Source organism: Allonocardiopsis opalescens, assembly GCF_003002095.1.
In the GTDB taxonomy this organism is placed as follows: Bacteria; Actinomycetota; Actinomycetes; order Streptosporangiales; family Streptosporangiaceae; genus Allonocardiopsis; species Allonocardiopsis opalescens.
This window is the reverse complement of record NZ_PVZC01000002.1, coordinates 171,187-228,857: the sequence shown is the minus strand read 5'-3', so window position 1 is coordinate 228,857 and position 57,671 is coordinate 171,187. Positions and strand designations below refer to the sequence as shown.

The window sequence follows — 57,671 nt, the reverse complement described above, 5'->3', positions numbered from 1 at the left end:
TCGCCCGCGCCTACAACGACGTGGTCGAACGCAATCAGGGCTTCTGCGACGAACTGACCCGGGTCGGCCGGATCGTCGGCCGCGAGGGGCGGCTGGACGACCGGGTGAACCTCAACGGCGCCAGCGGCAGCTGGGCCGACGGCGCCTGGGCGGTGAACCAGCTGCTCGACGACGTCAGCCGCCCGGTCACCTCGGTGGCGCTGGTGCTCGACGCGGTCGCCGACGGCGACCTCTCCCAGCGCGTCGACCCGGCGGCCGGCGGCCAGCCCCTCGGCGGCGAGCTGCTGCGGCTCGGCTCCTCGCTGAACCGGATGATGGACCAGCTCTCCTCCTTCACCGGCGAGGTCACCCGGGTGGCCCGCGAGGTGGGCACCGAGGGCAAGCTGGGCGGCCGGGCCAATGTGCGGGGCGTCTCGGGCGCCTGGAAGGACGTCACCGAGTCGGTGAACCGGATGGCCGGGCGGCTCACCGCCCAGGTCCGCGACATCGCGGTGGTGACGACGGCGGTGGCGCGGGGCGATCTGACCCGCAAGGTCACGGTGGACGTGCAGGGCGAGATGCTGGAGTTGAAGAACACCGTCAACACGATGGTGGACCAGCTGTCGTCCTTCGCCGACGAGGTCACCCGCGTCGCCCGCGAGGTCGGCACCGAGGGCAAGCTGGGCGGGCGCGCCAACGTCAAGGGCGTCTCCGGTATCTGGAAGGACCTCACCGGCAACGTCAACTCGATGGCCGACAACCTCACCTACCAGGTGCGCAACATCGCGGTGGTGACGACGGCGGTGGCGCGGGGCGATCTGACCCGCAAGGTCACGGTGGACGTGCAGGGCGAGATGCTGGAGTTGAAGAACACCGTCAACACGATGGTGGACCAGCTGTCGTCCTTCGCCGACGAGGTCACCCGCGTCGCCCGCGAGGTCGGCACCGAAGGGAAGCTGGGCGGCCGGGCGAACGTGCGCGGGGTGTCGGGCATCTGGAAGGACCTGACCGACAACGTCAACTCGATGGCCAACAACCTCACCTACCAGGTCCGCAACATCGCCCAGGTGACCACCGCGGTCGCCGAGGGCGACCTCAGCAAGAAGATCACCGTGGACGCCCAGGGCGAGATGCTGCAGCTGAAGGACACCATCAACACGATGGTCGACCAGCTGTCCACCTTCGCCGACGAGGTCACCCGGATGGCGCGCGAGGTGGGCACCGAGGGCAAGCTGGGCGGCCAGGCCCAGGTGCGCGGGGTGTCGGGCATCTGGAAGGACCTCACCGACAACGTCAACTCCATGGCCAACAACCTGACCAGCCAGGTGCGCAACATCGCCAATGTGGCGATGGCGGTGGCCCAGGGCGACCTCACCAAGAAGATCACCGCCGACGCCCACGGCGAGATCCTCCAGCTGAAGGACACCATGAACACCATGGTGGACAAGCTCTCCGCCTTCGCCGACGAGGTCACCCGCGTCGCCCGCGAGGTCGGCACCGAGGGCAAGCTGGGCGGCCGCGCCAATGTGCGCGGCGTCTCGGGCATCTGGAAGGACCTGACCGACAACGTCAACTCGATGGCCAACAACCTGACCCACCAGGTCCGCAACATCGCCCAGGTCACCACGGCGGTGGCCCGCGGCGACCTCAGCAAGAAGATCACGGTCGACGCCCAGGGCGAGGTGCTGCAGCTGAAGGACACCATCAACACGATGGTCGACCAGCTGTCCACCTTCGCCAACGAGGTCACCCGGGTCGCCTACGACGTGAGCGTCGAAGGGCAGCTGGGCGGCCAGGCCAGGGTCGAGGGCGTCTCGGGCACCTGGAAGCAGCTCACCGAGAGCGTGAACGAGCTGGCCGGCAACCTCACCACCCAGGTGCGGGCCATCGCCACCGTGACCAGCGCGGTCACCCGCGGCGACCTCACCCAGTCCATCAAGGTGGCCGCGCGCGGCGAGATCGCCGAGCTGAAGGACAACGTCAACACCATGGTCGTCAACCTGCGCGAGACGACCCGGGCCAACGAGGAGCAGGACTGGCTCAAGTCCAACCTGGCCCGCATCTCCGGCCTGATGCAGGCGCACCGCGACCTCAACGACCTCGCCCAGCTGATCATGGGCGAGGTCACCCCACTGGTCTCCGCCCAGGTCGGCGCGTTCTTCTTCGCCGACTCCAATGACGGCCCGCCCACCTACCGGCTGCTGGCCGGCTACGGCTACCAGCCGGCCACCCTGGCCCGGCGCCGCATCGTCCCCGGCGACGGGCTCACCGGCCAGGCCGTGCTGCAGAAGGAGCGGCTGATCGTCGACGAGGTGCCGCCCGGCTACGTCACCGTCGCCTCCGGGCTCGGCGAGGCCGGCCCGGCCAGCCTGGTCATCCTGCCGATCCTGTCCGGCGAGCACGTCCTGGGCGTCATCGAGCTGGCCTCCTTCGGGCGCTTCAGCGAGATCCACCTCGCCTTCCTGGACCAGTTCGTGGACACGATCGGGGTCACCATCACCACGATCATGGCCAACTCCCGCACCGAGGACCTGCTGGCGGAGTCCCAGCGGCTCACCCGCGAACTCCAGGAGCGCTCCGCCGAACTCCAGCGCCAGCAGGGCGAGCTGCGCCGCAAGAACACCGAGCTGTCGGAGAAGGCCGCGATGCTGGCCTCCCAGAACCGCGCCATCGAACTGCAGAACAACCAGATCGAGCAGGCCAGGCGGGCGCTGGAGGAACGAGCCCGCCAGCTCGCGCTCTCCTACAAGTACAAGTCGCAGTTCCTGGCGAACATGTCGCACGAGCTGCGCACCCCGCTCAACAGCCTGCTCATCCTGGCCAAGCTGCTGGCGGAGAACAGCGAGCAGAACCTCACCGCCAAGCAGGTGGAGTTCGCGCACACCATCCACAGCGCCGGCAGCGACCTGCTCCAGCTGATCAACGACATCCTGGACCTGTCCAAGGTGGAGGCGGGCCGGATGGAGGTGAACCCGGTCGACCTGCCCATCAGCCAGCTGGTCGACTACGTCGAGGCGACCTTCCGGCCGCTCACCTCCGACAAGGGCCTCGCCTTCACCGTCGACGTCTCGCCCGACGTGCCCGACGCGCTGTTCACCGACGAGCAGCGCTTGCAGCAGATCGTGCGCAACCTGCTGTCCAACGCGGTCAAGTTCACCGCCCAGGGCGAGATCCGGCTGCTCATCGAGCCCGCCGGGCCGATGCCGATGCTGGAGGGCGTGGACGCCGGCTCCGACTTCATCGCGATCTCGGTCGCCGACACCGGCATCGGGATCTCCGAGGACAAGTTCCAGGTCATCTTCGAGGCCTTCCACCAGGGCGAGGGCAACACCAGCCGCCGCTTCGGCGGCACCGGCCTGGGCCTGTCCATCAGCCGCGAGATCGCCCGGCTGCTCGGCGGCGGCATCCAGGTCGACAGCGTGCCCGGCCAGGGCAGCACCTTCACCCTGTTCCTGCCGGTGCGGATGGCCGAGGGCGAGCCGCAGCCCGCCCCGGCGCCGGTCACCGGCTCCGTGGTGGAGCTGGCGGAGCTGCCGGCCCGGCCCGACGACATCGTCGCCGACCGGCCCCGCGCCGAGGCGCCGCCCGCGCCCGAGCCGCGCGCCGACCTGCTGGTCGAGCCCAGCCCGGTGCGCGCCGACGTCGAGCGCGACCGCACCCTGGCCGGCAAGCGGGTGCTGATCGTGGACGACGACGTGCGCAACGTCTTCGCGCTGGCCAGCGCCCTGGAGGCGCACGGTATCGAGGTGCTCTACGCCGACAGCGGCCCCGACGGCATCGAGAAGCTGGAGCGCGACGAGAACATCGCGCTGGTGCTGATGGACATCATGATGCCCGAGCTGGACGGCAACGAGACCACCGCCGCGATCCGGCAGATGCCGCAGTTCGCCCACCTGCCGATCATCTCGCTGACCGCCAAGGCCATGCAGGGCGACCGCGAGAAGAGCCTCGCCTCCGGCGCCTCCGACTACGTCACCAAGCCCGTCAACATCGACCACCTGCTCGACGTGATCCAGTCGTGGCTCAGCCGGGACCCAGGTGAGCCTGGTACCAATGGAGACGGCCGCGCTGACCTGCCTTTCGGCGGCGACGACGCGACCGACGACGGCCCCCGGGAAACGGAGTGAACGTGGCAGAGAAGGCGAACATCCTCCTCGTCGACGACCGTGACGACAACCTCACGGCACTGGAGGCCATCCTCAGTTCGCTCGACCAGAACCTGGTCCGTGCCACGTCGGGCGAGGACGCGCTGAAGGCCCTGCTGGAGGACGAGTTCGCGGTCATCCTGCTCGACGTGGTCATGCCGGGCATGGACGGCTTCGAGACCGCCGCGCACATCAAGCAGCGCGACAAGACCAAGGATGTGCCGATCATCTTCCTCACGGCGGCCGGCACCGACCGCCACCAGGTCTTCCGCGGCTACGCCGCCCGCGCGGTCGACTACCTGGCCAAGCCCTTCGACCCCTGGGTGCTGCGCGCCAAGGTGTCGGTCTTCGTGGAGCTGCACGAGAAGAACCGCCGACTCGCCGAGCAGGCCAAGCTGCTGCAGAAGCAGCTCCAGGGCGACCAGCCCGGCGACGCCCCGGTGCGCCAGGTGGTCGAGGAGCTGTCCGGCGGCCTCACCGCCGTCACCGGCGACCTGGCCGCGCTGCGCGACCGCGTCGCCACCGACGGCACCGACCCCGCGCTGGTCACCGCTGTGCGCGACGTGGAGCACTCCGTGGCCCGGCTCAGCTCACTACTGGAAGCTCTGCGCGGCGCTGAATAGGGCTGCTTCCTTGCCTCGCTCCGCTCGGCTACGGTGCAGCCGCTAGCGGCTCGTCCCCGGCACCTTCGCGGCCGCGTCGGCGGTGGCGGCCGCGTGCTCGTCGACCAGGCGCTGCGCCACCTCGGTGACCTTGAGCTGGTTGCGCTGCGCCACCCTGCGCAGCTGCTCGAAGGCCTGGGCGGCGTCGCAGCCGTGCGCGTGCATCAGGATGCCCTTGGCCTGGTCGATGACGGCCCGCGAGGACAGCGCGCGGCGCATGTGCGCCGCCTCCCTGGCCACGTCGGTATAGCGGCCGGCGCTGTGCAGCGCCAGGGCCAGCTGCTCGGCCAGCAGCGCGGCCAGCGGCGCCGCCGTCGCCTCGTCGAAGGAGCGCGGCCGCCCGGAGTGCAGGCCGAAGGTGACCACCACGCCGTCCAGGCCGAAGGGGAAGGTCACCGAGGAGCGGTCGCCGCACTGCACCGCCCGGCCGAGGAAGCGCGGCCAGCGCTCGTCGTGCAGCACGTCGTCCACCAGCACCCGCTCGCGGGTGCGCAGCCCCTCGATCACCGGGCCCTCGCCCAGCGCGTACTGGTACTCCAGCGAGCGGGCCAGGTCGGAGTGGGAGGCGGCGTACTCCACGATCACATCGCCCCGCCAGATCACCGCCAGCGCGGCCGAGCAGCCCGGTACCCCCCGGGCGGCGGCCGCGGTGACCTGGGCCAGCGCCCGCTGCGGGGAGTTGTCGTCGACCCGCCCCAGGGACCCGATGTCGCGGGCGAGGCGTTCGATCCACATCGCGCATCCCGCCTTCCAGTGGGCGCTGCCACGACGCGGAACCGGCCTCCGCCGGAGCGCCCCGGCCGTAACGGGAACCGTACCCGGCCCACGGAGCGTACACATGGCGGGACGCCCCGCCGCCGAGCCGCCCGGCGGGACCCACGGGGCGGACCGGATGCGTTAGCGTCGGCACCGACACGGATCCGCGACCGCCCGACGGCCGCGCGGCCCTTCGCGGGCCCACGAACAGGGCAGGAGCGTACGCGGATGGCACCACAGGACGACGGCGGGCTCGATCCCGCCGAGTTCGACCGCGAGCTCGCGGAGCTAGCCGAACGGGCCGACGCGCTGCGCGCCACGCACGCCGCCTATCCGGAGGACGCCGCGAGCACCCTGGAGGCGGCGCTGGCCGAGCTGCGCTACGCCGAGGACCGGCTGCGCGCCGCCGGCGCCGCCCTGGCCGAGCTGACGGCCCGGCGCCCCGGCCACGACCGCTCCGGCCACGACGACGAGCGCTCCCTGCTGCGCACCGTCTTCACCGAGCTGGCCGTACCGGTGCTGCTGCTCGACCACGAGGGCCACATCAGGCGGGCCAACACGGCCGCCGCCGAGCTGCTGGGCACCTCGGCCGGCTACCTCACCGGCAAGCCCTTCGTCATCTTCGTCGACCTGCGGCGGCGGGCGGCGATGCGCTCGCAGCTGGCCGCCGTCGGCCGCAGCGGCCAGACCGCCTCCTTCGACTCCCGGCTGGCCCGCAAGGGCTGGGCCGACGACATCCACGTCACCCTCTCCCGGCACCGCCTGCCCGCCGAGCAGCACCCCGTCACCGCCGTGGTGCTGTCCACCCCGGTGGCCACCGACGGCGACTCCGCGCCGCCGCCGCTGGAGCCCGAGGTGGAGAACCAGGTGGTGGTGCTGGGCGCCCGCCGGCTCGACATCATGGCCCGGATGACCCGCCTGCTGCTGGCCCGGCCGGGCACGGCCGCCGACACCGTGCTGGAGCGCGCCGCCGAACTGCTGGCCGACTCCTACGCCGACTGGGTGCTGATCGACATGTGCGACGAGCCGCTGCGCCGGGCCGTGGTGGCCGGCCCGGACGGCGACGGCAGCGCGGCCCAGGCCGAGCTGCTGCGCGGCCTGGACCCCGCCGACGGCGAGGTGCCCGGCGGGGTGCTGGACAACGGCCACTCCGCGCTCGAACCGCTCATCGAGGACGAGGCGATGCTGGGCCGCACCCCCGCGGGGGTGCCGGTGCTCGGCATGCTGGGCGCCGGCTCGCTGCTGAGCGTCCCGCTGCGGGCCGACGCCCGGGTGCTGGGCGCGCTCACCCTGGTGCGGCGGAGCAACCGCGCCAGCTTCGGCCTGGCCGACCTGGGGCTGCTGGAAGAGATCGGCGAGCACGTCGGCCTCGCCGTCCGCAACGCGCGCACCGGCGGCTGAGACCGCCGCCGCGCCGCCCGCGCCGGCTTCCCCACCGCGGTGTACTCCGACGCGACCGCTGGTTGCCCGGCGCCGGGCGCCGTTAAGGTGGCGGGGTGGACTTCTCGCTTGCGACGCACAGACAGCCCGGCAGCGTGGTCGTCTCCGCCACCGGCGAGGTCGACGCCACCAACGCGCCGCGGCTGGCCGCCGCGCTCAACGCGGTGCTGGACGACCCCGGCGACTGCCTCGGCATCATCGTCGACCTCGCCGAGGTCACCTTCTGCGACTCACGCTGCATCGGCGTGCTGGTCGCCGCCTACCGCCGGGCCCGCGAGCGCCGGATCAGCCTGGTCGCGGCGGCGCCGCAGCGGCCGGTGTACCGCCTGCTGGTGATCGCCGGCATCGACCAGGTGCTGTCCATCTACGACGACGTCGACAGCGCGGTGGCCGCTCTGGTGCCTGCGGACACCTGATTCCTGGCCGCGCCCCGTTGTGCATCGCGCCGAACCGCCGCGCCGGAGGCGCGGCCAGAGGTCAGCCGTCCTTGACGTGCAGCCGCACCACCGAGCCGGTGCCGGTGGTGCGGACCTCGACCAGGTCGCAGATCTGGCGGGTGATCCACAGGCCGTATCCGCGCACGCTCAGCGCGTGGGTCGGCGCGTAGCCGATCAGCGGGTCGTCCAGTTTGCCCAGGCGGTCGGTGACATCGCACAGCACCCGGTCGGGGCCGCGCCACAGCAGCACCGCGCCCTCGCCCGAGCCGTGCTCGATCACATTGGCGGCCATCTCGTTGACCGCCACCACCAGGTCCTCCAGCCGGTCGGCCGGCAGGCCGAGGCCCGCGCCCACCGAGGCGGCCCACGTCCGCACCCGGCCGAGGTCGCCGTCGATGTCGAGCCGGTGCACCTCGCCGGTGGGCGGCGGCAGCGGCAGATGCACGTCGGGGGCGCTGTAGGCGGCGGGCTGCACGTAGTCGTCGCTGCGCCGCAGCACCCCGTCGGCCACCAGCCACGGGTGGGTGCGGCGGGCCCGCGCCCGCATCCGCGGGCCGAGCGCGCGGACGTCGAAGGCGCACATCAGCCGCAGCGGGTCGCCGCTGAGCGCGTCGTTGCTCACCGACTCCAGCCGGAACCACTCGCGGGTGTCCACCGGCCGGCAGCCGGACCAGTCCTGCTCGCCCAGCACCCGGACCGTGCGGCCCGGGTGCAGCACCGGGTAGCGGTGCAGCGCGGCCAGCTGCCGGCCCGGCGCCCGGTACCACTCCGCCACCGTGACGAAGGCGACCGCGTCGGCGTCGCCCCCCACGGCGGCGCGCAGCGCCTCGGCCCGCTCGGCGCCCAGCGCGACCACCACGTGGTCGCCCAGGCGCACCCCCTCGCGGACGAACGCGGCCGCCGGGCGCAGGAAGGACGCCTCGTCCCCGTAGAGCAGCGCCTGGTGGCCGAAGGGGTCCCCACCGGCGGGCCGCCGCTCCGCGGACCGGCCCAGCCGGGCCGCCGCGTCGCGGGACATTCCGTGCACCCTGATCTGCCTCGTCTGTTGTGTGACCATGGCCTCACTCCCGCAGGCGCGTACCGTGCGGGCCGTCCGCCGCCGTTTCCGGCCGGCCGGCGACCCGCCTCCCCAGCGGTTCGGCCCGGCGCCGACCGGCGGTGTGATCCCCGAAAATCGGGCGGCTAACCCAGCCGCCTCCGAGCACCGCGGGCCCGCGTCCGGCCCGCGGTGCGGGCGGGCCGCCTGACAGGCACATTCTGTCCGGAGCCCGCGCCGCGGCCGCCGCCGGGGCGGCGCGTCCCCCGGCACGGCGCCGGGGACGCCGGCGGCCGCTCAGATGGCGTCCTCGTCGAGTTCCTCCTCCACCGGCGTCTCCGCCAGCGGCATGGCGCGCTGGTAGCCGCGCGCCGCCTCGGCGGCGACCCGGGTCCACGCGTAGCGGGACCTGGCGCGGTCGGCGGCGGCGATGCCGAGCGCCGAGCGCTGGGTGGGGTTGGCCAGCAGCCGCCGCAGCGCGCTGCCGAGCACGCCGGGCCGCACCGAGGGCAGCAGCACCCCGGTGGTGCCGTCGAGCACCACGTCGGCCTTGCCGCCGACCGCCTCGGCGATGACGGGCACGCCGCAGGCCATCGCCTCCAGCACCACGCTGCCGTAGGGCTCGTAGCGGTTGGCGCAGACCACGGTGTCGGCCGAGCGCAGCAGCCGCGGCAGCTCACGCGCCTCGATCCGGCCGGTGAAGGAGACCCGGTCGTCTACCCCGGCCTCCTTGGCGTGGTAGCGCAGCCGGGCGACGTCGGGGTCGATCGCGAGGTCGTCGGCGGCGGGCCCGCCGACCAGCAGCAGCTCGGCCTCGGGCACCAGGCCCATCGCCTCCACCAGCTGGGCGGCGCCGCCGTGGCGGGCCAGCGGCCCGACGGCCAGCACCCGCGGCCGCTCCTCGCGGCGGCCCTGCCAGGGCGCGGCCGCGGCGACGCCCTCGGGGGTGAAGTGGTCGGTGTCGACGCCGTAGGGCACCACGTTCACGGCCGTGCGCGGCACGCCCATCCGGGCCAGCTCGAACAGCTGGTTGGAGTGGGTGGCGAACACCCGGTCGGCGCTGCGGCCGACCGCCGCCTCCAGGCGGACCCGCTCCGGCGCCACCGGCAGCCCGGCGCGCCGCTCCGACAGGCCGAGGGAGTGGAAGGACTGCACCACGGGGACCCGCAGCTCGCGGGCGCCCGCCAGCGCGGCGAGCCCGCCGGGCCAGTCGTGGGCGTGCACCACGTCCGGCGGCTCCTCGGCCCAGCGCTCGGCCAGCCGGGCGCCGAACTCGCCCAGGTGCGGCTTGACGTCGTCCTCGCCCAGCGGCTCCGCCGGGCCGGCCGGCAGGTGCTCGACCATCACGCCCCTGCCCATCCGGGCGCGGGCGGGCACGCCGGATGAGCGGGCCCGGGTGTAGACGGTGACGCGGTGGCCGAGCTTGGCCAGCTGGCGGGAGAGCATCGCGATGTACACGCTCTGCGGCTCCTCGGCGGTGCCGGCGTGGGCGGTGGCGCCGGAGAGGCCGTGGACGGGCAGCGGGGCGGCGTGCTCGCAGACCAGAGCGATTCTCATTCGGTGACCTCCTGGTAGAGCGCGAACTGCACGGCGAAAGGCGTGCCGGGCGCGGGCACCGCCTCCCGTGGGCGGGGAACGGGGCGCGGGGCGCGCGGGCACGAGCGGACGCGTGCGGGTGCGGAACCGGCCGGCGCCGCGGGGCGGGCGCCGCCGCGGGGGCGGGCGGACGCCGTGGTGGGGCGGGCGGGGCCGGAAATGAAGAAAACGGGTGGACGCATCGTGGATCACACCTCACGAGCTGTGAGCACTCAGGGACAGCCGAGGCGATCGGCCGTCAGCGCGAGCGCTGCTCCGTGTCGGTGTGTCTGCGTCTTAGACACCCGTCTTGGCGACACTATGCCAGAAGCCCGGCGGCTTGGCCAGTCCGCGGGCGGACCGCGGGCGCGCGCCGGTCCGCGCCGAAGGGCGCGGCCGCCGCGCAGCGCCGCCGAGCGCACCCCCGCTGACCTGCGAATCCGCCCGGGGCGCGGCCGGGTGCGCGGCGCGGCGGAGGCCGACGGCCACCGGGCACGGGAACACACCAGGATCTGCGGCAGAATTGGGGCAGCGCACGGGCCGCGAGGCCCGGCCTGGACGCGTCGCGGCGCCCGCCCCCGGCGGGCCGCCACGCGGACAGGTGCCCGCTCCGCATAGCGGAACGGGGGCGAAACCGGCGATACTCCTGCATGTCGATCAGGAGTCATCCGGCGAACCCGCGCGAATCGGCGCCATGCGGCGCCTGATGCGTGTCCGCGGCGCTACGGTAGCGCGACCAGGGTCTCGCGTGGGACGTCCCAGCGAGGGCGGCGGTGTGTGGTTGATCAGGAGGTACGGCAGATGGCAGTGGACCAGGCGGCGGTGACCGTCACGGCCATGACACACCGGGGCGCGGTGCGGGAGGGGAACGAGGACGCCCTGGTCGTCGGTTCGCTCACCGCGTCGAGTGTGAGCATGTCCGCGCCCATGCGGGTGTCCCTGTCTCCGAACGTACCCGCGGTGGTCGCGGTGGCGGACGGCCTGGGCGGCCACGCCGCGGGGGAGGTGGCCGCCTCGCACACCGTGCAGCGCTTCGCCGAGCAGGGCGAGTGGCAGGAGGGCAAGGAGACCATCTCCGAGCTGCTGCGCGCCATCGACGCGGAGCTCCAGGAGTACGCCGAGGACAACCCCGACCACTCCGGACTCGGCACCACCATCGCGGGGCTGCTCTTCGCCGGCGAGGAGATCTTCTGGTTCAACGTGGGCGACTCCCGGGCCTACCGGCTGCACCCCGACAAGCTCCAGCAGCTCTCCCAGGACGACTCCCCGGCCGTGCCGGGCGCCGAGCCGGGCACCCTGGCCGCCGTCACCAACCTGATCACCCAGTCGCTGGGCGGCAGCGCGGGCGAGCTCGAACCCCATGTCGGCACCGACAGCCCGGAGGAGTCCGCCTCCTGGCTGCTGTGCAGCGACGGCCTGTCCGACCTGGTCGAGGGCACCGACATGGTGCGGCTGATCAGCGAGGCCCCTGACGACTCCAGCGCCGTCACCGCGCTGTGGAAGGCGGCCATGGACGCGGGCGGCCGCGACAACATCTCGATCGCGCTGGTCCGCATGGGCTGACGCCCGTTCCCCGGGCGCCCGCCGCGGGCGCCCGGGGCGCGCGCTCAGCCGGTGCCGGACCCGGCGAGGGCCTCTTCGATGCCCGGCTCGCGGGGGCCGAGGAAGCGCGGATCGGGCCGGAAGGCCGCGCTGAAGGCGGCGGGCACATTGGCCGCCACCTCGCGCAGGTGCGCGGTGACCACGCCGATGCCCGTCGGCGTCCGGTAGGGGTCGGCCACCCCCACCGCGTCGATGCCGGCGGCCCGGCACAGCGCCACCGCACGCGGCACGTGGAAGTCCTGGGTCACCACGGCGGCGGCGGTCACCCCGAAGACCTCGCGGGCCCGCACGCAGGAGTCCCAGGTGCTGAAGCCGGCGTAGTCGCCGACCACCAGCTGCTCGGGCACCCCCCGCGCCAGCAGGTAGGCGCGCATGGCGTCGGTCTCGTTGTAGTTCTCCCTGCTGTTGTCGCCGGTCACCAGGATGGCCCGCACCGAGCCCGCCTCGTACAGCTCCAGCGCCCGATCCAGCCGCGCCCTGAGCACCCGGGTGGGGACGCCGTCGGGCCTGACCCCCGCGCCGAGCACGATGGCGACCGGGCGGTCGGGCGCGTCGGCGACCTGGTAGCGCAGGCCGCTGGTGGCCGCCCACACCCAGGCCGTCGGGGCCAGTCCGAGCACCAGCAGGGCGGCCAGCCCGCCCGCCACCGCCCACCGCCACCTGTTGCGCATCGCCGTCCCCCGCTCCTCGTCCGTCCGCCAACCGGGCAACGAACCGCCCCCGGCCGTAGTTGCGCCGGGGGCGGCCGGCGTTCGCGGGGTCAGCCCCCGGCGGAGGCGCCGCGGCGCATCCACAGCACGCCGGCGCCGACGCCGACCAGGGCGATCACGCCGATCACAATCCACACGACCGGGCTCACCCCGCCGGAGGATTCCGACTCCTCGCGCACCGCGGCGGCGTCGGCCGCCGCGGCCGGGGAGGTGTCGGCGCCGCCGGCGGGGGGTGTACCGGAGGCCGAGGCGCCGGCCGAGGGGGCCGCGGCGGCGACGGCGTCGGCGGTCAGCTCGAAGGTGAGCGTGCCGTCCACCACGTGGCCGTCGGCGCCGACGATGCGGTAGCCGATCTCGTAGTCGCCCGGCTCGGTGAAGCCGCCGACCGGGCGGATCACCTCGTTGTGGTCGATCTCGGTGGCGCCCTGCTCGAAGCGCTCGCCGCCGGGGCCGGTGACCACGACTCCGTTGTTGCCGGCCTCCAGCACCTCCAGGTCGAAGGTGAGGACGATCTCCTCGGGGGCGGTGTCCAGGCTCGCGCCGTCCTCGGGGCTGGAGTCGGTGAGCTGGTTGTGGGCGAGCGCGGCGGGGGCGCCGGCCAGCAGCGCGGCGGAGGCCGCCAGGCCGGCGGCGAGCAGGGCGGCCGCGCGGCGCGCGGGGCGGGGGAGCGGACGCGGGCCGGACAGCGGGTCGGACAGTGTGGCGGACATGGGGGCAGGGCCTTTCACGAGGACGCGCGCCGTGCGCGCGGGAAGGGCTGGCAGGAGGACGGGGTGCGGCCGGCCGCGCGTCGCGCGGCGGCCGGCGCCGTCCTCGGCGGCCCGCGCGGCGGATGGCCGCGCACCGGGCGCCGGGCCGCGCGCACCGCTCCCGCGCCCGCGGCGCGCGGGCGCCAGGGCCGCCGCAGCGGCGGGCGGCGCAGCAGCGGCGGGCAGAGCGCGGCGCGGACCAGCGCGGCCAGCGTCCACAGCGCGTCCTCGCCGTGGGCGAGCAGCCACGCGGTGACCAGGGTCGCCCACAGGTGCCCGATGACCATCCCGGGGGAGGCCAGGCCGAAGGCGCCGGTGACCAGGTGGCCGGCGTGCACGCCGGCGGCCTGCGGGCCGGTGGGCGGCACGGCGCCGTGGGTGGCGGGGGAGAGCGCGACGAAGGCGAGGTGGAAGGCGAGCTGGGCGCCGCCGAGCGCGGCGGCGATCTCGGCGAGGGAGCGCCGGTGCCGGGTGGCGGCTGCGAAGGCGGCGCCGACCACCGGGGCGGTCAGCGCGACGGCGGGCCAGCCGGCGGCGCTGCCGCCGCCCAGGACGTGCCCGGCCCAGGCGATCGCGGTGGCGGCGGCCGCCGGCACGGCGGCGCGCAGCAGGCGCAGGGCGCCCCGGCCGGGGTCGGACATGCCATCGAGCCTAACGCGCCGGGCCGCGGCCGCCCACCGGCCGTCCGGGGGCGCGGACCGGGCCGCGCATCAGCCGGCGCGCAGCAGGTCCCGGCGGAGGTAGCGGCGCTCCTCGGGGGTGGTGCCGCCCCAGACGCCGTCGGCCTCGCCCGCGCGCAGCGCCCAGTCCAGGCACTCGGCGCTCACCCGGCAGCGGCCGCAGACGGCCTTGGCGCGGCGCACGTCCATGGCGCCGGGTCCGTCCGGGCTGACGGGGAAGAACACCTCGGGGTCGACGGAGTGGCAGGCCGCGCGGTCGACCCAGTCCTCGCTCTCGTGGTACAGCAGATTCATAACGCACACCCGTTCGGTGGGGGGTCCGGGAAGGCCGGACCGGAGCTGGTGGACGGCCGCGGCGGTGCGAACAGCGCCCGCAGCCGGTCGGCCGGGACCGAGGTGCCGCGCAGCGGCGCCAGGACGACGGCGTCGATGACCGCGGTCAGCGCCTCGGCGACCAGGGCCCGCTCATCGGCGGCCAGCCGGGGCGCCCTGCGGTCCAACCGGCGCAGCTCACCGTCGGCGAGGGCGCGGCAGTCGGCGGCCACGGCGGCGTAGAGGTCCGCTGGCGCGCCCGGGAGGGGCGCGGGATCGGCCGGCGCGGTGGCGCGGCCGCGGGACTCGATGAGGGCGGTCACGGCGGCTCCGTCGCTTCGATCGTCGCGACATCTAGTAGTACTACAGGGCATAGTACTACCGGAGATAGGTATCTGTCCTCTCTTCGCGATCATTTCCGGGGGTGGAAGCGGGGGCGGGTCGAGGGGCGTCCGTCCGGACCGGCCGTACCGCTGCCCTTCCCGGCGGAGGCGACGCGTGCCGGGCGCCGCGGTTGACTGTGAAGTAGCGCACATGAACAGAGTCGCGCGGGGCCGCCCGGAGCGGGCCGTGGCGGCCGCCCGCGGCCGTCCCGAACCGGTGGAAATTGCGCCGTGCGACGGGTGGAAAATGGCGCGGAATCGCCGCGCTGACCGGTGCTTCGGCACGATCCGCAGGGCTCGCCGATACCATTGAGAAAAGGCTGGAAACGGCGAAACTCACTGTCGGTACCCGCGATGTCCCGAGTTAAACATCTTCGGGTGTTACAGTCGGTTTTCGTCCAGCGAAATCTCAGGAAACTTCGCTACCTTTGGTCGACGTGCCTGCTAAACGAGCCGACAGCCCGAGCTACGGGATCGTTGAGGAGGACGGTCTGCGGCTGGATGAGCCGCGCGTCGAGGACGGTCCCGAGCTTTGGCGGGTAGCGCGTGACACGCCGGAATTGGACCTCAATTCGCCGTACAGCTACGTCCTGTGGTGCCGCGACTTCGCCGACACATCTGTCGTGGTGCGTGATCAGGACAACATTTGCGCCTTCCTTACCGGATACGTTCGACCGGAATCGCCGGGTACATTCTTCGTCTGGCAGGTCGCGGTGCACCGCGACTACCGGGGGAGGCGGCTCGGTCGGCGGATGCTCGACCACTACGGCCGGCGGATGGTCCGCCGGGGCTGCACCCACCTTGAAGCGACCGTGACACCGGGCAACACCGCGTCGCTCAACCTGTTCCGCTCCTACGCCCGGGATCACGCGGCCGACCTCGACCGCTCGACGCTGTTCGACGCCGACCTCTTCCCCGGCGGCCACGAGCCCGAGGAGCTGCTGCGGATCGGACCGCTGACCGCCCCTGACGGGCGCCCGTCCGCCGGGGAGCGGTGAGAAGGAGCGACAGGACCTGCCGGATCCGGCCCGCCATGACCGGGCCGACCACCCGTGCGCACTTCGGGGAAAGGAACGCACAGAACACCATGGAGATCTTCGAGCGGCTCGAATCCAATGTCCGCAGCTACTGCCGCAGCTGGCCGGTCGTCTTCGACACGGCACGCGGCAGCAGGCTGTACGCCGAGACGGGCCAGCCCTACCTGGACTTCTTCGCCGGTGCCGGCACCCTCAACTACGGGCACAACCACCCCGCGCTAAAGGCCGACCTGCTGGAGTACCTCGCCCGCGACTCCATCGTGCACGGCCTGGACCAGTACACCACCGCCAAACGCACCTTCCTGGAGCACTTCGACCAGCTGGTGCTGCGCCCGCGCGGCCTGGACTACAAGCTGCAGTTCCCCGGCCCGGCCGGCAACAACGCGGTGGAGGCGGCGCTGAAGCTGGCCCGCAAGTTCACCGGGCGCGAGACCGTGGTCAGCTTCACCAACGGCTTCCACGGCATGACCCTCGGCGCGCTCGCCGTCACCGGCAACTCGATGAAGCGCGGCGGCGCCGGCGTCCCGCTCGGCCACGCCGCCACCATGCCCTTCGACAACTACCTCGACGGGCAGACCCCCGACTTCCTGTGGCTGCGGGCGCTGCTGGACGACAGCGGCAGCGGCCTGGACAAACCCGCCGCCGTGATCGTGGAGACCGTGCAGGGCGAGGGCGGTGTGAACACCGCCAGCCCCACCTGGCTGCGCGGCCTGGCCGGGCTGTGCGAGGAGTACGGCATCCTGCTCATCGTCGACGACATCCAGATGGGATGCGGGCGGACCGGGCCCTTCTTCTCCTTCGAAGAGGCCGGCATCACGCCCGACATCGTCACCCTGTCGAAGTCGCTGAGCGGCTACGGCCTGCCCTTCGCCCTCACCCTGCTCCGCCCCGAACTGGACGTGTGGGAGCCCGGCGAGCACAACGGCACCTTCCGCGGCCCCGGCCCCGCCTTCGTCACGGCCGCGGCGGCGCTGCGCGCCTTCTGGGCCGACGACACCCTGGAGCGGCAGACCCTCGCCAAGGGCGAGCGGGTGCGGCGGCGGCTGGACGAGATCGCCGCCAGGCACGCCGACGCCGGCGTCGCCGAGCGCGGCCGCGGCCTGGCGCGCGGCCTGGTCTTCGACGAGCCCGGCATGGCGGCCAAGGTCTGCCGCGCCGCCTTCGACCGCGGCCTGCTGATGGAGACCTCCGGCCCCGAGGACGAGGTCGCCAAGCTGCTGCCGCCGCTGACCACCACCGAGGCCGAGTTGGACGAGGGCCTGGACATCCTGGCCGCCGCCGTCGACGCCGCCCGCGGCCTCGACGCCCCGCCCGCGGCGCCCGCCGAGCCCGGCCGCCTGGCGGGCACCCGCTGACAGGCGCGGCGCCGCACTCCGCCCGGCGCGCGGCCGGGCCCCGGGACCGACACGAACAGGAGCACCCATGATCGTCCGCCGCCTCGGCGAACTCGACGGCACCGACCGCGACATCACCTCCGCCAACGGCAACTGGCGCAGCCGCCGGCTGGTGCTGGCCAGGGAGAAGGTCGGCTTCTCGCTGCACGACACGGTGCTGTACGCGGGGACCGAGACCCGGATGTGGTACGCCAACCACATCGAGGCGGTCTACGTGATCGAGGGCGAGGCCGAGCTGACCGACGAGGAGACCGGCCAGGTGCACGAGCTGCGCCCCGGCACCATGTACCTGCTCGACGGGCACGAGCGGCACACCCTGAAGGTCAAGCAGGACCTGCGCACCGTGTGCGTCTTCAACCCGCCCGTCACCGGGCGCGAGGACCACGACGAGAACGGCGTCTACCCGCTGCTCACCGAGGACTGAACCGCACCGGGCCGCCCGGGGCCGGCCAGGTCCCGGACCGCCCGGCGCAGCCGCGAGGAGTGATCCGCCTGGCCCACCCGACCCACCCGACCCACCCGGGGCGGCCGCCGTGCCGCGCCCCGCCCAGCCGAGCCGCCCAGCCGGCCCGACGACCGGAAACCTGATACGAACCACCGTGGAGGGCATCCGCAATGACGGTGCTTAACGAGAAGCTCGACAGTTCCGCCGCGTTCGACGACTACCCAACCCGCAAGTCGACCGAGCCCGCCCTGCTGTACCGGCGCGACCCCGTGGTCTGGGGTGACGGCGGCGCCGGCCCCATCGACGCCGCCGACCTGAGCGGTTTCGAGGAGAAGGGCTTCCTGACCGTTCCCGAACTGCTCACCCCCGGCGAGGTCGCCGAGTGCGCCGCCGAGCTGGACCGGCTCGCCTCCGACGAGACGCTCAAGCGCGACGAGCGGACCGTGGTGGAGAAGGACTCCGACGAGGTCCGGTCCATCTTCGAGGTGCACAAGATCAGCGAGCTGTTCGCCAAGCTGGTGGCGGACCCGCGCGTGGTGGGCCGCGCCCGCCAGATCCTCGGCTCCGACGTGTACGTGCACCAGAGCCGCGTCAACTACAAGCCCGGGTTCAGGGGCAAGGACTTCTACTGGCACTCCGACTTCGAGACCTGGCACGCCGAGGACGGCATGCCCCGGATGCGCGCGGTCAGCATCTCCATCGGGCTGACCCCCAACTACCTGTACAACGGCAGCCTGATGATCATGCCGGGCTCGCACAAGACCTTCGTGTCCTGCGTGGGCGAGACGCCCGAGGACCACTACCGTTCCTCCTTGAAGGCCCAGGAGATCGGGACGCCCGACGAGGGCAGCCTCACCATCCTGGCCGAGCGGCACGGCATCGAGCTGTTCACCGGGCCGGCCGGCTCGGCGACCATGTTCGACTGCAACTGCATGCACGGGTCCAGCGGCAACATCTCGCCCTACCCGCGCTCGAACGTGTTCGTCGTGTTCAACAGCGTTGAAAACACCTGCGTGGAGCCGTTCTCGGCGCCGCGCAGACGTCCCGAGTTCATCGCGGCCACGGACTTCACCCCGGTCGCCTGAGCCGTGCCGCCGGCCGGCCGGGAGCGCGCGCTCCCGGCCGGCCGGCGGCTCCCGCGGCCGCCGCCTCGACACCGCGGTGACGCCTTCGCGCTCGAATCGTGATGATCTTCCCGTGTCGCGGCTCGGATCGGGGGAAGGCTCGTGCGAACCGGGACCGCCTTCCGTGACGCGACGGCCACCGCGCGCACTCGACCGCGGTTTCACTCCTAGGAGGTCAGAGAACATGACGCATCCCCAATGGCGCCGCCGGGACCTGCTGCTGCGCATGGCGGGTCTGGGGGCCGCCGCGGTCGCCGGACCCGCCCTGCTGTCGGCCTGCACGCCGACGGACCCGGGCACCGGCCAGACCGAGGGCGGAACGCTGCAGCGCCTGCGCGACCAGGGGTTCGTCAACGTCGGCTTCGCCAACGAGGCGCCCTACGGCTACACCGACTCCAGCGGCAACCTCACCGGCGAGTCGCCCGAGTTGGCCCGGGTCATCTTCGCGGCGCTCGGCATCCCGGAGGTGCGCGGCACCCAGGTCGAGTTCGCCGGCCTCATCGCCGGCCTCGGCTCCCAGCAGTTCGACCTGGTCGCCGCCGGCATGGCCATCACGCCCGAGCGCTGCGAGCAGGTCGCCTTCACCAATCCCGAGTACCTGGCCCCCACCGCCTTCATGGTGCCCGAGGGCAACCCCGAGAACATCGTCGCCTTCGAGGACGTCGCCGACAATCCGGACCTGCGGCTGGGCGTGCTCACCGGCGCCGTCGAGGAGGGCTACGCCACCACGCTCGGCGTCGCCGAGAACCAGATCACCCCGCTGGCCGACCAGCCCACCGCATTCGAGTCGCTGGTCGCGGGGCGCATCGACGCCATCGCGCTGACCAGCATCTCGCTGAACTACCTGCTCAGCCAGAACGAGGGCGAGCCCTTCGAGGTGACCGAGCCCTTCTTCCCCGTCATCAACGGCGAGGAGATCATCGGCGGCGGCGGCTTCGCGCTGCGCCAGTCCGACCAGGACCTGGTGGAGGCGATGAACGCCGAGCTGGAGACCCTCAAGCAGAACAACGAACTGCTGCCGATCCTGGAGCCCTTCGGCTTCACCGAGGCCGAACTGCCGGGCGACTACACCGCCCAGCAGCTGTGCCAGGGCGGCTGACACGGGCCCATGCTCAACAGCCTCCCCCTCTATCTCAACGGGGTCTGGGTCACCGTCCAGATCACCGTCGCCGGCGCCGCGCTGGCGCTGGCGCTGTCCTTCGCCGCCGGCCTGCTCGGCTCCGCCCGGCGCCGCTGGATCAGGGCGATCGGCCGCGTCTACACGGAGTTCTTCCGCGGTGTGGCCGCGCTGGTGCTGATGTACTGGCTGTTCTACGCGCTGCCCTACGTCGGCTTCCGGCTGGACCCGATGTTCGCCGCCATCCTCGCCCTGGGCCTCAACGTCGGCGCCTACGGCGGCGAGGTGGTGCGCGGCGCCGTCAACGCGGTGCCCCGGGCCCAGATCGAGGCCACCACCGCGCTGAACATGGGCTACGTCCAGCGGATGCGCCTGGTGGTGATCCCCCAGGCCTGGGCCGCGATGCTGCCGCCGATGGGCAACCTGCTCATCGAGCTGATGAAGGGCAGCGCCGTGGTCGGCCTGATCACCGTCAGCGACCTCACCTTCGTGGTCCGCCAGCAGTGGTCCTCGGGCGGCGACACCCTGGTGGTGTGGGGGCTGGCGCTGCTGTTCTACTTCCTGATCGCCCAGGCCCTGCTGCTGGGCGTGCGGTACCTGGAGCGGCGCGCCAACGCGCGGCTCGGCCGCGGCCCGGCCTTCCGGGCCGCGCCCGAACCGGCCGCGGCCTCTGCCGGAGGGAGCGGCCGATGAGCTGGGACTGGGACTACGCGCTGTCGGCGCTGCCGATCCTGCTGCAGGGCCTGCAGCTCACCGTCATCGCCACCATCGGCGGCTACGTGCTCGCCATCGTGCTGGGCCTGGTGGTCGCGCTGGTGCGGCGGCTCGCGCCCCGCTGGGCGGGAACCGGTGTGTACTGGGTGATGGAGTTCATTCGCAGCACACCGCTGCTGGTCCAGCTGTTCGTGCTCTACTTCGGACTGCCCGTCTTCGGCATCGTGCTGCCGCCCATGGTGGTGGGCATCATCGGGCTCGGACTGCACTACGCCGCCTACACCGCCGAGGTGTACCGCTCCGGGATCGAGGCGGTGCCCCGGGGTCAGTGGGAGGCGGCCACCGCGCTGAATCTGCCGACCCGGCGGGTGTGGACCGGGGTGGTGCTGCCGCAGGCGATACCCAAGGTGATCCCTGCGCTCGGGAACTACCTGATCTCGATGTTCAAGGACACGCCGCTGCTGCTCGCCATCGGAGTGGTGGAACTGCTCAACTCGGCCTACCGGCACAGCGCGCGGACCTTCGAGGACCCCTTCGAGCTGATGACCATGGTCGGGCTGCTCTTCCTGGCTGTGTCCATCCCCTCCGCGATCTTCATCCGCCACCTGGAGCGACGCTATGCAGCAGTCTGACCCGCACGACCAGCCGGCCGCCGAGCCCGCCGACGGGTCGGACGACGCCTACATCCGCTTCGAGCAGGTGGTCAAGCGCTACGGCGACAACGTCGTCCTGGACCACCTGGACTTCCGGGTCGCCGAGGGCGAGCGCGTCACCCTGATCGGGCCCAGCGGCTCGGGCAAGACCACCATCCTGCGGCTGCTGATGACCCTGGAGAAGGCCAACGGCGGCGTCATCTGGGTGAACGGCGACTCGCTGTCGCACATGCGGCGCGGAGGGAAGCTGGTGCCGGCCGACGAGAAGCACCTGCGCTCGGTGCGCTCCAGCATCGGCATGGTCTTCCAGCAGTTCAACCTGTTCCCGAACATGACCGTGCGCCGCAACATCACCGAGGCGCCCGTGCACGTGCTGGGCGTCTCGCAGGACGAGGCCGACCAGCGCGCCGGCGAACTGCTCGAACTGGTCGGGCTGGCGGAGAAGATCGACGCGCACCCCACCCAGCTGTCCGGCGGCCAGCAGCAGCGGGTGGCGATCGCGCGGGCGCTGGCCATGCGGCCCAAGGTGCTGCTGCTGGACGAGGTCACCTCGGCGCTCGACCCCGAGCTGGTGGCCGGCGTGCTCGATGTGCTGCGCAACATCGCCACCACCACCGACATCACCATGCTCTGCGTCACCCACGAGATGTCCTTCGCCCGCGACGTGTCGCACCGGGTGCTCATGTTCGACCAGGGCCGCATCGTGGAGGAGGGTCCGCCCGCCCAGATCTTCAGCGAGCCGCGTGAGGAGCGCACCCGCTCCTTCCTCCAGGCCGTCCTGGAGGACTGAGGCCGCCGTGGCGCCGCCGCCCGGCGGCGCCCCCGGTCACTCCGGTGTCTCGGCCTGCGCCAGCAGCCGGCGGGCGTCGGCGGCGTGGGCCTCCGGCAGCGGCGGCTCGGCGGCCAGCGCGGCGCGCAGCGCCTCGGCGGCCGCGGCGCGGTCGCCCGCGTCCAGCGCGGCGCGGGCCCGGCGCACCAGGGTGCGCGGCCGGCCGGGCACCAGCTGCTCGGCCCGCGCCAGCTGCCGCTCGGCCTCGGCGCCCTCGCCCAGCCGCAGGTGGGCGAGGGCCAACGCGGAGCGGGCGTCGGCGAGTTCGTCGGCGGTCAGCCGGGCGCCGTCGGCCACCGCCTGCGCCAGCAGCCGGCGGGCCCGGCGCGGGTCGTCGGAGCCGGCCGGGCGCTCCACCAGCACCTGGCCGAGACCGGTGAGCACCAGCGGGCTGCCCGGGTCGGCCTCCAGAGCGCGGGCGAAGGTGGCCCGCGCGTCGGCCCAGCGGCCGCGCAGCCATTGGGTGTAGGCCAGGCCGGTGAGCGCGACGATGTTGCCCGGCTCGGTGCGCAGTGCCTGGCGGTGTTCGTCGGCCGCCGCCTCGTAGTCGCCCGCGGTGAAGAAGACCTCGGCCAGCGCGACCAGCATCTGCACCTTGGCGCGGTCGTCGTCGGCCCGGTCGAAGCCGCGAGCGGCGCTGCGGTAGCTGCTCTCGGCGGTGCGGTAGTCGCCGGACACCCGCGAGATCATGCCGCGCATGGCCAGCGCGTTCGCCTCGTGCCAGTCGTCGCCCGACGCGGAGTAGTGGTCGACCGCGCTGCCCGCGTAGGCGTCGGCGGCGCGGAAGTCGCCCCGGCCCAGCGCATTCTCGGCTGCGGCCAGCAGCTCGGCCGGGGAGCCGGACGACTCGGGCGCCCCCGGGCGCGGCTCGGCCTGGCCGCCGCGGCGGCGCCGGAAGGCCGCGTTCGCGGCGCGGATCGCGGTGACGAGGTGGTCCTGGCCCAGCTGGTACCAGGTGGCCAGCGCGCGCCGCTCGGTGACCAGCACCTGCTCCTCCACCAGGGTGTCGGCCACCTCGTTGGGCATGCCGCCGGTCATCAGCAGCCCTCGGCAGGCGTTGGCGCGGGTGCCCAGGTCCGTGATGAACTCCGACTCCAACCAGTCACGGATCTCCCGTTCGGACACGCTGCGATGCGCCGCCGCGGCCGCTTCGACGGCGGCGTCGTAGAAGGCGACGAGGGCTTGGTCGACACCACCGTAGTCTGTCAGGTCGTCCGTACTGACGCGGCCTGCGTTCACCGGGAGTGACGACCACAGTGTCTCGCACACGATCTGCAGGTGAATGGGAGTGACCGAATCTTTATGGATGGTGGTGGAGCGGCCGGTGCCCGACACGAAGGTGAAGGTGCGCAGCCCGTCGACCAGCCGCTCGGCCGCGCCCGGCTCGAAGGGGCGGCCGGCCAGCTCGGCCGGGCCGCGCACCGCCTCCACCGCCGCGTCCGGGCGCAGGTCGAGCAGCCGCCGGAAGATCGGGGTGCGCACGCCCAGCCGCGGCAGGTAGGCGGTGAGGTCGGCCAGCCGGTCGTCGCGGATGCAGATCAGCAGCCGCACGTCCAGCTCGCCGCCGACCACCTCGGCGAGCTGGTCGATCAGCGCGTCGCGCTCGCTCTCGCGGTCGGGGACGTCGGTGAACAGCTCCTCGAACTGGTCGATGGCGGCGAAGACCGGCACCGGCTGGCCGTAGCGGTCCAGCCGGGCCGGCCGCGACCTCAGGTAGTCGGCGACGGTGGTGCCGGGCGGCGGCGGCCGCTCGGCCCGGGCCCAGCTGCTCAGCAGGGTGTAGCCGTAGGTGTTGTGCGGGTGCTCGTCGGCCAGCGGATGGGTAGAGGAGTGCACCACCCGGCCCAGGCGCAGCACGTCGGCGTCGGGCTCCTCCAGCGGGAGGCGGGGCAGCACCCCGGCGTTGAGCAGCGAGGTCTTGCCCGAGCCGCGGGGGCCGTGCAGGATCACCGGGTCGCCGGCCACCCAGAGCGAGGCCAGGTCGTAGGACTCGGCGCCGCGGCCGAAGAACAGGTCGCTGTCGTCGCCCCGGAAGGGGCGGGGCCCGACGTAGGGGCGGCGCCGGGCCTGCGGGGACGGGGTGCTCATGTCGGGTCCTCCATCCGGAGGCGCAGCTCTGCCGCGAACTGCTGTGCGGTGCCGAGGTAGAGGGAGATGTCGCGCTGGTCGAAGTGCCGGGTGACGTACTGCCTGGCCGCCTCCACCTGCGCCGGGTCGTCGGCGTCCCGGACGGCGGGGTCGACCTGGACGCTGATGTGGCGGCGGCGGCTCTGCCGCGAGATGGCCAGCCTGATGCTGTGGTACAGCACCCGGAAGGACCAGTCGGCGAGGCTGTACCCGACGAACAGCAGCGGCTTCGCGCCCAGCCGCTTGCGGACCGGGCCGGGGGCGACGGCCGGGTGGTCCTGCACCAGCGCCACCAGGTAGTCGAGGTAGTCGTCCTCGGTGAGCACCAGCGACAGGGGGCGCTCGGCGTGGCCGTGCAGGTGGAAGACGAGCGGCCGGTCGGGCGCGGGCCGGTAGTCCGACGGGGTCACCCCCACCCGCTCGTGCTGGCGCACGGCGGCGGGGACCAGCTCCTCGGGCAGCAGCAGGCCGGGCCGGTCGGCCGCCTCGTCGCGCTCGTCCGCCAACTCGTCGTCGGAGACGGCGTACCAGCGGCTGAACGAGGTCGTCGGCGCCTTGCCGCGGCCGGCGAGGGCGCGCTGCATCAGGTCGTCGTAGTTGGTCGTCAGGTAGGTGCCGAGCGGGAACTGCGCCAGCAGCCCGTGCACGGAGTCGGCCGCGCCGAAGTCGGGCGCGGGGACGCCGGTGAAGAACCGGGCGATCAGCTGCTCCTTGACCACCTGGTCGTCGCGGACGCGGGTGGAGACGAACTGCGCGACCCGGGGGAGGTCGCGGTCGTCGGGGAACGGATAGCCGTACTCCGCCGCCCACAGGGCCGCGATGTCGCCGCCGAGCGGCAGGACGGGGTGGCTGGCGCCGGCGCCGAGGAACGGGGTGCAGTCTCCGTTTCCCAGTTGCTTGAGCAGCCGTTTCCAGTCGCCGTCGTCCAGGCTCTCGGCGAAGCGGGCCATCGTCACCCCGATTTCGCGTGGGCACGTATGGACGACCGGCACCGCACCGAACCCGCTGATCTCGTCCATCTGGCCTCATTCGGACACACGTGTTCTGACATTGGCGGAATGGGGCGGAAGCGTCAATAGGAGCTGCGATTTGATCATCGAAATGATCATCTGACGGGTTCTCCGGTTCCGGTGTCCGTGCGGCGGATGGGGCCGGAGCGCCTGCGGGGCGGGCGATCGCGGCATGTCGGGAGCGTGGCGGCGGCTTATATGGGGCTGTACCCGGCACGGGGCATCATCTACAGTTGTTCCCTTTGACCCGGCTCGCATAGCGTGGACTCATCATCTAGGCTGAACCGCATCCCAACGGGCTAACCGCGAACGGGCGTAGCATGATCTCGGACAATCAGTCATTTCCGGCGGTAGCGGCCGAAAATGGCGTGGTGCGGCGCGACTACGCCCTGCACTGGGGCCGTGAAATCCCGGTCAAGAACCCGCACTTCACCGGCCGGGAGCACGAGCTCCACCAGGTGCGCGAGAGCCTGTACTCCGCCGCCACCGCCGTGCTCAGCCACCCGCCCCAGGTCCTCTACGGCACCGGCGGCGTCGGCAAGACCGAGATCGCCGCCGAGTACTGCCACCGCTTCGGCGGCGAGTACGACGTCGTCTGGTGGATCCGGGCCGAGCAGGAGAACGAGATCGTCGACAGCCTGATCAAGCTGGGCCGCCGCCTGGAGCTGTCCGAACTCGACGTCGAGAACCAGTCCTTCTCCACCCACGTCGTCCTGGACGCCCTGCGCCGCGGCAGCCCGCACGCCCGCTGGCTGCTCGTCTTCGACAACGCCGCCGAGCCCGCCGTCGTCCAGAAGTACCTCCCCAGCGGCCAGCCCCACGGCCACGTCATCATCACCTCCCGGCTGCGCCACTGGTTCCGCCACACCCAGGCCGAGGGCGTCGAGGTCAACACCTTCCGCACCGAGGAGACCGTCGAACTCCTCCGCAAGCGCGTCCCCGGCCTCGCCGAGGTCACCCCCGCCACCCCGGACCAGGCCGAGGCGACCGCCACCGAGAACCGCCGCCGCCTCGACCTCACCACCCGCCTCGCCAAGGAGCTCGACAACCTCCCCCTCGCCGCCGACCACGCCGCGGCGTACCTGAAGGAAACGGGCGTCACGCCCGAGCACTACCTGGACCTCTTCACCAAGAACGCCCACGACCTCCTCGAACGCGAGGTCGACACCAAGTACCCGCATCCGGTGGTCAACACCTGGAACATCACCCGCGAGCGGCTGAGCAAGCCGGCCGCGGAGCTGTTCAACACCCTGGTGCACTTCTCGCCGGAGCCGATCTCGTCAGACCTGTTCGAGCAGCGCGCGCTGGCCGACCGGCTGGAGGAACCGCTGGCCGGCGTCGTCCGCAGCGAACTGGAGCTGTACCAGGCGGGCCGCGAGCTACTGGGCTTCTCACTGATAAAGCTCGACGGCCAGCGCGAACTGATGCAGGTGCACCGGGTCGTCCAGCAGGTCATCCGCGGCCAGCTGGCGATCGACGACGCGGACTCCGAGCGCAGGTACCTGGAGATCGTGCACATCCTGCTGGCCGGCTCGGACCCCCAGGACCCTGACCGGCCCGAGAACGACAGCCGCTACAACCTGTCGCTGCCGCACCTGGAGGCTGTGCGTGCCGCGCACACCGACAACCCCGCGCTGCGCAAGCTCATCGTCGGCCAGGTCCGCCGCCTGTACCTGCGCGGCGACCACATGCGCGCGATCCGGCTCGGCGAGCCGATCCTTTCGGTGTGGCGCGAGCGGCTCGGGGCGGACCACCTCGACACGCTCCAACTCGCGGTGCAGCTGGGCAACGCCTACCGCCCGGCCGGGCGCGACACCGACGCCCGCGAACTCAATGAGGACACCCTCAACAGGCTCCGCGAGCACCATGGGGAGAAGGCTCAGACCACGCTGATCTGCGCGAACAGCTATGGTGCCGACCTGCGCAACCTCGGCCAGTACGACGGCGCGTACGAACTCGACCAGTGGCTGCTGCCGCTGCACGTCGAGGTCTTCACCGAAGATCACGAGCGCACCTGCAAGTCGCGCAACAACCTGGCCACCGACCTGTTCGCCCTCGGCCGCTACGACGGTTCCCTGGAACTGCACCAAGAGAACTTCGATACACGTCAGCGGCGGTTCGGTCGGCTGTACCCCAGCACTCTGTTCGCTCAGACCAACATCGGCCGCGCCCTGCGCGCTCGCGGACAGTACAGCGAGGCACTGATCGAGCACCGTGACGTCACGCGGGCGTGGGATGAGATGCGCGACGTCAGGAAGCACCCGTGGCGGCTGCGGGCGTTCCTGGACTTCTCCATCTCGCTGCGCGAGGCGGGCTACCTGGACGACGCCCGTCAGGTGGGTGAGAAGGTGCTGGCGGAGCACCGCGAATTCCTGAGTGACCGCAACGTCGAGACGCTTTCGGCGGCGAGCAGCGTGGTCAACGACCTGAGGCTCACCGGCGACCTCGCCGCAGCGCGCGCCCTCGGCGAGAAGACCCTGGAGGGGTACGAGAGGATCCAGGACCTGATCGGACCGCTGAGCAATACGGCGGTGCTGGTCAATCTGGCGATCGTGCTGCGGCTGCAAGGGGAACCGCAGGCGGCCCGCGAACTCGACGAACGGGCCTTGGAGACCTTCCGCAGCGTCTTCGACTCCGACCACCCGCACGTACTGGCGGCGCGCGCCAATCTGGCGAGCGACCTCGCCGCCATGGGCGAGACGGAGCGTGCTCGCGACATCGGCACCGAGGCGCTGCGGAGCAGCCGCGAGGTGCTGGGCGAGCGGCATCCGCACACTCTGGCAACCGCCGCCAACCTGTCGCTGGACCTGCGCGCCACCGGCCGGGGGGAGGCGGCCGACGCCCTGCTGGAGGAGACCCTCGCGCACTACAAGGACACGCTGACCCTCCAGCACCCCGAGGCCAAGATCGTGCAGCAGCGCGGCCGGGTGAACATCGACCTGGACACCATCCCGCGCTGACCGGTCAGCGCGAGCGCGCGGCCAGGTCGGCGCGCAGCCGGCCGGAGATGTGCGCGATCAGCGCGTAGAGGTCGGGGCAGTAGACCGACGGGTTCTTGAAGCCGCTCCCGGCGCGGTAGCGGTGCGGGTAGTAGCCGCCGCCGCAGACCCGGTGCACCGGGCAGGCCAGGCAGTCCTCGCTCAGCGCGGCCGCGCCCAGCTGGCGGGCGACCGTGGTGGGGTGGTCCAATGCCGCGTCCAGCGGGTCGGCGGCCACGTGCAGCCCGGTCCGGGCCGCTCCGGAGTAGGCGGCGCTCAGGGTGTCGAGCTGCTTGATCTCGCCGTTCGTCTCGATCACGAGCGTGCGCGCAGGGCTGAGCCCCACGGCCTCGCTGGCGCTGGCTCCGCCCAGCAGCAGATGCAGGATCTCGGTGAACAAGCGCACCCGGGTGGTCTGGGCCGGCGCGCCGTACCAGTCCTCGAAGACAGCGATCAGCCAGTCGGCGTACGGCGTCGCGGGCTCGCCGGGGCGGCGGCCCGGCGGGGGAGCGGTCCAGGTGCCGTGCGGCAGCAGGAAGTCCACGGCGGGCGGGTCGAACTCCAGCAGCGCCCGGTAGGTGGACACCGGGTCGTTGGCCAGATCCACCGTGCACAGGATCCCGCCGAAGTACGGGCGGTAGCGCTCGGCGCCCAGCAGCCGCAGCGCCCGGACGACCGCCGGGTGGCTGCTGCGCCCGCCCGGTCGGCGGCGGTACCGGTCCGTCGCCTCCCGATCGCCGTCCAGGCTGACGCCGATCCGCACCCCGGCGGCGGCGAGCTTGCTCAGCACCGGTTCGGTGAGCGAGACCCCATTGGTCTGCATCCGCACGTCCAGCCGCGCGGGCACAGCGGCCCGGAAGCGAGCGACGAGGCCGGTGAGGAAGTCCGCACCGGCCAGCAGCGGCTCGCCGCCGTGCAGCACGAGCCGGACCGCGTCGAGCGCGTGGGCACGCGCGTGCTCGGCGACGCGGGCGACGGCCGCGTCGGCGACGTCGTCGGGCATCCGCCTGGGCTGCTCGCGCCAGCTCTGGTCCGCCATCTCGTAGACGTAGCAGTAGGAGCAGGCCAGATCGCAGCGGCTGTGCACCTTCAGCACGAACTCGCGGAACGGCAGCCGGGGCAGCCCGGCGGCGCGCAGCGCGGCGACGTCGAGACCCGTACCGGGCCATGGCGCGGTCACCGCGGCCGCGCCTCGGCCGGGCGGGACGTCAGCCAGGTCAGCCGGTGGTCGGCGTTGAGCGTGTCGGCGTCGCGCTGCGCCGCCCTGGGCACCCGCTCCGAGCGCCACGCCTCAGTGGACGCCCGCATGCCGCGTACCAGCCGGACGCCCGCCTCGTTCAGCGCCTCGGCCTCCTCCAGCGCGTCCAGGGTCCGCTCGACGGCGCTGCGCCAACGGGCGAACTCCACGTGCGCGCGGTGGCGGGCGGAGACGTGGGCGCGGACGCGCCGCCAGAACTCGGTGACGCCGATGTAGGCGTAGCAGCCGTGCAGCAGCCCGTCGACCGGGCGAGCGTCGGGTCGCCACGGCGCGTAGTAGCGGGCGCCGCTGTCCCGTTCGGTGAAGGGCATCATGTCGTTGAGCGCGCCGAGCACGACGTGCTGGAACTCGTGCACCAGCGCCTCGGCGAAGGAGGCGGCATCGCCCGGCGGCGACATCGCCACCGCGCCGAAGGCGGAGGGCGCGGTGCCGCTCGTCCGGCCGGTCGGGCGGGCGGCCAGCGGGACGACCGTGTGCAGGGCGGCCGCCAGGGCCCTGGCCCGCTCACCGTGGTGGCGGCTGAGCAGCCGCCAGGCGGGGGCGAAGTGCGTCCGCCAGCGGCGGTCGGGCTCCTCGCCGCCGGGCCGGCCGCGGCGGTAGGTCGTGCCGAGCGCCGGGTCGACATCGTCGACGAGCACTTCGACCGGGACGCTGCCGGGCGGGTTGCGCAGGCGGGCCACCGGGCTCCACCGCCCGTTGCCGCCGGAGCCCTCGCCGATCGGGAGCCGGATGCCGGCCCGCCCCGGCGGCAGCGCGAAGGTGCCCACGCCGGGCGTGTGGCGGAGTTCCGCCCACGCCGGGCCCGGGAGGTGGAGCGCCCCGAGCGTCGGCAGCGCCAGCGCGCCGTTCCGGACCGGCACCCGCAGCCGCGCCTCCAGTCCGGAGCGGATGGCCGCCAGGGCGGCCAGCGCGTTCAGGCGGCCGAGTTCGGCGGCGCGTTCCCGGTCGTCGGAGTCGCGGTGGAAACCGCTGAGGCAGCGAAAGGCCCAGGCGCCGAAATGCGGTAGCCCGATGACCTGCGCCGCAGTCGTGGGATCAGTTCGCTGCACATCGGTGAGCAGCTGGAATCCGGAGTCGAGTCCGGCGGCGGAATAGGCGGAGGGAAAGCGGTCCGCGCCGACCGCCATGACCGTTCTGAGGAGGAGCAGGTGCTTGCTCAGCTCCGCTCGTGCCAGCACGGCGATCGTGCCCGGACCTGCCGCGCTGGCGGCGATCAGATCGAAATCGCGGCCGCTCAGTTTATGGGTTCGCACGGACGGTTGGATTTCGATCAAATGGACGAGTCGAACTCGGCGGAGACCTCGCTGGTCGCGACCAGTTCTTCGATCCGCCGCAATGCGTGGGCGAGTACCGAGTCGTCGAGGTCGGTGAGTTCCGGTAGGGGGATCTCGGTGAGATCGATAAGGGTGGATTCGAGATCGTGGTCCGGACCCACCATGCGGCGCCCTCCTAGACATACCCGGTCACAGCATACGATGCGATTTAACGAGAAAGAAACGGATTCGGCGGGAAATTCATGATCGTCTTTATGTGGATTTCGTACGGGTGTTCGGGTGCTCGCGGGGATCGTCGGTCCCCGGGGTGACGGGCCGCCGATTCGCGTGGTGGCGGTGCGGCGGCCGGATGGGGCGGGTGGTGGGGGACGGAGCCTTTCGGTGGTTGTGGTGCGAGTCGTCATGCTCCGTTCACCTTCCCTCCATCCGTTCACCGGAGGTTCGATTCCCCGCTGAGCGACGCTGATGCCGCGTATCGGTCGAAATCGGGGGCGGTTCGGCGGACGGTGGGCTTATCGGGCCCTTGGAAGGGCGTGGCGGTGTGAGGCGGGTCATCGCGATCCTGCTGGCGGTGGTGCTGCTCGGGGGAGTGGGCTGGTTCGTGTGGCGGCAGCTGCGGCCCGCGGCGGTGGAGGTGCACGGCGTCGCGGGCTCGGAGAAGCTGCCGTTCCTGCGCGACGAGCGGGTGGTGGCGCGCTTCCGCGAACTGGGCTACGAGCTGGTGGTCGAGGCGGTCGGCTCGCGGCAGATCGCCACCCATCCGCGGCTGCGCGAGGTCGACTTCGCCTTCCCCTCCAGTGAGACGGCCGCGGCGCGGGTGCAGCAGGAGCTGGAGACCACCGAGCAGTGGCTGCCCTTCGACAGCCCGATGGTGGTGCTCAGCTGGCAGCCCGTGGTCGACGCGCTGACCGCCGAGGGGCTGGTGGAGACCGACGCCGGCGGCGCGCAGGTACTGGACATGGCCGCGCTGTTCGAACTGCTGGGCGAGGACGCCCGCTGGGACGGGCTGCGCGAGCCGGTGCCCGAGCTGGCCCGGGGGCAGATCATGGTCAGGACCACCGATGTGCGCACCTCCAACTCCGCCGCCATGTACCTGGCGCTGGCCGGCTACCTCGGCAACGGCGAGACCCCGGTGGCCGCCTCCGACGTGGACGACGAGCTGATGGAGCCGCTGGCCGAGCTCTTCCTGGACCAGGGCGAACTGGCCTCCAGCAGCGAGTACCTGTTCGAGAACTACGCGGCGCGCGGCGTCTCCTACTCGCCGATGGTCTTCACCTACGAGTCGCACTTCGTCGACGAGGCGATGCGCGCCGACACCCGGGTGCGCGAGGGCATGGCCGTCATGTACCCCTCGCCCAGCGTGGTGTCGGGCCACGTCGTGGTGCCGGTGCCCGGCTCGGAGACCGGCTCCGAGGTGGGCCGGCTGCTCACCGAGGACCCCGAACTCCAGCGGCTGGCCGCCGAGTACGGCTTCCGCCCCCGGGAGGCGCCCGACGCCTTCGCCGAGGTGGTGGCCGGGCTCGACCAGCCCGCCCGGCAGGAGATCGCCGACGTGATCGGCGCCCCGACCTACGAGTCGCTGGAGCGGATGATCCAGTGGATCGAGGACGAGTACCAGGACTCCGGCATGGCCGCCCCCGCGCCCGCCGACCCCGGCGCCGACATCGCGCCCCGCTCCGGCGAGGGGGCCTGAGGTGCCCGCCCCCGGCGGCCCGGCGCGCACCCGCGGCCGGCCGCCGCCCCGGCCCGCACCCGGCCCGCCGACCGCCGCCGAACCCGTGAGGAAGCCCCGAGCATGACCCAGCCGACCCAGCCCCTCCAGCCGCCAGGCGGCGACCTGGTGCTCACCCCGCCCGAGCCGGTGGCGCCGGTGGAGCCCGAGCGCGCCGCCACCCTCGTCCCGCTGGACGACGAGGTCCGCGCCGACCTCGACCGGCGGGCCGCGTCCTACGTCGACGCGCTCACCTCGCTGGACACCCGCTCGCCCGAGTTCCTGGCCAAGGTCGGCGACATCGCCGGCCTCGGCGACACCGAGATGCGGGCCAGCGCGTCCTCGGCCAACCGCATGCTGGACCGCTCGGTGGCGGCGCTGGCGGGCGCGGGCGGCGAGGGGGCCGGCGCGCAGTCCAGGGTCGGTCAGGGCCTGGTCGAGCTGCGCCGCACCGTGGAGGACCTGGACCCCAAGGACCTCGGCAAGGTCACCGGGCGCCGGATGCTGTCCTGGCTGCCCTTCGGCAACAAGCTCCGCGACTTCCTGAACCGCTACCAGAGCGCCAACACCAACATCAACAAGATCGTGCTCAGCCTGCGCAGCGGCCAGGACGAACTGCGCCGCGACAGCACCGCCATCCAGCACGAACGCACCCAGCTGTGGCGCAGCATGGGCAAGCTCCAGGAGTACGCCGTGCTCAGCGAGGCGCTGGACCGCGCCCTTGAGCAGCGCATCGCCGAGGTGGAGGCGCGCGACCCCGAGCAGGCGCAGGCCCTGCGCGCCGACGCGCTCTTCCCGGTCCGCCAGCGCCACCAGGACCTGCTCACCCAGCTTGCCGTCTGCGTGCAGGGCTACCTGGCGCTGGACACCATCCGCCGCAACAACGAGGAACTGATCAAGGGCGTCGACCGCGCCGCCGTCACCACCGTGTCGGCGCTGCGGATCGCCGTCACCATCGCGGGGGCGCTGGCCAACCAGAAGCAGGTCATCGAGCAGGTCAACGCGCTGCGCGGCACCACCGAGAACCTGATCGCCGCCAATGCCGAGATGCTGTCGGCCCAGTCGGCCGAGATCCAGCGCATCGCCGCCGACCCCGCGGTCGGGGTGGAGACGCTGCGCCGCTCCTTCGAGCAGATCTACCAGACCATCGACAGCATCGACCAGTACAAGGCGCAGGCCGTGCAGAACATGCGCAGCACGGTCGACGCGCTCAGCTCCGAACTGGGCCGGGCGGCGGGCCACCTGGAGCGGTCCGCCGCCCGCAACGAACTCGAAGCCTGACGGCGGAGGAAACGGTGACCACCCCACCCGCGCCCGGGCGCGGCCCCGTCCGGCGGATCGCCGCCGCCACCGCCGCGCTGCTGCTCGCCGCCGCCTGCACCCCCGGCCCCGACCCGGCGGGCCAGGCGCCCCCGGGCGTGCTGCGGGTGCTCGGCGGCAGCGAGCTGGCCGACCTGGAGCCGATCCTGGCCGACGCCGAGGAGGCGACCGGCGTGCGGATCGAACTCACCCAGAGCGGCACCCTGGACGGCCTCGAACGGGTCGCCGCCGGAGAGGCCGACGGCGAGTACGACGCGCTGTGGTTCTCCTCCAACCACTACCTGTCGCTGCTGCCCGGCGGCCGCGACCGGGTGGCCACTGAGACTCCCGTGATGGCCTCGCCCGTCGTGCTCGGCGTCACCGAGTCGGCCGCGCGGCGGCTGGGCTGGGACGGCGGCGCCGAGGTCGGCTGGCGCGACATCGCCGACGCCGCCGCCTCCGGCGAGCTGGAGTACGGCATGACGAACCCGGCAGCCTCCAACTCCGGCTTCTCCGCCCTGGTCGCGGTGGCGGCCGCCTTCTCCGACACCGGCGCCGCGCTGCGCGAGGAGGACGTCCCCGGGGTGGCGGCCGAGCTGACCGACTTCTTCACCGGGCAGGCCCTCACCTCCGGCTCCTCGGGCTGGCTGCAGCAGAGCTTCGCCGCCCGGGCCGCCGACCCCGCCACCGCCCTGGACGGGCTGGTCAACTACGAGTCGGTGCTGCTCAGCCTGAACGCCTCCGGCGACCTCCCCGAACCGCTCACCCTCGTCTACCCGGCGGAGGGCGCCGTCACGGCCGGCTACCCGCTGACCCTGCTCGCCTCCGCCGACGCCGACGCCGCCGCCCGCTACGAGGCCGTCGCCGCCTTCCTGCGCTCGGCCGCCACCCAGGAGCGGATCATGGCCGAGACGCACCGCCGCCCGGCGGAGCCCTCGGTCGAGCTCGCCGCGGGCTTCGGCCCCGCCTCCTACCCGGAACTGCCCTTCCCCGCCACCAGCGGCGCCGTCGACGCCCTGCTCGCCGGGTACCTCGACCACTACCGCCGCCCCTCGCGCACCGTGTTCGTGCTCGACTTCTCCGGCTCCATGGAGGGCGAGCGGATCGACGGGCTGCGCGCCGCGCTGGGCACCCTCGCCGGCGGCGCCGCCCCGGAGGGCGCCGCCCGCTTCCAGCGCTTCTACGGACGCGAGCAGGTCACCCTGCTGCCCTTCAACCACGTCCCGCTCATCCCGCAGCGCTTCGAGCTGCCCGCCGACGGCCGCGAGGACGTGCTCGCCGACATCCGCGCCGCCGCGGCCGAGCACCCCGTCGGCGGCGGCACCGCCGTCTACGACAGCCTGGAGCGCGGCTACCAGCTGCTCGCCGAGCAGGCCGAGGAGGACGAGGGCGAGGACGCCACCGACCACATCAGCACGATCGTGCTGATGAGCGACGGCGAGAACACCGACGGCGGCACCCTCGCCGACTTCGAGGCCGCCTACGCCGCCCTGCCCGCCGACCTGGCCACCGTGCCCGTGTTCACCGTGCTGTTCGGCGATGCCAACGAGGCCGAGATGGAGCGGGTCGCCGAACTCACCGGCGGCCGCTCCTTCGACGCCCGCACGGTCCCGCTCGACGAGGTCTTCCGGGAGATCCGTGGATACCAGTGAGCCCGCGCCCCGGCCCCGGCCGCTGGCCCGGCTGGCCCGCTACGCCGAGTCGCACGAGAACCTGGCCGGGCTGGCCGGCGCCGTGCTCGGCCTGCTGCCGCCGCTGGCCGGCGCCGTCCCGCCGGGCCTGTGGTGGCTGGCTCCGGCCGGCTACCTGATCGGCGCGCTGCTCGCCGCCGGCCTGTGGCCCACCCCCGGCCCGGTGGTGCGGGCCGAGCCGCTGGCCGCCGAGGTCGCCGAGCTGCGCGCCCGGCAGAACCGGCTGGTGGACGAGCTGTGGGTCAACCGGCGCCGGCTGCCCGCCGAGGCGCTGCCGCCGCTGGAGCGCGTCACCGCCTCCCTGGACTGGCTGCTGGCCGAGCCCGAGCGGCTGGCCGGGCGCCCCGACGAGCTGGCCGCCACCCAGGCGCTGCTGGTGCGCGACCTGCCGACGATCTTCCGCAACTACCACCGGCTGCCCCACCACCTGCCCATCGCGCTCGGCCCCAACGGCACCACCGCCGCCCAGGAGCTGGCCGAGCAGCTCGGCGCCGTCGGCGACCGGCTCGAATCGGTGGTGCGCCGGGTCGCCGACGACACCGTCCAGGACACCATCGTGCAGCGCCTGGACCTGGAGGCGCGCGCCCGCGCCGAGGACCCGCCCGGCCCCGGCGGTCCGCCGCCCGGCTGAGCCGCGGCGCCCGCTCGGCGCCGATTCGATCTCACGGCGGTTACTTTCGCGGCACGGCATGCTCGGCGGAACTTGGCTACAGCAGCTCCGACATGCTGAAATGCCCCAGCGGAGGGCGTACCGGGCGGCTCGGCGCGGCATGTTGCGCCGTTGACGCTCTCTGGGGACGGTGGTAGACATCCGCCAACCTGTCCGGCCGCCGCCAGTGCGGGCGCGACGTGGGAAAGCTCCGTGCAGCCGCTCCCCCCGGACCTCCGGCCGGATCCGGCGGCACCGGGGCGGCAGCTGCCCGACCCGGCGGCCGGCCCGCGCCGGCCACACGACAGTGGAGGATCGCAACACATGGTGGCCCACCGGACGACACCGGCCTCCAGAGCGCGGCGCTACGCCGCGCTGCTCGGGGCGCTCGCGGTCCTGCTGCTGGTGACACCGCTGACCGCCGGGGGAGCGAGCGCCGAGGAGGACGCGCCGACCACGATGACGGTCGCCGTCGCCCAGACGCCCGACTCCCTCAGCCCCTTCCTCGGGCAGCGGCTCATCACCACCAACATCTACCGGCTGATCTACGAGCACCTGACCGCCTACGACCAGGCGACCAACGAGCCCATCGGCGCGATCGCGGAGTCCTGGGAGTTCTCCGACGACGGCCTCACCTGGACCTACCACCTGCGCGAGGACCTGACCTGGAGCGACGACCAGCCGCTCACCGCCGACGACGTCGTGTGGACCTTCACCACGATGATGGAGGACGAGGGCGCCGCCACCGCCAACGGCAACTTCGTGGAGAACTTCGAGTCCGTCACCGCCCCCGACGAGCACACCGTCGTCATCGAGCTCTCCCAGCCCCAGGCCACCATGCTCGCCCTCGACGTGCCGATCCTGCCCCGCCACATCTGGGAGAACGTCGAGGACTACGGCGCCTTCCACAACGACACCGAGTTCCCCATCGTCGGCAGCGGCCCCTTCATCCTCACCGAGTACGAGCCGGAGCAGTTCATCCGGCTGGAGGCCAACCCCGACTACTGGCGCGAGCGCGAGACCGAGGGCTTCGACGAGATCGTCTTCCGCTTCTACACCGAGCAGGACGCCATGGTGGAGGCGCTGCGCACCGGCGAGGTCAGCCTGCTCACCCTCCCGCTCACCCCCGCGCAGGCCGCCTCCCTGGAGGGCGAGCCGAACATCGCCATCAACAACGCCACCGGCAAGCGCTTCTTCGGCTTCACCATCAACCCCGGCGCGCAGACCGTCGACGGCGAGGAGTTCGGCGACGGCCACCCCGCCCTGCGCGACCAGGAGGTGCGCACCGCGATCATGCACGCCATCGACCGCGACGCCCTGGTCGAGCGGGTCGAGGGCGGCTTCGCCGAGGCGGCCCACGGCTACATCCCCAGCCGCTACGACGACTACCACTGGGAGCCCACCGACGAGCAGCGGATCGACTACGACCCCGAGCTCGCCAACCAGATCCTCGACGAGGCCGGCTACGAGACCGGCGACGACGGCGTCCGCGTCTCACCCGACGGCGACCGGATGGCACTCCGCATCCACGTGCACGCCGACCGCCCCAACTACGTGCAGACCGCGGACTTCCTCGCCCAGTGGCTCGGCGAGATCGGCATCGAGGCCGAGGTGCTGCCGGTCGCCGAGGTCGGCGACGCGCTGACCGCCGGAGAGTACGACCTCATCTTCACCGGCTGGAACGTCAACCCCGACCCCGACTACGTGCTCGCCATCCACCGCTGCGACGCGCTGCCCCGCGAGGAGGGCGGCTCCATGCAGTCCGACGCCTACTTCTGCGACGAGGAGTACGACGAGCTGTACGAGCGGCAGGCCGCCGAGACCGACCCCGCGGCCCGCGCCGAGACCGTCCGGCAGATGCAGGAGATCCTGTACGAGTCCGCCGTGGTGAACGTCCTCAGCTACCCCAACGCCGTCGAGGCGTACCGGTCCGACCAGATCGCCTCCATCCAGGTCCAGCCCGACCCCGGCGGCAACATCTGGGGCCAGGACGGCCACTGGAGCTTCTGGTCGGCGCAGCCCGCCGCGCCGCGGCCCGAGGGCGCCGGCAACTCGCCGCTGCTGTGGATCGGCGTCGGCGCCGCCGTCGTCGTGGCCGCCGGACTCGGCGTCCTGCTGTGGCGGCGCCGCTCCTCGGCCACCGCGGACGACCGCGAGTAGCGGCCGGAACCGGAAATCCATGGCCCAGGAGACGACCACCCGCCCACCCGCCCCCGCCGACGCACGCGGGGGCGGGTTCGGCGGCACCGGCCGCTACCTCGCCGGCCGGCTGGCCAGCGCGGCCGCCTCGCTGCTGGCCGTGATCGTCAGCGCCTTCTTCCTGTTCCGGGTGCTGCCCGGCGACCCCGTGCGGGCGATGACCCACGGCCGCGCCGTCAGCCGCGAGCAGCTGGAGGCGCTGCGCGCCGAGTACGGCCTGGACCAGCCGCTGTGGCGCCAGTTCGCCGACTACCTGTTCGGCATGCTCAGCGGAGACTTCGGCACCTCCTACCAGTACCGGGTGCCGGTCACCGAGCTGATCGCCCAGCGGCTCGCCCCCACCCTGCTGCTGGTGGGCACCGCCACCCTCATCGCCGCCGCCCTCGGCCTGTGGCTGGGCACCCGCGCCGCCTGGTACCGCGGCGGCGTCGGCGACCGGGTGAACACCGGTGTCGCCCTCACCCTGTGGTCGGTCCCCACCTTCTGGCTGGGCCTGCTGCTCATCGTCGTCTTCGCCTCCGGCGCCGGGCCGCTGCCCTCGGGCCTCTTCCCAACCGGCGGCATGATCAGCCCGCAGGCCCCCGACGGGATCGGCGCCGCGCTCGACGTGCTGCACCACATGGTGCTGCCGGTCACCACCTTCGTCGCCGTCGTCTACGCCCAGTACCTGATGGTGATGCGCTCCTCGCTGCTGGACGAGATGGGCTCGGACTACCTGGTCACCGCGCGTGCCAAGGGGCTCCGCGACGACCTGGTCCGCCGCCGCCACGCCGTGCGCAACGCCCTGCTGCCCACCGTCACCCTCATCTTCGTCAACCTCGGCCAGGTGGTGGCGGGCACCATCCTGGTGGAGACGGTGTTCTCCTGGCCCGGCCTCGGCTCGCTGTTCTACGAGGCCCTGGGAGTGCCCGACCTGCCCATGGTGCAGGCCATGTTCGTCTTCTTCTCGGCCTCGGTGATCCTGATGAACCTGATCGCGGACCTGCTCTACCCGCTGCTGGACCCGCGGGTGGGCCGGTGAGCGGCCAGGCGCCCGCGCCGGTGCCCACCGACGTCGCCTGGGCGCGGCGCCGCCGCGCCCTGGCCGCCTTCTGGCGCGACTACCGCGCCAACCCGGCCGGGCTGTACGGCCTGGCCGCGCTGCTGCTGTTCGGGCTGGTCGCGCTCACCGCGCCGCTGTACCTGGGGCCGCAGCAGCTCAGCGTCATCCACGCCGACGGCCCCGTACTGGCCCCGCCCAGCTGGGAGTACCCGCTGGGCACCGACAACTTCGGCCGCTCAATGCTCGACCTGCTCATCTGGGGCTCGCGGATGTCGCTGGCCGTCGGCCTGCTCGCCACCTTCGTCTCGGTGGCGCTGGGCGCGCTGGTCGGCATCGTCGCCGGGCACTTCGGCGGCTGGTCGGCCACGGTGATGATGCGGATCACCGACTGGTTCCTGGTGCTGCCCAACCTGGTGCTGGCCATCGCGCTGGCCACCGTGCTCAGCCGCAGCGTCGCCACGGTCGTCCTCGCCATCGGCCTCACCGCCTGGCCCACCACCGCCCGGCTGGTGCGCGCCCAGACCCTCGCCGTGGAGGCCCGCCCCTACATCGAGCGGGCCCGTGCGCTGGGCGGCGGCCACGCCCACATCATGGTGCGCCACGTGCTGCCCAATGTGATGCCGCTGGTGCTCGCCCAGACCACCCTGCTGGTCGCCACCTCCATCGTCGCCGAATCCACCCTCGCCTTCCTCGGCCTGGGCGACCCCACCGTGGTGTCGTGGGGCGGCACCCTCCAGCAGGCGCGCGCCGCCGGGGCGGTCAGCTCCGGCGTCTGGTGGTACCTGGTGCCGCCCGGGCTGGCCATCGCCGCCGTCGCGCTCTCCTTCACCCTGTGCGGGCGCGCCATCGAGAACGTGCTCAACCCCCGGCTGAGGGAGGCGCGATGAGCCTGCTGGAGGTCAGAGGGCTGACCGTCACCTACCAGGCCGCACACGGTGCCGTCCCGGCCGTGCGCGGCGTGGACCTGCGGCTGGGCCCCGGCCAGACCCTCGGTCTGGCCGGGGAGTCCGGCTGCGGCAAGTCCACCATGGCGCTGGCCCTGCTCCGGCTGCTGCCGCGCGGCGCGAGCCTGTCCGGCGAGATCCTGCTGGACGGCGAGGACGTGCTGACCATGCGCTGGGGCCGGCTGCGCGCCGTGCGCTGGGCCGGCGCCTCCATCGTCTTCCAGGGCGCCATGCACTCCCTGAACGCGCTGCACCGCATCGGCGCCCAGATCGCCGAGCCGATCGTGCTGCACGGCCTCGGCAGCCCCCGCGAGGCGGCCCTGCGGGCCCGCACCCTGCTGGAGCAGGTCGGGCTGCCCGCCGCCCGCGCCGACGCCTTCCCGCACGAGCTGTCCGGCGGCCAGCGGCAGCGCGTCATGATCGCCATGGCGCTGGCCTGCGAACCGCAGCTGATCGTGGCCGACGAGCCCACCACCGCGCTGGACGTGATGATCCAGGCGCAGATCCTGCGGCTGCTCAAGCAACTGGTCGCCGAGCACGGCATCGGCATGATGATGATCAGCCACGACCTGGCGGTGCTCGCCGACACCTGCGACCGGCTGGCCGTCATGTACGCCGGGCGGATCGTGGAGGACGGCCCCGCCGAAGAGGTCTTCCGCTCGGCCCGCCACCCCTACGGCCGGGCGCTGGCCGCCGCCTTCCCCACCATCGGCGACGCCTCCTCCCGCCGCAACCCGCGCGGCCTGGCCGGCGACCCGCCCGACCCCGCCGACCTGCCCTCCGGCTGCTCCTTCCGCCCCCGCTGCCCGGTCTCCGTCGACGCCTGCGCCCGGGTCGACCCCGCCCTGTGGCCGGCCGGGCCCGACCGCACCGCCGCCTGCATCAAGGTCCTGGACCCGGCCGAACTCGACGCCCTGCTCCCCGAGTCGGCGCCCGGCGCCGCGGCGGCGGCCGGGCGGCCCGCGCCGGAGTAGCGCCGTGCCCGGCCCCAGCAGTGGAGAGGGAGTGGTCCCCATCAGCGACGCGGTGACCGAGCGGACCGCCGAGCCCGCCGAGCCCCGGACCGCCGTGCCGGTGCTCAGCGCCGCCGGCCTGTCGGTGCGCTTCGCCGGACGGCGCGGCGCACCGCCGGCGCGGGCGGTCGACGGCGTGCACCTGGACGTGGGCGCCGGCGAGATCGTCGCCCTGGTCGGCGAGTCCGGCTGCGGGAAGACCACCCTGGCCCGCACCCTGCTCGGCCTGGAGCGGCCCAGCGCGGGCACCGTCAGCTACGCCGGGCGGCCGCTGTCCTACCGCAGCCGGGCGCTGCGCGCCTACCGGCGCGAGGTGCAGCTGGTCCTCCAGGACCCCGCCGGCTCGCTCAACCCCCGGCACACCGTCTACGAGGCCGTCGCCGAGGGGCTGCGCATCCACGGCGGCGCCGCCGACGAACGCGAGCGGGTCGCCGACGCGCTGGCCCGCGCCGGGCTGCGCCCGCCCGAGCGCTTCTTCCTGCGCTACCCGCACGAGCTGTCCGGCGGCCAGCGGCAGCGGGTGGTGATCGCCGGAGCGCTGGTGCTGGAGCCGAAGGTGATCGTGGCCGACGAGCCCGTCGCCTCCCTGGACGCCTCCGTGCGCGGCGAGATCCTGGCGCTGCTGCTGCGGCTGCGCGACGAACTCGGCCTGTCCGCGCTGGTCGTCACGCACGACCTCGGCCTGGCCTGGAACATCGCCGACCGGGTCGCGGTGATGTACCTGGGCAGGATCGTGGAGACCGGGCCGGTGGAGAAGATCCTGGTCGCCCCCGAGCACCCCTACACGCAGGCGCTGCTGTCGGTGCTGCCCGAGGCGCGGGCGGGCATCCCGGTGGTGCTGTCGGGCGAGCCGCCCGACCCCTCCCGGGTGCCGCCCGGCTGCCGCTTCCACGTGCGCTGCCCGATCCTGGCCTCGGGCGCCGCCGAGGAGGCGGGGGTCGCCGAGCGCTGCCAGACCGAGGACCCCGCCATCCTGGCCGGCTCCGGCGAGGCCCAGGCCGCCTGCCACTACGCCGCGGCGCGCGCCCGCGCCTGAGCCGCCGCGCCTCAGCGCAGCGCCGGCAGCTCCAGGGTGAGCAGGCCCGCGTCGGCGTCCAGCACCGCCGGCACCCCCAGCGGCACGGTGAACTGGCTGCCGCAGTGGCCGAAGCCGTGCTCCCACACGATCGGCACCCCCAGCGGGCCGAGCCGGTCCAGCATCAGCGCCCGCAGCACCTCGGGAGGGCCGCAGTCCTCCCACGAACCCAGCGCGATCCCGGCCACCCCGTCCAGCCAGCCGCTGCGCAGCAGCTGGGTGAGGATCCGGTCCAGCCGCCCCGGCTCCTCGCCGATGTCCTCCAGCAGCAGGATGCCGCCGCGCGCCCCCGGCAGCGCGGTGGGGGTGCCCAGGTCGGCGGCGAGCAGGCTCGCGCAGCCGCCCACCGTGATCCCGCGCGCCCGCCCGCCGACCAGGGGCACCGCGTCGGGGCCGCCCAGCACCTGGACCGACTCCGGCTCGAACAGGGCGCGGCGCAGCAGCTCCTGGCCGCGCTCGTCACCGGTGAGCAGCGGACTGCCCGGCATCGGCGCGTGCAGGGTGGACAGGCCGAGCCGGACCGCGAAGGCGGTGTGCAGGGCGGTGACGTCGCTGAACCCGGCCAGCACCTTCGGCGGCGCCGCCGCCAGCGCCGCCCAGTCCAGCAGGTCCACGATCCGGTGCGCGCCGTAGCCGCCCCGCGCGCACAGCACCGCCGCCACCCCCGGATCCAGCCAGGCCGCCTGCAGGTCGTCGACCTTCCCCGCGTCGGAGCCGGCCAGGTGCGGCAGCGAGCGGTGCCGCCGCAGCACATGCGGCGCCACCTCCACCTCCAGGCCCCAGCCGCGCAGCAGCGCGCAGCCCTCCGCCAGCACCTCCGGCGGCACCGGGCTGCTCGGCGCGACCACCGCGACCCGGTCACCGGGCCGCAGCCGGGGCGGCCGCACCAGCTCGCGCAGCGGCGGGGCGCCCTCCCGGACCCCGGCCGTCACGACTGCACCAGCTCCAGCGGCGGCACCCCGGGCGGGCTGAAGCCCATCACCCGCGCGTACAGCCCCAGCTCCGCCTCCAGCGCCGCCGCGACCGTCTCGGCGCGGCGGAAGCCGTGTTGCTCGCCGGGGAAGGCCAGGTAGGCGTGCGGCACCCCCCGCCCGCGCAGCCGCTCCAGGAAGCGCTCGGACTGCACCGGCGGGCAGATCACGTCCTCAAGCCCCTGCATCAGCACGAACGGCGCCGACAGCCGCTCGGCCCGGTTGATCGGCGAGCGCTCCCGGTAGCGCTCCCTGGCGGCCGGCCACGGGCCCACCAGGCTCTCCAGGTACTGCGACTCGAAGTCGTGGGTCTCGCCGGTGCGCCAGCCCGCCAGGTCCAGGATCGGGTACAGGATCGTGCCGCAGGCGAACACGTCGACGGAGGTGAGCGCGGCCGCGGCCGTCCAGCCGCCCGCGCTGCCGCCGCGGATCGCCAGCCGGGCCGGGTCGGCCGCGCCCTGCTCCACCAGGGCGCGGGCCACGGCCGCGCAGTCGGCCACGTCCACCAGGCCCCAGTTCTCCCGCAGCCGCTCCCGGTAGGCGCGGCCGTGGCCGGTGGAGCCGCCGTAGTTCACCTCCGCCACCCCGATGCCCCGGCTGGTGAAGTACGCGATCTCCAGGTCGCGCACCATCGGGGCGCGGCTGGTCGGGCCGCCGTGCGCGAAGACCACGTAGGGGGCGGGCGCGCCGGGCGGGCCGGTGAAGTCGGGGTTGTAGGGCGGGTAGACGCTGGCGTGCACCTCGCGGCCGCCCTCCCCGGCGAAGGTGCGGGCGCGCGGCCGCGGCAGGTAGGGGGCGAGCGGGTCGGCGGGGTCGGGGCCGTAGCCCTCCGCGCCGGTCAGCGGCGTCCAGGAGCGGCCCGAGGCGTCGACGGCCACCACCTGGTAGGAGCGCTCCGGGGAGGCGGCGACGCCCACCACCCCGCCGTCGGCGGCCACCGCCAGGGCCGGCGCCCACTCGGTGTGCGGGGCGGCGCCCGGCACCAGCTCCCCGGTGCCCGGGTCGAGCAGGCTCAGCCGCACCGAGGAGGTGCCGTGCAGCACCGCCACCCGCCCATCGGGCAGCGGCGCGAACCACTCCATGCCCAGCTGCCACATCGGGCCGCCGAACTCCTCCTCGCGCGGGCACAGGTTCACCGCCGCCCTGGGGCCCTCGTCCGGCTGCACCTGGTAGAGGTTCCACCAGCCGCCGGGATCGGTGACCGCCAGCAGCCGCCCATCGGCCGTCCATCCCGCCTGCACCACCGCCTCACCCGCCCCGCCGGCCACCGCGCGGGCCGGGCCCACGGTGCCGTCGGCGGCGATCGGCGCGACCAGCAGCTCGGTGGAGTCCCACGGCATGTCGGGGTGGTCCCAGCCGATCCAGGCCAGAGTGGTGCCGTCGGGGGAGGGGCGGGGGCAGGCCAGGAAATGGTGGCCCTCCACCAGCACCCGTATGGCGTCGCCCCGCTCGGCCGCCGAACCGTCCAGCGGCACCGCCACGATCGAGCGGCGCACGTCGGTGGGGGCGGGGCCGGTGAAGCGCTCCCGCACGCACCACAGCTCGCGCCCGCCGGGCACCGGCACCGGGTCGACGTAGCGCAGCCCGGCCGGCGCCGCCGGCTCCGGGGTGATCGGATAGGGCTCGCCGCCGCCGTCGGGCTCCCACCGGTACAGCCGCTGGTCGGTGAACTCGCTGAACACCACACTCGGCCCACCCGCCCCCGCGCCGCCGCCGACCAGCGCGAAGGGCCGCCCGCCGTACTCGTGCACCCGGCTGCGCGCGTTCCACGGCGCCGGCAGCGCGTCGGCGGCCGTACCGTCGGAGCGGCGCCGCACCAGCGCCACCCGGCCGCCCTCCAGCGGACGCGGCTCGGTCCACCACAGCTCGCCGCCGGCGGCGGTCGGCCAGCCCGGCCGCCCGCCGTGCCCGGCGGCGTCCCGGGCGCCGATCGGCGAGGTCCAGCCGCCGTAGGGGGCGGGCTCGGGCATGGGAGCCTCCTCGGAGGGTCGCGTCAGGGGGTCAGGCCGTGGTGAGGAACCGGTCGAGCACCCGCACCCCGAAGTGCAGGGCGTCCACCGGCACCCGCTCGTCCACGCCGTGGTACAGCGCGTGGTAGTCGAAGCCGGGCGGCAGCCGCAGCGGCGCGAAGCCGTAACCGGTGATACCCAGCCCGGCGAACTGCTTGGCGTCGGTGCCGCCGCCCATGCAGTACGGCACCACGTGCCCGCCCGGGTCGAACTCCAGCAGCGCGTCGCGCATCGCGGCGAAGACGGGGGCGTCCACCGGCGCGGTCAGCGCCGGCGAGCGGTGCGCGTACTCCCAGGTCACATCGGGGCCGGTCAGCTCGTCCATGACCGCCTCGAAGCCGGCCTCCGCGCCGGGCAGCACCCGCCCGTCGACATGGCCGGTGGCCGAGCCGGGGACCACGTTCACCTTGTACCCGGCCGAGAGCATGGTCGGATTGGCGCTGTTGCGCACGGTGTTGTCCACCAGCGGCGCGGCCGAGCCGAGCCGGGCCAGCAGCGCGTCGGTGTCGCGCTCGGGCTCGAAGCCCGGCGACGAGGGGCCGCCGCCGGCGCCCAGCGCCGCCGCGATCCCGTCCAGCGCCGCGCGCACCGTGGGGGTGAGCCGCACCGGCCAGCGGTGCGCGTAGATCCGCGCCATCGCGGTGACCAGCGCCCCCACCGCGTTGTCGCGGTTCACCTTGGAGCCGTGCCCGGCGCGGCCGTGCGCCGACAGCCGCAGCCAGGCGGTGCCCCGCTCGCCCGCCCCCACCGGGTACAGCCGCACCGGCGGCCCGCCGCCGGACCGCTCGGCGTGGAAGGTGTAGCCGCCGGACTCCCCGACCGCCTCGGTGCAGCCCTCGAACAGCCCGGCGTGCCGGTCGACCAGCCACTGCGCGCCGTAGGCGGCGCTGTCCTCCTCGTCGGCGGTGAAGGCGACCACGATGTCGCGGCGCGGGCGGCGCCCCTCGCGCGCCCAGGCGCGCACCACCGCCAGCACCATCGCGTCCATGTTCTTCATGTCGACGGCGCCGCGGCCCCACACCATGCCGTCGCGGACCTCGCCGGAGAACGGCGGCACGGTCCAGTCGGCCGGCTGGGCGGGCACCACGTCCAGGTGGCCGTGGACCAGCAGCGCGTCCGCCGAGGGGTCGGTGCCCTCGATCCGGGCCACCACATTGGCGCGGCCCGGCGCCGACTCCAGCACCACCGGCTCCACCCCGGCCTCGGCCAGCCGCTCGGCCGCGTACTCGGCGGCGGGCCGCTCATTGCCCTCGCCGCCGCCCCGGTTGGTGGTGTCGATGCGGATCAGCTCGCTGGTGAAGCGGACCACCTCGGCGTCGGTGACCGCGCCGGCCCCCGGGCCGCCCGGCCCCTCCGCCTCGCGGACCGCCGTGCTCTCAGCCATAGTTCGCCTCCACTGCCGACGACACCACCGTGGTGACCGCCTTGAAGCACCGGATCATGTCGTAGGCGCTGGGCGCGGTGTAGCGGACCCGGCGCTCCGACACCCGCTCCACCGTCGGCACCACGCAGGCCGCGCCGGTCAGCTGGGCTGCGTCCAGCTCGATCTCCACCGTGTGCGGCCGGGGCGCCTCCGGCTCGGTGCGGCCCGCCAGCGCCAGCGCGGCCCGCGCCCCGGCCGCGATGTCGGAGCGGGTGCGCCCCGGCGGGCGGCACACCGCCGCGTACCTGGACACGTACTCCTTGACCGCGACGGTGCGGGCCCGCGGCGCGTAGCCCTCGGCGTCGGCGCAGGTGCGGTCGTCGCCGGTGACCAGCACCACCGGCACCCCGTACTCGGCGGCGACCAGCGCGTTCAGCCGCCCCTCGCTGGCCGGGGCGCCGTCGGCCCACACCCCGGTGATGGAGTTCGGCAGGTAGGTGTGGGCCAGCACCCCCTCGGTGCCGGCGCCGGTGTGGTAGCCGACGAAGGCGACCGCGTCGACGTCGCCGTACTGGATCCCCTCCACCATGGACAGGTCCTTGTGCCGGCCGGTCAGCATGGCGGCGCGCTCGTCCAGCTCCTCCAGCAGCAGGTTGCGCATGGTGGCGTGCGCCTCGTTCACCACCACCTCGCGGGCGCCGGCGTCCAGGAAGCCCGCCACGGCGCCGTTGACGTCGGAGGTGAACATCCGCCGGCAGCGCTGCCACTGCTCGGTTCCCGGCTCCACGTCGGCGGGCCAGGTCACCCCCGTGGCGCCCTCCATGTCGGCGGAGATCAGGATCTTCATGGCCGACTACCCTACGGCCCGCCCGGCCCGCCGGGCGAGCGGGCTCCCCGGAGCGGCGCGGACCGCGCCACGGCGGCGGCACCCGCCCTCACGGCGCCTCGAAGCCCCCGTCCAGCGGGACCAGCAGCCGGGTGGCCAGCCGCTCCGGCGGTACGGCGGCCGGGTCGGACAGGTAGACCTCCCGCACCGGCCCGGCCGGGGCGTGTCCGCGCTCGCCGCACCAGGCCAGCACGGCGTGCAGGGTGAGCGGCACCTGGTCGTAGGGGCCGGTGTGCACCGCGGACGCGAACACGCCCCCCGCCAGCCGCTCGGCGGCCAGGCCCGGCGGCGCGGCCGCCCCCTCGGGCAGCTCGGCCGCCACCGCCACCGGTATCGGCTCGTCCAGGTCCAGCGGGAACAGGCCGGTCAGCGGGGCGGGCCCGAGGCGGCCCGCGAGCGCCGCCGCCAGCCGCCCGGCGCAGGCCGCGGCGACCCGGCCGATATCGCGTTCGGACTCCGCCGGCTCGCGGACGACGGCCACCCGCCGCGGCGGCTCCCGCACCACCGACACCTCGGCGCCGGGCAGCCCCTCGGCGGCGATCCGCTCCAGCGCCGACAGCGCCAGCCGGCGCCGCGCCAGCTCCGCGTCCAGCTCGTCGCGGACCCGGGCCAGCGCCCCGGCCGGATCGGGCCCCGACAGCACCTCGCCGACGGCGGCCAGCGGCACGTCCAGCGAGCGGAGCAGGCCGATGGACATGGCGTCGCGGGCCTGCGCGGCGCGGTAGTAGCGGTAGCCGGTGTCGGGGTCGATCCGGGCGGGCGGCAGCAGACCGAGGTCGGCGTAGTGGCGCAGCCGCTTCACGCTCAGCCGCACCAGCCGGGCGAAGCGGCCGATCGGCAGCAGTTCGTCGTCGTTCACGCGGGCCAGGATGGCGGCCGGCCCCCACCGGGAGTCAACTCTGGGCCGCGCGCATCCGGCGTCAATACCACACGACGGGGTTGCCGGTGCGCACCGAAGCGGCGAACAGCTCGGCCAGCGGCCCGGTGGCGTAGGCGAAGTCGGCCGCGGTGGCGGGCTTGGTCTCCACCCGCAGCCGCCGCGGGTGGTCGTCCGGCGCGCCGCGCGCGCCCACCGCGGTGAACAGCGGCACCGTCGCCTCACCGGGGCCGTCCAGGTCGGTGAGGCGCACCGCGCGCTCGCCCACCCGCTCCTGGGCGAAGCGCACCGCCCGGAACAGCTCCACCGGCGGCGAGGCGCTCTCGTCGCGGACGAAGAAGCCGCCGGGGCCGACCCCGGCGCGCAGCTGCGAGCGGCCGTCCAGCAGGAACACGCCGTCGTAGGCGGCGACATGGGTGGCCACCGCCCGGCCGTCCGCCTCGTCCAGCAGCACCGTGCGCGGCACGGCGCCGATCTGCTCGGCGAAGACGCGCAGCTCGGCCAGGGCGCGCCCGGCCTCGTCCGGGCCGAGCAGCCCGCCGTTGGCCTCGGGCAGCCGGCCGCACAGCACCGGCAGCCGCTCGGCGCCGAGCGTGCGCGCGGCGTCCTGGAAGAGCCGGTAGCCCGACCAGTTGGCGACGCGACGCGACAGCTCTTGCATGTCGTCGTGCGCGCAGGCACCGCTCTCCGCCCAGTCCAGGAACCGGTGGTAGAGCTCGTCGGGGACGTCCTCGGGAACGCCCAGGTGGCCCTCGTCGTCGACCGCGATCAGTCCGCGCGGCACCGGCGGCTCCGAGACCAGGCCGTCGTCCCAGCAGCGGCAGCGGACGAAGGCGTCCAGGCCCATACGGACGGCTCCCCTTTCCGCCTCAGGGGCGGCGGGCGCCCTGGAAGTTGCTCTGGTAGTAGCTGTCCAGCGTGACGACGCTGATGTAGTTGCCGCTGCTGGGGGCGTGGATCATCTGGCCGTTGCCGACGTACATGCCCATGTGGCCGAGGTCGGCGTAGAAGAACATGAGGTCGCCCGGCTGCATGTCGTCCCAGGCGACGGCCTGGCCGACCTCCCACTGCGTGTAGGTGGTGCGCGGCAGGCTCACCCCGGCCGCGCCCCAGGCCGCCTGGGTCAGGCCCGAGCAGTCGTAGCCGTCAGGGCCGGTGCCGCCCCAGATGTAGGGCTTGCCGAGCTGGGCGTAGGCGAAGTCGAGGGCGACCGCCGCGCTGCCGGACGCGGAGCCGGTGTAGGAGCCGCTGGTGGAGCCCTCGCCTACGGCGGACACCTCGAACTCGGCCAGCAGTTCCTCCTGCTCGGCCAGGGACTCCTCGACCTCCGCCGCGCGGGACTCGGCCTCGGCGCGGGCCTCCTCGGCCTCCTCAAGCGCCGCCTCGGCCTCGGCCCGCAGCTCTTCGAGGTGCTCGGTGGCGGCGGTGTACTCGTCCAGCTCCGCCTGGCGGCTGCTGGACAGGTACTCCAGCAGATTGGCCTGCTCCACCACGTCCTGGGGGTCGCCCGCGCTGAGCACGGTGATCGGGGAGCCGAGGTCGCCGGAGCGGTAGGCCGCCGCCGCCAGCTCGCCGAGGCTCTCGCGCAGGTCGCCGTAGCGCTCCTCGGCCTCGGCGGTCTGCTCCTCGACGTCCTCCAGCTCGGCCTCGGCCGCCTCGACGTCCTCCTCGGCCTCGTTGAACTCCTGGACGAGCGTGCTGGACTCCTCGGCCAGCTCCTCGATCCGCTGCTCGACCTCCTCCTGGGTCGGCTCGGGGTCGGCGTGGACGGCGCCGGCCGGCACCGACAGCGCTCCGACCGCCGCCAGTCCCACTCCGGCCGCGATACGGCCGCGCACGGACCACTCTCGCCGATCAGGCATCGATCAACACTCCTCACACCGCCGGGGGCAGCGGGTTCAGGGGGGCGCGGGCCGCGGACCCGGGGTCCTGGCGGCCCGCCGGCCGCGCCGGCTCCCGGGGAAGGGCCGGGGCGGGGACGCCGACAAGCGCAGCGATTCGGTGCCAACGCGGTGTCAACGGGTTTTACGGGTGTGACGGGGGTGAAAATAGCGGATCCCGGACAGGCTCTCAACCGGAACGGACATAACGGCAGCTCACCGCCGGTCTCCCCAGGCCGTCCCCCCGCGCACGGCCCCGCTAGGCCGGCGGCTCCAGGTGGCCGATCCGCCGCGACAGGTCCCCGGCGGCGGCCCGCACCAGCCGCCCCAGCTCCTCGGCGCGCAGCAGCACCCGCCCGGCCGGACCCGCCAGGCTCAGCGCCGCCGCCGGCTCGCCCGCCCGGTCCAGGACGGCCGCCGCCACGCAGCCCACGTCGGGCTCGCTCTCGATGTTGTCCACCGCCCAGCCCCGCTCGGCCACCCGGTCCAGCTCGGCCAGCAGCTCCTGCGGCTGCACGATCGTGTTGGCGGTGCGCCGCCGCAGGTCCAGGCCCGCCACCCGGCGGCGCCGCTCCCCGTCGGGCAGCGCGGCCAGCCACGCCTTGCCCAGCGCGGTGGCGTGCAGAGGGCGGCGCCCGCCCAGCCCGGCGCTGGGCGCCACCGCGCTGGGGCCCTGCTCCCGCGCCACGTACACCACGGCGCCCTCGTCGGCCACCGCCAGGTAGGCGGTCTCCCTGGAGCGGGCCGCCAGCTCCCGCATCAGCGGCGGCGCCAACCGGAACAGGTCGGTGGCCGACAGGGCCTTCACACCCAGCTCCACCAGCCGCACCCCCAGCCGCACCCTGCCGGTCACCGGGTCGGCCTCCAGGTAGCCCAGCTCCCGCAGCAGCCCCACGGTGCGGTAGGCGGCGCTGCGGCTCAGCCCCAGCTCACGGGCGACCGCGTTGGTGCTGGCCTCGCCGCGTGCGCCGACGTGCTCCAGGATCGCCAGGCCGCGCTCCAGGGTGCCGACCCCGTCGAGCCCGGGCCCGGCGGTGCCGCCGGGGCGGCGCGCGGGTCGACCCTCCACGGCCCCTCCCGTCCCACCGGCCGCCACCGCTCCGGCGCCGATGTCTCACTCATCAGGACATGTCCTCTACGAGTGGGACGATGATAGTCCCGCCGCCCGGCCGCACAAACCGAGAGATCCAGCGGACTTCCGACGCGGAGCGCCGACCGGTCCGCACCCGGAGCGATTTCCGACTGTCCCGCTCATCGGCACATGTTCCCTGTCAGCGGGAGGCACGCTAGCATGCGGGCGCGGTGCCGGGCGCCGGGCCCGCCACCTGCCGGGCGAGCGGAGGGGCGGGCATGGCCGAAGGACTCGACGTCGCCACACTCGGCGAAGGGCTCGTCGTCTTCGACCCCGCCCACCCCGGCCCGCTGCGCCACGTCGCCGCCTTCACCAAGCGGGTCGCCGGGGCCGAGGTGAACGTCGCCGTCGCCCTGGCCCGCCTCGGCCACCGCACCGCCTGGTCCGGCCGGGTCGGCGCCGACGAGTTCGGCGCCCAGGTGCTCGGAATGCTGCGCGCCGAGGGCGTCGACGTCTCCCGCGCCCAGACCGACCCCGACGCCCCCACCGGCATCTACTTCAAGGAGTGGAGCGCCCCCCGGCGGCTCGCCGCCGCCTTCTACCGCACCGGCGCCGCCGGCGGGCGGCTGGCCGCCGGCGACCTCGACCACAGCCTGTCCGCCCGCGTCCTGCACCTCACCGGCATCCCCGTCGCCCTCTCCGACACCGCCGCCGACACCGTGCGCACCCTCGCCGACGCCGCCGTGGCGCGCGGCACCCTGCTCTCCTTCGACGTCAACATGCGGCACCGCCTGCTGGCCGGGCGCGACCCGCAGCGGCTGCTCGGCCCGCTCGCCCGCCAGGCCGACCTGCTGTTCATGAGCGACGCCGAGGCGGCCGTCCTCACCGGCGGCGACGACCCCGAGCACGTCCGGCGCTTCCTCGCCACCGCCCGCGCCCGCACCGCCGTCGTCCACGGCGAGCACGGCTGCTACGCCGTCCACGACGGCGGCGTCACCGAGCAGGACGCCTTCCCGGTGCCCGTCGCCGACCCCGTCGGCGCCGGCGACGCCTTCGCCGCTGCCTTCCTGTCGGGGCTGCTGCGCGGCGAGCCCGTCGCCCGCTGCCTGCGGCTGGCCAGCGCCGCCGGGGCCTGCGCCGTCAGCGTCCCCGGCGACGCCGAGAGCATGCCCTGGCCCGACGCGCTGGCCCGGCTCGCCGACCGCGCCGACCACGTCGAGCGATGATCAGCGGCATTGCGGACATACCCGAATCAGGGGGGCGGCCGCCCTGGAAAGCGCAAGAACGGGAACGTACCCTTGGCCCATGGACGGGGCCGAGCTGACGATCGCCCACGAGTTCCTGCTGCTCGGGCACCATCCCGACACCGGGACCCGACTCGTCAACCCCCTGGAGCTCGACTGCGGCGCCGCGGGCGCCATCCTCGCCCAGCTCGCCCTCGCCGAACGCATCGCCCTGCAGGGCGAGCGGGTCGCCGTCGTCAAGGCCGCCCCACTCGGCGACCGCTTCCTCGACTCCGTCCTCGCCCAGCTCGCCTCCCGGCACACCCCCCGCCCCGCCACCTGGTGGGTGAACCGCCTCAAAGGCGCCGGGCTGCGCGGCCGGCTCCTCACCGACCTGGTGCGGCGCGGCGCGCTGCGCTCCGAACGCCAGTCGGTCTTCCGCGTCTTCTCGCTCACCCGCTACCCGGCCGGCGACGCCGCCGGGCGGCACGTCAGCGAACGGGTCCGCGCCGTCTTCGACGGCACCCACCCGCCCGACCACCGCACCGTCGCCCTCTTCGCGATCCTCGACGCCACCCGGCTCGACCGCAAGATCCTGCACGACGTACCCCGGCACGTCCGCGCCCAGCGGGTCGCCGCCATCGCGCAGGGCGACGCCATCGGCCCCGTCGTCCGCAAGGTCATCCGGTCCGTGCACGCCGCCACCGCCGGAGCCGCCGCAGCGGCCGGCGCGGCGGGCGTCGCGGCCGGCGGCGCGGGCTGAGCCGGCGACACCCCGGCGGCGGCCGGATGACGGCTGAGCAAATTGTCCCGGATCGTGCCTTGCTGTGCTTGGCCGTCACAGGCGAGGGTGAGAATGGAGAACAGGGGGAAGCGGAGCAGTCGGCCGCCCTGTCCACCACAGCAGCCACCAGCCGACCACGAAACAGGGGAAGCGCCGAGACCGTGACCGAACCCGCTCGCATCGCCGACGAGGAGAACGACCCGCAGGCCGACCGCTTCCTCGACCGCGAGGAGAGCTGGCTCCGGTTCAACCAACGCGTGCTCGAACTGGCCGAGGACCCCGACATCCCGCTGCTGGAACGCGTCCGCTTCCTCGCCATCTTCGCCAGCAACCTCGACGAGTTCTTCATGGTCCGCGTCGCCGGCCTCGCCCGCCGCCTCGCCACCGGTATCGCGGTACCCGCCCCCGGCGGCCGCCACCCCCGCGAGCAGCTGCGCCGCATCTCCGAAGTCGTCCACGAACTCGGCCGCCGCCACGCCCAGGTCTTCCACGGCCCCATCAGCAAGGCCCTGGAGACCGCCGGCATCATGCTGGTGCGCTGGGCCGAACTGCGGCCCACCGAGCGCGAACGCATGCACCAGCTGTTCCGCGAGCAGATCTACCCCGTGCTCACCCCCTTCGCCGTCGACCCCGCCCACCCCTTCCCGCACATCTCCGGCCGCTCCCTGAACCTCGGCATCTTCGTCCGCGACCCCAGCAGGAGCAACGGCAGGCGCGTCTTCGCCCGCATCAAGGTGCCCTCGGTACTGCCCCGCTTCATCGCGCTCGGCGGCGACCGCTTCGTCCCCGTCGAGGACGTCATCGCCGCCCACCTCAGCCAGCTCTTCGCCGGCATGGAGATCATCGAGCACCACGCCTTCCGCGTCACCCGCAACGCCGACCTCGAAGTCGACGAGGACGAGACCGACAACCTGCTGAAGTCGCTGGAGCACGAACTGCTGCGCCGCCGCTTCGGCCCGCTGGTGCGCCTGGAGGTCGAGGACACCATCTCCGACGACGCCCTCGCCCTCCTCAGCCGCGAACTCGGCGCCGAACCCGGCGAGGTCTACCGCACCCAGGGCCCCCTCGACCTCTCCGGACTCACCCAGCTCGCCGACCTCGACCGGCCCGAACTGAAATACAGTCCATTCGTGCCCGTGGAACCACCCGAACTCATCGACGGAACCCTGTTCGACGCCATGCGCGAGCGCGAACTGCTCGTCCACCACCCCTACGAGTCGTTCAACACCAGCGTCGTCCGCTTCCTCGCCGACGCCGCCCGCGACCCCAAGGTGCTGGCCATCAAGCAGACCCTCTACCGCACCAGCGGCGACTCCCCGATCGTGGACGCGCTCATCGACGCCGCCGCGGCAGGCAAGGAGGTCGTCGTCCTCGTCGAACTCAAGGCCCGCTTCGACGAGCAGAACAACATCTCCTGGGCGCGCAAACTCGAAGACGCCGGCTGCCACGTCGTCTACGGACTCGTCGGCCTCAAGACCCACTGCAAGCTCGCCCTCGTCGTCCGCCAGGAAGACGACGGCACCCTGCGCCGCTACTGCCACATCGGCACCGGCAACTACAACCCCAGCACCGCCCGCATCTACGAGGACCTGGGCCTGTTCAGCTGCGCCCCCGAGGTCGGCCAGGACATCTCCGACCTCTTCAACCACCTCACCGGATTCTCGCGCGACGTCTCCTACCGGCGCCTCCTCGTCGCCCCCCACGCCCTCCGCCAGGGCCTCCTCGACCGCATCCAGGGCGAGATCGACCACCACCGCGCCAAGCGCCCCGCCAGGATCAGGGCCAAGACCAACTCCCTCGTCGACGAGGAGATCGTCGACGCCCTCTACACCGCCTCCCGCGCCGGGGTCCCCATCGACCTGTGGGTGCGCGGCGGCTGCGTCCTGCGCCCCGGCATCCCCGGACTGTCGGAGACCATCCGCGTCCGCAGCATCCTCGGCCGCTTCCTGGAGCACTCCCGCATCTTCGCCTTCGACAACGGCGGCGACACCGACATGTGGATCGGCAGCGCCGACCTCATGCCCCGCAACATGGACCGCCGCGTCGAGGCGCTGGTGCGCATCGCCGACCCCGACCACTGCGAACGGCTCACCGAGATCATGGACATGGCCATGTCCGACACCGTCTCCTCCTGGCACCTCGCCCCCGACGGCTCCTGGACCCGCCACTCCCGCGACGCCGACGGCGAACCGCTCCGCGACATCCAGCGCTGGCTGCGCCGCCACCGCCACCTCAGGTCCGTCGATGGCTAGCGGCCCCACCGAAGCCGACCCCATCCGCGCCGCCGGGGCCGTCCTGTGGCGGCCCGGCCCCCACGGCGCCGAGGTCGCCCTCATCCACCGCCCCCGCTACGACGACTGGACCCTCCCCAAGGGCAAGCTCAAAGGCGGCGAACACGTCCTGGCCGCCGCCGTGCGCGAGGTCACCGAGGAGACCGGCATCCGCCCCGTCCTCGGCCGCCGCCTCGCCGCCCAGCACTACCTCAAGGAGGGCCGTCCCAAGCAGGTCGAGTGGTGGACCGCCACCCCCGCCGACAGCGGCCCCTTCCAGCCCAATGACGAAGTCGACCAGCTCGCCTGGCTGCCGGCCGCCGAAGCCGAGCAGCGGCTCAGCTACGAACGCGACCTCCCCGTCCTGCGCGGCCTCGTCGAAGGCCCCCTCCCCACCACCCCGCTCATCCTGATGCGGCACGCCTCCGCCGGCGAGAAGTCCGAGTGGACCGACGACGACACCCTCCGCCCCCTCGACCCCGACGGCCGCCCCGACGCCGCCCTCCTCGGCACCCTCCTCGCCGCCTACGGCACCGCCCGCGTCATCTGCTCCGCCACCGCCCGCTGCGTCGAAACCGTCCTGCCCTACCTCCAGCGCACCGGCGCCGAACTCCGCACCGACCTCGCCTACACCGCCGACCCCGGCGGACGGCGCCTCGGCGACCCCGAGACCGTCGCCAAACGCACCGCCGAACTCCTCGCCGAGCAGCGCCCCACCATCCTGTGCACCCACGGCGAACTCGTCCCCGAGATCATCACCCAGGTGTGCGAACACCTCGGCGCCGCCGCCCCCGAAGAACCCAACCTCCGCAAGGCGTCGTTCTGGGCCGTCCACATGGCCGACTCCCGCCTCGCCGCCATCGAGCGCCACGCCATCCGCGGCTGAGACGGCGCTCCCGGCGGCCCGCGCCCGACGACGGCGAACCGGCCGGCGGTACCGTGAGCATCCATGGCACTCATCCTCGTCGTCGGCGGCAGCGGGTTCCTCGGCACCGAACTCGTCCGGCAGGCGCTGGCGGCGGGTCACCGGGTCGCCGCCACCTACCGGACACGGCCGGGCGGCGCGGCCGCGGCGTCGTGGTCCCCCCTGGACGTCCGCGACCGCCGGCAGGTCGCCGAACGGGTGGCCGCGGTGCGGCCCGACGCGGTCGTCAACGCCGCCTACCAGCAGACCGACTGGGCGAGCACCGCGGACGGCGCCGCGCACGTCGCCCTCGCCGCCGCCGCGACCGGCGCCCGGCTCGTGCACGTCTCCAGCGACACCGTGTTCTCCGGCGCCGCCGCCCGCTACGACGAGACCGCCGCCCCCGACCCCATCACCCCCTACGGCGCCGCCAAGGCCGCGGCCGAGACGGCGGTCAAGGCCATCGACCCCTCAGCGGCGATCGCCCGCACCTCGCTGATCATCGGCGACGGCGGCTCCGGCCACGAACGCCGCGTCCACGCCCTCGCCACCGGCCAGGCCACCGGAGTCCTGTTCACCGACGACATCCGCTGCCCCGTCCACGTACACGACCTCGCGGCCGCACTGCTGGAACTCGCCTCACCCGGGCACACCGGCACCTACCACCTCGCCGGACCCGACGCGCTCAGCCGGCACGAACTCGGCGCCCTCATCGCCCGGCGCGACGGCCTCGACCCCACCGCACTGCCACGCGGCGAACGCGCCGAACTGGGCCCGCCCGGGCCGCTGGACCTCCGCCTGGACGGCACCGCCAGCCGCCGGCGCCTCCGCAACCGACCGCGCGGCGCCCGCGAGTTCCTGGCCTGACCGCACCACCACCGGCGCGCCGGCGCCCCCGTCACCGCGCGGACCGGCGAGAGCGATCGAGAAGTCGCCCGCCACGCCGATCGGACGGGCGTCCCACACGGCCACGGCCAACACGACACCGGTCGTGCGCCCCGACCATGCCCGTCGCCGTCGGACAGACCGCGCTGAGACGGAGCCCCGGGTCGAGAAGGGGCATCCGGAGCGGATTCGAAGGCCCCGCTGAGCCCAGCGACCCGGCACGGGAGGCGTCCCGCCACCACGTGGGTCCCGGCAGCGCGGGTCGGCGACCGTCTCCTCGTCCGGGTCTGGCGGCCGCGCCGTGCGGGAGCGGGCCGCCGCTGCCCCGGTGGTGTGCGCCATCGCGTCCGTCCGCGGCCGTGTACCCATGTTCGGTCGGGGTGCTTCGCGGTGCCCGGAACGATCGGGAGGCGAGCGGTCCGCCCGTGGCCGGTGGTCGATGCGGGGGCCGCGTCCATGCGTGCGCTGACCAGCGCGGGTGCTCAGCGCAGGGATCCG

General features: G+C 73.8%; 49 protein-coding genes (1 of these 49 running past the window's edge). 28 read left to right on the top strand and 21 right to left on the bottom strand.

Going from position 1 to position 57,671, the window contains the following annotated elements; genetic code table 11:
• Both CLV72_RS07725 and CLV72_RS07720 read left to right on the top strand, forming a co-directional pair.
• On the top strand, positions 1–4,106 hold the 3' portion of the coding sequence (locus CLV72_RS07725) for a HAMP domain-containing protein (RefSeq protein WP_245929978.1). The gene continues 133 nt to the left of window position 1, outside the view; only the last 4,106 of its 4,239 coding nucleotides appear in the window; its start codon lies off the left edge, out of view; it ends in the stop codon at positions 4,104–4,106.
• A gap of 2 nt (positions 4,107–4,108) precedes the next feature.
• A complete protein-coding gene (locus tag CLV72_RS07720; protein ID WP_106242146.1) occupies positions 4,109–4,747 on the top strand; it encodes a response regulator in 639 nt (212 codons plus the stop codon).
• 42 nt (positions 4,748–4,789) lie between these two features.
• Here CLV72_RS07720 and CLV72_RS07715 read toward each other — a convergent pair whose 3' ends face one another.
• Positions 4,790–5,521 (bottom strand): GAF and ANTAR domain-containing protein, encoded by a 732-nt coding sequence (locus CLV72_RS07715; protein ID WP_106242143.1) that lies wholly within the window; start codon positions 5,519–5,521, stop codon positions 4,790–4,792.
• 249 nt (positions 5,522–5,770) lie between these two features.
• Here CLV72_RS07715 and CLV72_RS07710 point away from each other — a divergent pair, with 249 nt between their 5' ends.
• Entirely contained in the window at positions 5,771–6,943 is a 1,173-nt protein-coding gene (locus CLV72_RS07710) for a GAF domain-containing protein (protein ID WP_106242140.1), read from the top strand.
• 95 nt (positions 6,944–7,038) lie between these two features.
• Positions 7,039–7,398, top strand: coding sequence for an STAS domain-containing protein (locus CLV72_RS07705; RefSeq protein ID WP_106242136.1), 360 nt, complete (start codon positions 7,039–7,041; stop codon positions 7,396–7,398).
• 61 nt (positions 7,399–7,459) lie between these two features.
• Here CLV72_RS07705 and CLV72_RS07700 read toward each other — a convergent pair whose 3' ends face one another.
• Positions 7,460–8,437: a sensor histidine kinase gene (locus tag CLV72_RS07700; protein ID WP_170140912.1), complete on the bottom strand. Its 978-nt coding sequence runs from the start codon at positions 8,435–8,437 to the stop codon at positions 7,460–7,462.
• Between the two features lie 315 nt (positions 8,438–8,752).
• The gene (locus CLV72_RS07695; RefSeq protein WP_106242127.1) at positions 8,753–10,012 is read right to left on the bottom strand and encodes a glycosyltransferase; all 1,260 of its coding nucleotides are present in this window, start codon (positions 10,010–10,012) and stop codon (positions 8,753–8,755) included.
• An 819-nt stretch (positions 10,013–10,831) separates the two neighbouring features.
• Here CLV72_RS07695 and CLV72_RS07690 point away from each other — a divergent pair.
• Positions 10,832–11,593: a PP2C family protein-serine/threonine phosphatase gene (locus CLV72_RS07690; protein WP_106242124.1), complete on the top strand. Its 762-nt coding sequence runs from the start codon at positions 10,832–10,834 to the stop codon at positions 11,591–11,593.
• A gap of 44 nt (positions 11,594–11,637) precedes the next feature.
• Here the strand turns inward: CLV72_RS07690 and CLV72_RS07685 are convergent, their stop codons facing one another.
• The 5 genes from CLV72_RS07685 to CLV72_RS07665 form a co-directional block, all read right to left on the bottom strand.
• A complete protein-coding gene (locus CLV72_RS07685; RefSeq protein ID WP_106242121.1) occupies positions 11,638–12,303 on the bottom strand; it encodes a SanA/YdcF family protein in 666 nt (221 codons plus the stop codon).
• A gap of 89 nt (positions 12,304–12,392) precedes the next feature.
• Positions 12,393–13,052, bottom strand: coding sequence for a copper resistance CopC family protein (locus CLV72_RS07680; protein ID WP_106242118.1), 660 nt, complete (start codon positions 13,050–13,052; stop codon positions 12,393–12,395).
• A gap of 14 nt (positions 13,053–13,066) precedes the next feature.
• Complete coding sequence (locus CLV72_RS07675; protein ID WP_211302771.1) at positions 13,067–13,732, bottom strand: hypothetical protein; 666 nt, start codon at positions 13,730–13,732, stop codon at positions 13,067–13,069.
• A gap of 69 nt (positions 13,733–13,801) precedes the next feature.
• On the bottom strand, positions 13,802–14,065 hold the full coding sequence (locus tag CLV72_RS07670) for a WhiB family transcriptional regulator (protein WP_106242115.1): 264 nt from the start codon (positions 14,063–14,065) through the stop codon (positions 13,802–13,804).
• Positions 14,062–14,406, bottom strand: a complete 345-nt coding sequence (locus CLV72_RS07665; RefSeq protein WP_106242111.1) for a hypothetical protein — start codon at positions 14,404–14,406, stop codon at positions 14,062–14,064. The genes CLV72_RS07670 and CLV72_RS07665 overlap by 4 nt, the downstream gene beginning before the upstream one ends.
• A gap of 497 nt (positions 14,407–14,903) precedes the next feature.
• On the opposite strand from CLV72_RS07665, the gene ectA reads away from it, so the two are divergent.
• From ectA to ehuA, 8 genes are all read left to right on the top strand, one after another.
• Positions 14,904–15,464, top strand: coding sequence for a diaminobutyrate acetyltransferase (gene ectA / locus CLV72_RS07660; RefSeq protein WP_245930058.1), 561 nt, complete (start codon positions 14,904–14,906; stop codon positions 15,462–15,464).
• Positions 15,465–15,553: 89 nt separating this feature from the next.
• On the top strand, positions 15,554–16,858 hold the full coding sequence (gene ectB / locus CLV72_RS07655; protein WP_106242108.1) for a diaminobutyrate--2-oxoglutarate transaminase: 1,305 nt from the start codon (positions 15,554–15,556) through the stop codon (positions 16,856–16,858).
• Positions 16,859–16,925: 67 nt separating this feature from the next.
• Entirely contained in the window at positions 16,926–17,321 is a 396-nt protein-coding gene (locus CLV72_RS07650; protein ID WP_106242104.1) for an ectoine synthase, read from the top strand.
• 191 nt (positions 17,322–17,512) lie between these two features.
• Positions 17,513–18,427: an ectoine hydroxylase gene (thpD, locus tag CLV72_RS07645; RefSeq protein ID WP_106242101.1), complete on the top strand. Its 915-nt coding sequence runs from the start codon at positions 17,513–17,515 to the stop codon at positions 18,425–18,427.
• 223 nt (positions 18,428–18,650) lie between these two features.
• The gene (ehuB, locus tag CLV72_RS07640; protein WP_106242097.1) at positions 18,651–19,565 is read left to right on the top strand and encodes an ectoine/hydroxyectoine ABC transporter substrate-binding protein EhuB; all 915 of its coding nucleotides are present in this window, start codon (positions 18,651–18,653) and stop codon (positions 19,563–19,565) included.
• Between the two features lie 9 nt (positions 19,566–19,574).
• Positions 19,575–20,276 carry an ectoine/hydroxyectoine ABC transporter permease subunit EhuC gene (gene ehuC, locus CLV72_RS07635; RefSeq protein ID WP_106242094.1) on the top strand — a complete coding sequence of 234 codons (702 nt, stop codon included), beginning with the start codon at positions 19,575–19,577 and terminating at the stop codon, positions 20,274–20,276.
• On the top strand, positions 20,273–20,929 hold the full coding sequence (ehuD, locus tag CLV72_RS07630) for an ectoine/hydroxyectoine ABC transporter permease subunit EhuD (RefSeq protein ID WP_106242090.1): 657 nt from the start codon (positions 20,273–20,275) through the stop codon (positions 20,927–20,929). The genes ehuC and ehuD overlap by 4 nt, the downstream gene beginning before the upstream one ends.
• The gene (ehuA, locus tag CLV72_RS07625; protein WP_106242087.1) at positions 20,916–21,740 is read left to right on the top strand and encodes an ectoine/hydroxyectoine ABC transporter ATP-binding protein EhuA; all 825 of its coding nucleotides are present in this window, start codon (positions 20,916–20,918) and stop codon (positions 21,738–21,740) included. Before ehuD ends, ehuA begins: the two co-directional genes overlap by 14 nt.
• Before the next feature lie 36 nt (positions 21,741–21,776).
• Here the strand turns inward: ehuA and CLV72_RS07620 are convergent, their stop codons facing one another.
• Positions 21,777–23,867 carry a tetratricopeptide repeat protein gene (locus CLV72_RS07620; protein ID WP_106242084.1) on the bottom strand — a complete coding sequence of 697 codons (2,091 nt, stop codon included), beginning with the start codon at positions 23,865–23,867 and terminating at the stop codon, positions 21,777–21,779.
• Positions 23,864–24,925 (bottom strand): SIR2 family NAD-dependent protein deacylase, encoded by a 1,062-nt coding sequence (locus CLV72_RS07615; protein ID WP_106242081.1) that lies wholly within the window; start codon positions 24,923–24,925, stop codon positions 23,864–23,866. Before CLV72_RS07615 ends, CLV72_RS07620 begins: the two co-directional genes overlap by 4 nt.
• A gap of 362 nt (positions 24,926–25,287) precedes the next feature.
• On the opposite strand from CLV72_RS07615, the gene fxsT reads away from it, so the two are divergent.
• Positions 25,288–27,876: an FxSxx-COOH system tetratricopeptide repeat protein gene (gene fxsT, locus CLV72_RS07610; RefSeq protein WP_170140911.1), complete on the top strand. Its 2,589-nt coding sequence runs from the start codon at positions 25,288–25,290 to the stop codon at positions 27,874–27,876.
• A gap of 4 nt (positions 27,877–27,880) precedes the next feature.
• Here fxsT and CLV72_RS07605 read toward each other — a convergent pair whose 3' ends face one another.
• Genes CLV72_RS07605 through CLV72_RS32075 form a run of 3 tightly spaced genes read right to left on the bottom strand, consistent with a single transcriptional unit; the run spans position 27,881 to position 30,590 of the window.
• Positions 27,881–29,074 carry an FxsB family cyclophane-forming radical SAM/SPASM peptide maturase gene (locus CLV72_RS07605; RefSeq protein WP_106242075.1) on the bottom strand — a complete coding sequence of 398 codons (1,194 nt, stop codon included), beginning with the start codon at positions 29,072–29,074 and terminating at the stop codon, positions 27,881–27,883.
• Positions 29,071–30,405 (bottom strand): HEXXH motif domain-containing protein, encoded by a 1,335-nt coding sequence (locus tag CLV72_RS07600; RefSeq protein WP_170140910.1) that lies wholly within the window; start codon positions 30,403–30,405, stop codon positions 29,071–29,073. The genes CLV72_RS07605 and CLV72_RS07600 overlap by 4 nt, the downstream gene beginning before the upstream one ends.
• 17 nt (positions 30,406–30,422) lie before the next feature.
• Positions 30,423–30,590, bottom strand: a complete 168-nt coding sequence (locus tag CLV72_RS32075; protein ID WP_170140909.1) for an FXSXX-COOH protein — start codon at positions 30,588–30,590, stop codon at positions 30,423–30,425.
• Positions 30,591–30,967: 377 nt separating this feature from the next.
• On the opposite strand from CLV72_RS32075, the gene CLV72_RS07595 reads away from it, so the two are divergent.
• The 9 genes from CLV72_RS07595 (at position 30,968) to CLV72_RS07555 (ending at position 42,010) form a co-directional block, all read left to right on the top strand.
• Positions 30,968–32,119: a hypothetical protein gene (locus CLV72_RS07595; RefSeq protein ID WP_106242067.1), complete on the top strand. Its 1,152-nt coding sequence runs from the start codon at positions 30,968–30,970 to the stop codon at positions 32,117–32,119.
• 102 nt (positions 32,120–32,221) lie between these two features.
• A complete protein-coding gene (locus CLV72_RS07590) occupies positions 32,222–33,418 on the top strand; it encodes a toxic anion resistance protein (RefSeq protein WP_106242061.1) in 1,197 nt (398 codons plus the stop codon).
• 14 nt (positions 33,419–33,432) lie between these two features.
• A complete protein-coding gene (locus CLV72_RS07585) occupies positions 33,433–35,088 on the top strand; it encodes a VWA domain-containing protein (protein WP_106242056.1) in 1,656 nt (551 codons plus the stop codon).
• Complete coding sequence (locus tag CLV72_RS07580) at positions 35,075–35,758, top strand: hypothetical protein (protein WP_106242053.1); 684 nt, start codon at positions 35,075–35,077, stop codon at positions 35,756–35,758. The genes CLV72_RS07585 and CLV72_RS07580 overlap by 14 nt, the downstream gene beginning before the upstream one ends.
• Positions 35,759–36,100: 342 nt before the next feature.
• Entirely contained in the window at positions 36,101–37,936 is a 1,836-nt protein-coding gene (locus CLV72_RS07575) for an ABC transporter substrate-binding protein (RefSeq protein ID WP_106242050.1), read from the top strand.
• Positions 37,937–37,955: 19 nt separating this feature from the next.
• On the top strand, positions 37,956–38,996 hold the full coding sequence (locus CLV72_RS07570) for an ABC transporter permease (RefSeq protein WP_106242047.1): 1,041 nt from the start codon (positions 37,956–37,958) through the stop codon (positions 38,994–38,996).
• On the top strand, positions 38,993–39,904 hold the full coding sequence (locus CLV72_RS07565) for an ABC transporter permease (RefSeq protein WP_106242043.1): 912 nt from the start codon (positions 38,993–38,995) through the stop codon (positions 39,902–39,904). The genes CLV72_RS07570 and CLV72_RS07565 overlap by 4 nt, the downstream gene beginning before the upstream one ends.
• A complete protein-coding gene (locus CLV72_RS07560) occupies positions 39,901–40,935 on the top strand; it encodes an ABC transporter ATP-binding protein (RefSeq protein ID WP_106242040.1) in 1,035 nt (344 codons plus the stop codon). The genes CLV72_RS07565 and CLV72_RS07560 overlap by 4 nt, the downstream gene beginning before the upstream one ends.
• A 40-nt stretch (positions 40,936–40,975) precedes the next feature.
• Positions 40,976–42,010, top strand: coding sequence for an oligopeptide/dipeptide ABC transporter ATP-binding protein (locus CLV72_RS07555; protein ID WP_245930057.1), 1,035 nt, complete (start codon positions 40,976–40,978; stop codon positions 42,008–42,010).
• Between the two features lie 11 nt (positions 42,011–42,021).
• On the opposite strand, the gene CLV72_RS07550 is transcribed toward CLV72_RS07555, so the two are convergent.
• The 8 genes from CLV72_RS07550 to CLV72_RS07515 form a co-directional block, all read right to left on the bottom strand.
• Positions 42,022–42,981: a S66 peptidase family protein gene (locus tag CLV72_RS07550; protein WP_211302770.1), complete on the bottom strand. Its 960-nt coding sequence runs from the start codon at positions 42,979–42,981 to the stop codon at positions 42,022–42,024.
• Positions 42,978–44,990, bottom strand: coding sequence for a dipeptidyl-peptidase 5 (locus CLV72_RS07545; protein ID WP_106242034.1), 2,013 nt, complete (start codon positions 44,988–44,990; stop codon positions 42,978–42,980). Before CLV72_RS07545 ends, CLV72_RS07550 begins: the two co-directional genes overlap by 4 nt.
• A 31-nt stretch (positions 44,991–45,021) precedes the next feature.
• Positions 45,022–46,413, bottom strand: a complete 1,392-nt coding sequence (locus tag CLV72_RS07540; protein ID WP_106242031.1) for a M20/M25/M40 family metallo-hydrolase — start codon at positions 46,411–46,413, stop codon at positions 45,022–45,024.
• A complete protein-coding gene (locus tag CLV72_RS07535; protein ID WP_106242026.1) occupies positions 46,406–47,239 on the bottom strand; it encodes a M55 family metallopeptidase in 834 nt (277 codons plus the stop codon). Before CLV72_RS07535 ends, CLV72_RS07540 begins: the two co-directional genes overlap by 8 nt.
• A gap of 88 nt (positions 47,240–47,327) precedes the next feature.
• Entirely contained in the window at positions 47,328–48,137 is an 810-nt protein-coding gene (locus tag CLV72_RS07530) for a MerR family transcriptional regulator (protein ID WP_245929976.1), read from the bottom strand.
• A gap of 61 nt (positions 48,138–48,198) precedes the next feature.
• Positions 48,199–49,002 carry a hypothetical protein gene (locus CLV72_RS33135; RefSeq protein WP_106242023.1) on the bottom strand — a complete coding sequence of 268 codons (804 nt, stop codon included), beginning with the start codon at positions 49,000–49,002 and terminating at the stop codon, positions 48,199–48,201.
• Between the two features lie 22 nt (positions 49,003–49,024).
• The gene (locus CLV72_RS07520; protein ID WP_211302769.1) at positions 49,025–50,017 is read right to left on the bottom strand and encodes a C40 family peptidase; all 993 of its coding nucleotides are present in this window, start codon (positions 50,015–50,017) and stop codon (positions 49,025–49,027) included.
• A 277-nt stretch (positions 50,018–50,294) separates the two neighbouring features.
• The gene (locus CLV72_RS07515; protein ID WP_106242019.1) at positions 50,295–51,104 is read right to left on the bottom strand and encodes an IclR family transcriptional regulator; all 810 of its coding nucleotides are present in this window, start codon (positions 51,102–51,104) and stop codon (positions 50,295–50,297) included.
• A gap of 281 nt (positions 51,105–51,385) precedes the next feature.
• Here CLV72_RS07515 and CLV72_RS07510 point away from each other — a divergent pair, with 281 nt between their 5' ends.
• From CLV72_RS07510 to CLV72_RS07490, 5 genes are all read left to right on the top strand, one after another.
• On the top strand, positions 51,386–52,333 hold the full coding sequence (locus CLV72_RS07510) for a sugar kinase (protein ID WP_106242015.1): 948 nt from the start codon (positions 51,386–51,388) through the stop codon (positions 52,331–52,333).
• 79 nt (positions 52,334–52,412) lie between these two features.
• On the top strand, positions 52,413–53,093 hold the full coding sequence (locus tag CLV72_RS07505; protein ID WP_106242010.1) for a GOLPH3/VPS74 family protein: 681 nt from the start codon (positions 52,413–52,415) through the stop codon (positions 53,091–53,093).
• Between the two features lie 128 nt (positions 53,094–53,221).
• Positions 53,222–55,366, top strand: a complete 2,145-nt coding sequence (locus CLV72_RS07500; protein ID WP_425428054.1) for an RNA degradosome polyphosphate kinase — start codon at positions 53,222–53,224, stop codon at positions 55,364–55,366.
• Positions 55,359–56,270, top strand: a complete 912-nt coding sequence (locus CLV72_RS07495) for an NUDIX domain-containing protein (RefSeq protein WP_106242001.1) — start codon at positions 55,359–55,361, stop codon at positions 56,268–56,270. The genes CLV72_RS07500 and CLV72_RS07495 overlap by 8 nt, the downstream gene beginning before the upstream one ends.
• Positions 56,271–56,333: 63 nt before the next feature.
• The gene (locus CLV72_RS07490) at positions 56,334–57,155 is read left to right on the top strand and encodes an SDR family oxidoreductase (protein ID WP_106241997.1); all 822 of its coding nucleotides are present in this window, start codon (positions 56,334–56,336) and stop codon (positions 57,153–57,155) included.
• Positions 57,156–57,671 lie beyond the last annotated feature (516 nt).

Coding starts and splice junctions, on each gene's coding strand:
- CLV72_RS07700 (WP_170140912.1), bottom strand. CDS start 8,437: ATGTCCCGCGACGCGGCGGCCCGGCTGGGCCGGTCCGCGGAGCGGCGG.
- CLV72_RS07560 (WP_106242040.1), top strand. CDS start 39,901: ATGAGCCTGCTGGAGGTCAGAGGGCTGACCGTCACCTACCAGGCCGCA.
- CLV72_RS07505 (WP_106242010.1), top strand. CDS start 52,413: ATGGACGGGGCCGAGCTGACGATCGCCCACGAGTTCCTGCTGCTCGGG.
- CLV72_RS07520 (WP_211302769.1), bottom strand. CDS start 50,017: ATGCCTGATCGGCGAGAGTGGTCCGTGCGCGGCCGTATCGCGGCCGGA.
- CLV72_RS07715 (WP_106242143.1), bottom strand. CDS start 5,521: ATGTGGATCGAACGCCTCGCCCGCGACATCGGGTCCCTGGGGCGGGTC.
- CLV72_RS07695 (WP_106242127.1), bottom strand. CDS start 10,012: ATGAGAATCGCTCTGGTCTGCGAGCACGCCGCCCCGCTGCCCGTCCAC.
- ehuB (WP_106242097.1), top strand. CDS start 18,651: ATGACGCATCCCCAATGGCGCCGCCGGGACCTGCTGCTGCGCATGGCG.
- CLV72_RS07690 (WP_106242124.1), top strand. CDS start 10,832: ATGGCAGTGGACCAGGCGGCGGTGACCGTCACGGCCATGACACACCGG.
- CLV72_RS07510 (WP_106242015.1), top strand. CDS start 51,386: ATGGCCGAAGGACTCGACGTCGCCACACTCGGCGAAGGGCTCGTCGTC.
- CLV72_RS07495 (WP_106242001.1), top strand. CDS start 55,359: ATGGCTAGCGGCCCCACCGAAGCCGACCCCATCCGCGCCGCCGGGGCC.
- CLV72_RS33135 (WP_106242023.1), bottom strand. CDS start 49,002: ATGGGCCTGGACGCCTTCGTCCGCTGCCGCTGCTGGGACGACGGCCTG.
- CLV72_RS32075 (WP_170140909.1), bottom strand. CDS start 30,590: ATGGTGGGTCCGGACCACGATCTCGAATCCACCCTTATCGATCTCACC.
- CLV72_RS07670 (WP_106242115.1), bottom strand. CDS start 14,065: ATGAATCTGCTGTACCACGAGAGCGAGGACTGGGTCGACCGCGCGGCC.
- CLV72_RS07535 (WP_106242026.1), bottom strand. CDS start 47,239: ATGAAGATCCTGATCTCCGCCGACATGGAGGGCGCCACGGGGGTGACC.
- CLV72_RS07685 (WP_106242121.1), bottom strand. CDS start 12,303: ATGCGCAACAGGTGGCGGTGGGCGGTGGCGGGCGGGCTGGCCGCCCTG.
- ectB (WP_106242108.1), top strand. CDS start 15,554: ATGGAGATCTTCGAGCGGCTCGAATCCAATGTCCGCAGCTACTGCCGC.
- CLV72_RS07490 (WP_106241997.1), top strand. CDS start 56,334: ATGGCACTCATCCTCGTCGTCGGCGGCAGCGGGTTCCTCGGCACCGAA.
- CLV72_RS07545 (WP_106242034.1), bottom strand. CDS start 44,990: ATGCCCGAGCCCGCCCCCTACGGCGGCTGGACCTCGCCGATCGGCGCC.
- CLV72_RS07710 (WP_106242140.1), top strand. CDS start 5,771: ATGGCACCACAGGACGACGGCGGGCTCGATCCCGCCGAGTTCGACCGC.
- CLV72_RS07615 (WP_106242081.1), bottom strand. CDS start 24,925: ATGGACGAGATCAGCGGGTTCGGTGCGGTGCCGGTCGTCCATACGTGC.
- ehuC (WP_106242094.1), top strand. CDS start 19,575: ATGCTCAACAGCCTCCCCCTCTATCTCAACGGGGTCTGGGTCACCGTC.
- ehuD (WP_106242090.1), top strand. CDS start 20,273: ATGAGCTGGGACTGGGACTACGCGCTGTCGGCGCTGCCGATCCTGCTG.
- CLV72_RS07590 (WP_106242061.1), top strand. CDS start 32,222: ATGACCCAGCCGACCCAGCCCCTCCAGCCGCCAGGCGGCGACCTGGTG.
- CLV72_RS07570 (WP_106242047.1), top strand. CDS start 37,956: ATGGCCCAGGAGACGACCACCCGCCCACCCGCCCCCGCCGACGCACGC.
- thpD (WP_106242101.1), top strand. CDS start 17,513: ATGACGGTGCTTAACGAGAAGCTCGACAGTTCCGCCGCGTTCGACGAC.
- CLV72_RS07680 (WP_106242118.1), bottom strand. CDS start 13,052: ATGTCCGCCACACTGTCCGACCCGCTGTCCGGCCCGCGTCCGCTCCCC.
- CLV72_RS07575 (WP_106242050.1), top strand. CDS start 36,101: ATGGTGGCCCACCGGACGACACCGGCCTCCAGAGCGCGGCGCTACGCC.
- CLV72_RS07620 (WP_106242084.1), bottom strand. CDS start 23,867: ATGAGCACCCCGTCCCCGCAGGCCCGGCGCCGCCCCTACGTCGGGCCC.
- ehuA (WP_106242087.1), top strand. CDS start 20,916: ATGCAGCAGTCTGACCCGCACGACCAGCCGGCCGCCGAGCCCGCCGAC.
- CLV72_RS07675 (WP_211302771.1), bottom strand. CDS start 13,732: ATGTCCGACCCCGGCCGGGGCGCCCTGCGCCTGCTGCGCGCCGCCGTG.
- CLV72_RS07540 (WP_106242031.1), bottom strand. CDS start 46,413: ATGGCTGAGAGCACGGCGGTCCGCGAGGCGGAGGGGCCGGGCGGCCCG.
- CLV72_RS07650 (WP_106242104.1), top strand. CDS start 16,926: ATGATCGTCCGCCGCCTCGGCGAACTCGACGGCACCGACCGCGACATC.